This is a genomic window from Chryseobacterium sp. FR048 (genome assembly GCF_056844665.1).
Map to the genome: position 1 here is coordinate 115,343 of NZ_JBXDSE010000006.1, position 57,671 is coordinate 173,013.

52 protein-coding genes and 1 tRNA gene (1 of these 53 cut by a window edge) are annotated in these 57,671 nt (G+C 37.7%); 26 read left to right on the forward strand and 27 right to left on the reverse strand.

The window, feature by feature from the left end:
* Positions 1 to 28 precede the first annotated feature (28 nt).
* The 11 genes from AC106K_RS17200 to AC106K_RS17250 all read left to right on the forward strand — a co-directional run bounded on the left by AC106K_RS17200 (position 29) and on the right by AC106K_RS17250 (position 8,851).
* Positions 29 to 841 carry a hypothetical protein gene (locus tag AC106K_RS17200; protein ID WP_482446687.1) on the forward strand — a complete coding sequence of 271 codons (813 nt, stop codon included), beginning with the start codon at positions 29 to 31 and terminating at the stop codon, positions 839 to 841.
* Between the two features lie 141 nt (positions 842 to 982).
* Positions 983 to 2,386 carry an MFS transporter gene (locus AC106K_RS17205; RefSeq protein ID WP_482446688.1) on the forward strand — a complete coding sequence of 468 codons (1,404 nt, stop codon included), beginning with the start codon at positions 983 to 985 and terminating at the stop codon, positions 2,384 to 2,386.
* A gap of 360 nt (positions 2,387 to 2,746) precedes the next feature.
* Positions 2,747 to 3,622, forward strand: coding sequence for a pirin family protein (locus AC106K_RS17210; RefSeq protein ID WP_482446689.1), 876 nt, complete (start codon positions 2,747 to 2,749; stop codon positions 3,620 to 3,622).
* A gap of 156 nt (positions 3,623 to 3,778) precedes the next feature.
* The gene (locus AC106K_RS17215) at positions 3,779 to 4,090 is read left to right on the forward strand and encodes a GNAT family N-acetyltransferase (protein WP_482446690.1); all 312 of its coding nucleotides are present in this window, start codon (positions 3,779 to 3,781) and stop codon (positions 4,088 to 4,090) included.
* 56 nt (positions 4,091 to 4,146) lie between these two features.
* Positions 4,147 to 5,046 carry a pirin family protein gene (locus AC106K_RS17220; RefSeq protein WP_482446691.1) on the forward strand — a complete coding sequence of 300 codons (900 nt, stop codon included), beginning with the start codon at positions 4,147 to 4,149 and terminating at the stop codon, positions 5,044 to 5,046.
* A gap of 25 nt (positions 5,047 to 5,071) precedes the next feature.
* Positions 5,072 to 5,611: an NADPH-dependent FMN reductase gene (locus AC106K_RS17225; RefSeq protein WP_482446692.1), complete on the forward strand. Its 540-nt coding sequence runs from the start codon at positions 5,072 to 5,074 to the stop codon at positions 5,609 to 5,611.
* Positions 5,604 to 6,182 (forward strand): TMEM175 family protein, encoded by a 579-nt coding sequence (locus AC106K_RS17230; RefSeq protein WP_482446693.1) that lies wholly within the window; start codon positions 5,604 to 5,606, stop codon positions 6,180 to 6,182. The genes AC106K_RS17225 and AC106K_RS17230 overlap by 8 nt, the downstream gene beginning before the upstream one ends.
* 1 nt (position 6,183) lies before the next feature.
* The gene (locus AC106K_RS17235; RefSeq protein WP_047098434.1) at positions 6,184 to 6,402 is read left to right on the forward strand and encodes a (4Fe-4S)-binding protein; all 219 of its coding nucleotides are present in this window, start codon (positions 6,184 to 6,186) and stop codon (positions 6,400 to 6,402) included.
* The gene (locus AC106K_RS17240) at positions 6,402 to 6,797 is read left to right on the forward strand and encodes an OsmC family protein (protein WP_185289280.1); all 396 of its coding nucleotides are present in this window, start codon (positions 6,402 to 6,404) and stop codon (positions 6,795 to 6,797) included. The genes AC106K_RS17235 and AC106K_RS17240 overlap by 1 nt, the downstream gene beginning before the upstream one ends.
* Before the next feature lies 1 nt (position 6,798).
* The gene (locus AC106K_RS17245) at positions 6,799 to 7,086 is read left to right on the forward strand and encodes a GNAT family N-acetyltransferase (protein ID WP_002984420.1); all 288 of its coding nucleotides are present in this window, start codon (positions 6,799 to 6,801) and stop codon (positions 7,084 to 7,086) included.
* Positions 7,087 to 7,291: 205 nt separating this feature from the next.
* A complete protein-coding gene (locus AC106K_RS17250; RefSeq protein ID WP_482446694.1) occupies positions 7,292 to 8,851 on the forward strand; it encodes a sodium:solute symporter in 1,560 nt (519 codons plus the stop codon).
* Between the two features lie 108 nt (positions 8,852 to 8,959).
* On the opposite strand, the gene AC106K_RS17255 is transcribed toward AC106K_RS17250, so the two are convergent.
* Positions 8,960 to 11,203, reverse strand: coding sequence for a reprolysin-like metallopeptidase (locus AC106K_RS17255; RefSeq protein ID WP_482446695.1), 2,244 nt, complete (start codon positions 11,201 to 11,203; stop codon positions 8,960 to 8,962).
* A 237-nt stretch (positions 11,204 to 11,440) separates the two neighbouring features.
* On the opposite strand from AC106K_RS17255, the gene AC106K_RS17260 reads away from it, so the two are divergent.
* The 3 genes from AC106K_RS17260 (at position 11,441) to AC106K_RS17270 (ending at position 13,912) form a co-directional block, all read left to right on the forward strand.
* Positions 11,441 to 11,962 (forward strand): hypothetical protein, encoded by a 522-nt coding sequence (locus AC106K_RS17260; protein WP_482446696.1) that lies wholly within the window; start codon positions 11,441 to 11,443, stop codon positions 11,960 to 11,962.
* Between the two features lie 107 nt (positions 11,963 to 12,069).
* Positions 12,070 to 12,924, forward strand: coding sequence for a transketolase (locus tag AC106K_RS17265; protein WP_482446974.1), 855 nt, complete (start codon positions 12,070 to 12,072; stop codon positions 12,922 to 12,924).
* A gap of 40 nt (positions 12,925 to 12,964) precedes the next feature.
* Entirely contained in the window at positions 12,965 to 13,912 is a 948-nt protein-coding gene (locus AC106K_RS17270; RefSeq protein ID WP_047098429.1) for a transketolase family protein, read from the forward strand.
* Positions 13,913 to 14,125: 213 nt separating this feature from the next.
* Here AC106K_RS17270 and AC106K_RS17275 read toward each other — a convergent pair whose 3' ends face one another.
* The 10 genes from AC106K_RS17275 to AC106K_RS17320 all read right to left on the reverse strand — a co-directional run bounded on the left by AC106K_RS17275 (position 14,126) and on the right by AC106K_RS17320 (position 18,937).
* Positions 14,126 to 14,644, reverse strand: coding sequence for a hypothetical protein (locus AC106K_RS17275; RefSeq protein ID WP_482446697.1), 519 nt, complete (start codon positions 14,642 to 14,644; stop codon positions 14,126 to 14,128).
* Positions 14,622 to 15,101 carry a hypothetical protein gene (locus tag AC106K_RS17280; protein ID WP_482446698.1) on the reverse strand — a complete coding sequence of 160 codons (480 nt, stop codon included), beginning with the start codon at positions 15,099 to 15,101 and terminating at the stop codon, positions 14,622 to 14,624. The genes AC106K_RS17275 and AC106K_RS17280 overlap by 23 nt, the downstream gene beginning before the upstream one ends.
* A 64-nt stretch (positions 15,102 to 15,165) precedes the next feature.
* Positions 15,166 to 15,699: a hypothetical protein gene (locus AC106K_RS17285; protein WP_482446699.1), complete on the reverse strand. Its 534-nt coding sequence runs from the start codon at positions 15,697 to 15,699 to the stop codon at positions 15,166 to 15,168.
* Positions 15,700 to 15,725: 26 nt separating this feature from the next.
* Positions 15,726 to 16,262 carry a DMP19 family protein gene (locus AC106K_RS17290; RefSeq protein ID WP_482446700.1) on the reverse strand — a complete coding sequence of 179 codons (537 nt, stop codon included), beginning with the start codon at positions 16,260 to 16,262 and terminating at the stop codon, positions 15,726 to 15,728.
* A 40-nt stretch (positions 16,263 to 16,302) separates the two neighbouring features.
* On the reverse strand, positions 16,303 to 16,833 hold the full coding sequence (locus AC106K_RS17295; protein ID WP_482446701.1) for a DUF4303 domain-containing protein: 531 nt from the start codon (positions 16,831 to 16,833) through the stop codon (positions 16,303 to 16,305).
* Between the two features lie 121 nt (positions 16,834 to 16,954).
* Positions 16,955 to 17,131: a hypothetical protein gene (locus tag AC106K_RS17300; protein ID WP_482446702.1), complete on the reverse strand. Its 177-nt coding sequence runs from the start codon at positions 17,129 to 17,131 to the stop codon at positions 16,955 to 16,957.
* Positions 17,132 to 17,161: 30 nt separating this feature from the next.
* The gene (locus AC106K_RS17305; protein WP_482446703.1) at positions 17,162 to 18,112 is read right to left on the reverse strand and encodes a YiiG family protein; all 951 of its coding nucleotides are present in this window, start codon (positions 18,110 to 18,112) and stop codon (positions 17,162 to 17,164) included.
* A gap of 9 nt (positions 18,113 to 18,121) precedes the next feature.
* Complete coding sequence (locus tag AC106K_RS17310; protein WP_482446704.1) at positions 18,122 to 18,595, reverse strand: hypothetical protein; 474 nt, start codon at positions 18,593 to 18,595, stop codon at positions 18,122 to 18,124.
* Entirely contained in the window at positions 18,582 to 18,635 is a 54-nt protein-coding gene (locus tag AC106K_RS17315) for a hypothetical protein (RefSeq protein ID WP_482446976.1), read from the reverse strand. The genes AC106K_RS17310 and AC106K_RS17315 overlap by 14 nt, the downstream gene beginning before the upstream one ends.
* Entirely contained in the window at positions 18,617 to 18,937 is a 321-nt protein-coding gene (locus AC106K_RS17320; protein ID WP_482446705.1) for a magnetosome magnetite crystal formation protein family, read from the reverse strand. The genes AC106K_RS17315 and AC106K_RS17320 overlap by 19 nt, the downstream gene beginning before the upstream one ends.
* Positions 18,938 to 19,177: 240 nt before the next feature.
* Between AC106K_RS17320 and AC106K_RS17325 the strand changes: the two genes are divergently transcribed.
* The gene (locus tag AC106K_RS17325; protein ID WP_482446706.1) at positions 19,178 to 21,028 is read left to right on the forward strand and encodes a helix-turn-helix transcriptional regulator; all 1,851 of its coding nucleotides are present in this window, start codon (positions 19,178 to 19,180) and stop codon (positions 21,026 to 21,028) included.
* A 93-nt stretch (positions 21,029 to 21,121) separates the two neighbouring features.
* On the opposite strand, the gene AC106K_RS17330 is transcribed toward AC106K_RS17325, so the two are convergent.
* The 3 genes from AC106K_RS17330 to AC106K_RS17340 all read right to left on the reverse strand — a co-directional run bounded on the left by AC106K_RS17330 (position 21,122) and on the right by AC106K_RS17340 (position 26,982).
* On the reverse strand, positions 21,122 to 21,499 hold the full coding sequence (locus AC106K_RS17330) for a hypothetical protein (protein WP_047098420.1): 378 nt from the start codon (positions 21,497 to 21,499) through the stop codon (positions 21,122 to 21,124).
* A gap of 69 nt (positions 21,500 to 21,568) precedes the next feature.
* Positions 21,569 to 22,039, reverse strand: coding sequence for an Lrp/AsnC family transcriptional regulator (locus AC106K_RS17335; RefSeq protein WP_034696982.1), 471 nt, complete (start codon positions 22,037 to 22,039; stop codon positions 21,569 to 21,571).
* A 134-nt stretch (positions 22,040 to 22,173) separates the two neighbouring features.
* Positions 22,174 to 26,982: a translocation/assembly module TamB domain-containing protein gene (locus tag AC106K_RS17340; protein ID WP_482446707.1), complete on the reverse strand. Its 4,809-nt coding sequence runs from the start codon at positions 26,980 to 26,982 to the stop codon at positions 22,174 to 22,176.
* Positions 26,983 to 26,986: 4 nt separating this feature from the next.
* On the opposite strand from AC106K_RS17340, the gene tsaD reads away from it, so the two are divergent.
* The 3 genes from tsaD (at position 26,987) to AC106K_RS17355 (ending at position 29,315) form a co-directional block, all read left to right on the forward strand.
* Positions 26,987 to 28,003: a tRNA (adenosine(37)-N6)-threonylcarbamoyltransferase complex transferase subunit TsaD gene (gene tsaD, locus AC106K_RS17345; RefSeq protein WP_482446708.1), complete on the forward strand. Its 1,017-nt coding sequence runs from the start codon at positions 26,987 to 26,989 to the stop codon at positions 28,001 to 28,003.
* 192 nt (positions 28,004 to 28,195) lie between these two features.
* A complete protein-coding gene (locus tag AC106K_RS17350; protein WP_482446709.1) occupies positions 28,196 to 28,564 on the forward strand; it encodes a four helix bundle protein in 369 nt (122 codons plus the stop codon).
* A 55-nt stretch (positions 28,565 to 28,619) separates the two neighbouring features.
* Complete coding sequence (locus AC106K_RS17355) at positions 28,620 to 29,315, forward strand: RsmE family RNA methyltransferase (RefSeq protein ID WP_482446710.1); 696 nt, start codon at positions 28,620 to 28,622, stop codon at positions 29,313 to 29,315.
* Between the two features lie 57 nt (positions 29,316 to 29,372).
* Here the strand turns inward: AC106K_RS17355 and AC106K_RS17360 are convergent, their stop codons facing one another.
* On the reverse strand, positions 29,373 to 30,053 hold the full coding sequence (locus AC106K_RS17360; protein ID WP_482446711.1) for a TrmH family RNA methyltransferase: 681 nt from the start codon (positions 30,051 to 30,053) through the stop codon (positions 29,373 to 29,375).
* A gap of 162 nt (positions 30,054 to 30,215) precedes the next feature.
* Here AC106K_RS17360 and AC106K_RS17365 point away from each other — a divergent pair, with 162 nt between their 5' ends.
* Positions 30,216 to 31,232: an asparaginase gene (locus AC106K_RS17365; RefSeq protein ID WP_482446712.1), complete on the forward strand. Its 1,017-nt coding sequence runs from the start codon at positions 30,216 to 30,218 to the stop codon at positions 31,230 to 31,232.
* Between the two features lie 54 nt (positions 31,233 to 31,286).
* Positions 31,287 to 31,373: transfer RNA gene (locus AC106K_RS17370), tRNA-Ser, on the forward strand.
* A 590-nt stretch (positions 31,374 to 31,963) separates the two neighbouring features.
* Here the strand turns inward: AC106K_RS17370 and AC106K_RS17375 are convergent.
* A complete protein-coding gene (locus tag AC106K_RS17375) occupies positions 31,964 to 32,185 on the reverse strand; it encodes a hypothetical protein (protein WP_482446713.1) in 222 nt (73 codons plus the stop codon).
* Between the two features lie 220 nt (positions 32,186 to 32,405).
* Here AC106K_RS17375 and AC106K_RS17380 point away from each other — a divergent pair, with 220 nt between their 5' ends.
* Positions 32,406 to 32,816, forward strand: coding sequence for a hypothetical protein (locus AC106K_RS17380; RefSeq protein ID WP_482446714.1), 411 nt, complete (start codon positions 32,406 to 32,408; stop codon positions 32,814 to 32,816).
* A 138-nt stretch (positions 32,817 to 32,954) separates the two neighbouring features.
* Complete coding sequence (locus AC106K_RS17385) at positions 32,955 to 33,689, forward strand: hypothetical protein (protein ID WP_482446715.1); 735 nt, start codon at positions 32,955 to 32,957, stop codon at positions 33,687 to 33,689.
* A 70-nt stretch (positions 33,690 to 33,759) separates the two neighbouring features.
* On the opposite strand, the gene AC106K_RS17390 is transcribed toward AC106K_RS17385, so the two are convergent.
* Complete coding sequence (locus tag AC106K_RS17390) at positions 33,760 to 36,231, reverse strand: TonB-dependent receptor domain-containing protein (protein ID WP_482446716.1); 2,472 nt, start codon at positions 36,229 to 36,231, stop codon at positions 33,760 to 33,762.
* Positions 36,232 to 36,551: 320 nt separating this feature from the next.
* Between AC106K_RS17390 and AC106K_RS17395 the strand changes: the two genes are divergently transcribed.
* From AC106K_RS17395 to AC106K_RS17405, 3 genes are all read left to right on the forward strand, one after another.
* Positions 36,552 to 37,094, forward strand: a complete 543-nt coding sequence (locus AC106K_RS17395; RefSeq protein ID WP_482446717.1) for a magnetosome magnetite crystal formation protein family — start codon at positions 36,552 to 36,554, stop codon at positions 37,092 to 37,094.
* Positions 37,095 to 37,178: 84 nt separating this feature from the next.
* Positions 37,179 to 38,093 carry a hypothetical protein gene (locus AC106K_RS17400; protein WP_482446718.1) on the forward strand — a complete coding sequence of 305 codons (915 nt, stop codon included), beginning with the start codon at positions 37,179 to 37,181 and terminating at the stop codon, positions 38,091 to 38,093.
* Between the two features lie 243 nt (positions 38,094 to 38,336).
* On the forward strand, positions 38,337 to 39,167 hold the full coding sequence (locus AC106K_RS17405; protein WP_482446719.1) for a hypothetical protein: 831 nt from the start codon (positions 38,337 to 38,339) through the stop codon (positions 39,165 to 39,167).
* A 178-nt stretch (positions 39,168 to 39,345) separates the two neighbouring features.
* Here the strand turns inward: AC106K_RS17405 and AC106K_RS17410 are convergent, their stop codons facing one another.
* From AC106K_RS17410 to map, 4 genes are all read right to left on the reverse strand, one after another.
* Entirely contained in the window at positions 39,346 to 40,041 is a 696-nt protein-coding gene (locus AC106K_RS17410) for a hypothetical protein (protein ID WP_482446720.1), read from the reverse strand.
* A gap of 330 nt (positions 40,042 to 40,371) precedes the next feature.
* Positions 40,372 to 41,904, reverse strand: a complete 1,533-nt coding sequence (locus tag AC106K_RS17415) for a M20/M25/M40 family metallo-hydrolase (protein ID WP_482446721.1) — start codon at positions 41,902 to 41,904, stop codon at positions 40,372 to 40,374.
* Positions 41,905 to 42,004: 100 nt separating this feature from the next.
* Positions 42,005 to 42,577, reverse strand: a complete 573-nt coding sequence (locus AC106K_RS17420) for a hypothetical protein (protein ID WP_482446722.1) — start codon at positions 42,575 to 42,577, stop codon at positions 42,005 to 42,007.
* A 113-nt stretch (positions 42,578 to 42,690) separates the two neighbouring features.
* Complete coding sequence (map, locus tag AC106K_RS17425) at positions 42,691 to 43,455, reverse strand: type I methionyl aminopeptidase (protein WP_482446723.1); 765 nt, start codon at positions 43,453 to 43,455, stop codon at positions 42,691 to 42,693.
* A 566-nt stretch (positions 43,456 to 44,021) separates the two neighbouring features.
* Here map and AC106K_RS17430 point away from each other — a divergent pair.
* On the forward strand, positions 44,022 to 44,432 hold the full coding sequence (locus AC106K_RS17430) for a helix-turn-helix domain-containing protein (protein WP_482446724.1): 411 nt from the start codon (positions 44,022 to 44,024) through the stop codon (positions 44,430 to 44,432).
* Between the two features lie 356 nt (positions 44,433 to 44,788).
* Here the strand turns inward: AC106K_RS17430 and AC106K_RS17435 are convergent, their stop codons facing one another.
* The 6 genes from AC106K_RS17435 to AC106K_RS17460 all read right to left on the reverse strand — a co-directional run.
* On the reverse strand, positions 44,789 to 45,181 hold the full coding sequence (locus tag AC106K_RS17435) for a hypothetical protein (RefSeq protein ID WP_482446725.1): 393 nt from the start codon (positions 45,179 to 45,181) through the stop codon (positions 44,789 to 44,791).
* The gene (locus tag AC106K_RS17440; RefSeq protein ID WP_482446726.1) at positions 45,178 to 48,837 is read right to left on the reverse strand and encodes a DUF6443 domain-containing protein; all 3,660 of its coding nucleotides are present in this window, start codon (positions 48,835 to 48,837) and stop codon (positions 45,178 to 45,180) included. Before AC106K_RS17440 ends, AC106K_RS17435 begins: the two co-directional genes overlap by 4 nt.
* 70 nt (positions 48,838 to 48,907) lie before the next feature.
* Positions 48,908 to 51,652: a hypothetical protein gene (locus AC106K_RS17445; protein ID WP_482446727.1), complete on the reverse strand. Its 2,745-nt coding sequence runs from the start codon at positions 51,650 to 51,652 to the stop codon at positions 48,908 to 48,910.
* A gap of 10 nt (positions 51,653 to 51,662) precedes the next feature.
* Positions 51,663 to 53,288: a T9SS type A sorting domain-containing protein gene (locus AC106K_RS17450; protein ID WP_482446728.1), complete on the reverse strand. Its 1,626-nt coding sequence runs from the start codon at positions 53,286 to 53,288 to the stop codon at positions 51,663 to 51,665.
* A 484-nt stretch (positions 53,289 to 53,772) separates the two neighbouring features.
* Complete coding sequence (locus AC106K_RS17455; protein ID WP_082126099.1) at positions 53,773 to 55,221, reverse strand: efflux transporter outer membrane subunit; 1,449 nt, start codon at positions 55,219 to 55,221, stop codon at positions 53,773 to 53,775.
* Positions 55,202 to 57,671, reverse strand: the 3' portion of a protein-coding gene (locus tag AC106K_RS17460) for an efflux RND transporter permease subunit (RefSeq protein ID WP_482446729.1). The gene runs 722 nt beyond the window's last position; 2,470 of the gene's 3,192 nt are visible here — the last part of the coding sequence; its start codon lies beyond the right edge, outside the window; the stop codon is at positions 55,202 to 55,204. Before AC106K_RS17460 ends, AC106K_RS17455 begins: the two co-directional genes overlap by 20 nt.

Below are 57,671 nucleotides of genomic sequence, written 5' to 3' on the forward strand. Positions count from 1 at the left end.
GGAAAACGAAAATATCAATTATAAAAAAATGAGAAGAAACCTTACTGTTTTGTTTGCCCTATTATTCATCAGTTTTGCTTTTGGACAAGGAAAATATGGCAAATATCTGAATTCAAAAAAGCTTGCTTTGGCTTATAAGAGTGTGAAAGATGCAGATAAAGATGACTATTATCAACAATACTACTGGCTTGTAAAGGCAGAGCAACTGAAAACGTATCCTCACCTTAAAGACATTAAACCTATAGTATTATATGAGTTTGTAAAATATGTAAACCCTCAGAACCCAACAAAAAAGCTTGATGCCAGAGGTAAGGAACTGAGAGCAACAGCAGAATTATCTCTAAACCAGTATTTTAAAAATAAAAATTTCGAAAACAATTCTGTTCTGATGTATAACCTGGAAACGTATGTAGATCCTTCCAAAGGACAATATTATACAAAGGTAGATCCTGAAAAGATCAAAGAGTTGGTACCGAAAGAACTTTTTGCCTTCAACTCTTTCAACAGAAATATGGGTGAAGAGAAGACGTATTACCTTTGGATTGATAAGAAAAAAGATGATCTGAACATTGTAGATATTATCCCGAGTGAGAAAGATGACAAAGATTTCTACGTTAGACTGAAGCAATATCTTCCAAGCTATAAGTTCTCCAAATATGTTCCTTCGGTAAAAAAAGGAAACAAGTCTGACAAAACCGATATAGAATATTACTACATCATGCCGTTTGAGCAGAATACAGATAATATTGAATACAAAACCAAGGATTTCAAAAAATTCACTTTGAGCCAGTACAGAAAAGCCGGCGACGAATGGAAAGGAGTAGAGAAACCTAGAAAATAAATCAAAAAGTCCTGTGAAAATTCACAGGACTTTTTTAATTTTATATGGATTTCATGATCTAAAGATCAAACCGCTTAAAGCAAGCACTTTCTTCAAAATAAAAATAAGCCTAGAAATTCCGAATATTCCAGCCTATAAAAAATGACAGAAACAAGCCCTCAACAGACGTCCATCAAGAAAATTCTCCCTTTGATCCTGGCCACTGCTATTTTTATGCAGATGCTGGATTCTACTATTCTGAATACTTCTTTACCTTCCATTGCCAAAGACCTTCACGAGTCTCCGCTGAATATGCAGAATGCAATTATCAGCTATGTTCTTACCCTTGCGGTCTTCATGCCTGCCAGCGGATTTCTGGCCGATCGGTTCGGAACGAAAAAAGTATTTATTTTCTCATTGGTACTATTCAGTTTGGGATCGTTATTTTGTTCCCTGTCTCAGAATCTTACCCACCTTGTTATTTCAAGGGTCGTTCAGGGAGTCGGTGGAAGTCTGATGACTCCTGTCGGAAAGCTTGCTCTGATCAAAACTTTTGATAAAAGCGAATTACTCAAAGCGATGAACTTTGCTATTATCCCCGCACTTATCGGACCTGTACTCGGTCCGTTGGTGGGAGGTTATATGGTAGACTACCTTTCATGGCACTGGATCTTTCTGATCAATATCCCGATCGGCCTTCTGGGAATTGTTTTAGGATTAAAATATATGCCCAATTATAAATCAGATGATGTAGATTTTGATTTAAAAGGGTTTTTAATCTTTGCCGCCGCTTCCCTCCTACTTTCCATTTCATTGGAACTTTTCGGAGATATGCAGAATATCACTCCCGTCCTGCTGGTATTCATCCTGGGCTTTCTTTTTCTCTATTACTATTATAAGCACGCCAAACGAGGCGGAAATCCTATTTTCCCATTAAACCTTTTTCAGGTAAGAACATTCCGGGTAGGGATTGTAGGAAATCTGGCCACAAGGTTAGGAATCAGCTCTGTTCCGTTGCTTCTTCCCCTGATGATTCAGATCGCTTATAAACAATCTGCGGTTACTTCAGGATGGATCATTGCACCCATGGCTCTTACCGCCATCTTTGGTAAATCTTCCGTGATCAAGATTCTGGATAAATACGGCTATCGCCAGACTTTAATGGTCAACACATTTATCATCGGAACGCTGATCTGTCTGCTTGCTATTCCCGATATTCATACTTCTTTATACTGGTTCGTCCCCATTATTGCTGTATTAGGATTCTTCAACTCCATTCAGTTTACTTCCATGAATACTATTTCAATTGCTGATCTCCGGAATTTCCAGACCAGCAGCGGAAACTCTCTCATATCCGTCAACCAGCAGCTTGCCATCGGCTTTGGAATTGCTTTCGGGCTGATCGTTTTAAAATTGTTTGAAAATACGGATCTTATCAAGGGAGAAATTCACAATGCATTCCGATACACATTCCTTACCGTAGGAATACTGACCATTTTATCAGGTTTAGTATTCAGAAGACTTCATATTTCGGATGGGAAAAATATGAAATCGAAGGAGGAGTGATTTTTTTGGGGGGAATTGTTTGAAGGCAAAAAAGTAAAAAAGCGAAAGGGCAAAAGGGTGAAAGGGTGAAAGAAAGCTGGGAAGGCGAAGGAAGCGAAGAAAGTAAAGGAGGCGGAAAATCATACCTATTAAAAGGAAGAAAGGCGAATGTGTTTATTCATCTTTCAAGTCTTACTCATTATCCTTTTTGCCAAAAATAATTACGCTATAGATTCTCCTTTTTTGCCGTTCTACCTTTTTACGGTCTTGCTTTTTTGCCCTTTTACGATTTTACCCTTTCAGCGCCCCTACGAACTTATCACAGATCAATGCACTTGGTATATAAGTATGGTATTTTTGTTTACATAAATCAACAATATTATGGCAACTAAACAAATAGAAATCGTAGTCTCTCCAAGACCTGCACATTTTGTGGGTGATGGTTTTAGGGTTCATAATTTTATTCCAGGCGTACATGGATTAGACATGAAAAGAATGGACCCGTTCATTATGCTTGATTACAATTCAAAATTTCACTTCAACGGTTCAGACAGACCAAGAGGCGTAGGAGTTCATCCGCACAGAGGTTTTGAAACGGTGACAATAGCCTATAATGGCAAAGTAGAACATCATGACAGTGCAGGCGGAGGCGGCGTCATCGGAGAAGGTGACGTACAATGGATGACTGCTGCAAAAGGCGTTCTCCACAAAGAGTATCATGAAACGGAATGGGCTAAAGAAGGAGGAATCTTTCAGATGGTTCAGCTTTGGGTAAACCTTCCGGCAAAAGATAAAATGAGCAGCCCGAAATACCAGGCTATAGAAAATACCAGCATGGTAAAAGTTGACCTGGGAGAAAATGGTCTGGTGGAAGTAATTGCCGGAGAATATAACGGACATAAAGGTCCTGCCTCCACTTTTACACCAGTTCATATGATGAATGCAAAACTTAAAGCAGGTGGAAAAGCGATGTTTGATTTTCCTGCTCATTTCAATACAGCCGCTTTAGTGATTGAAGGAAGCATCATTATCAACGGAGAAGAAAAAGTAAAAGCGGATCATTTTGTTCTGTTCAGAAATGAAGGCGAAACATTCAGTATTGAAGCCAGCGAAGATGCAGTGGTTTTGATCATCAGCGGAGAACCCATCAATGAACCGATCTATCCTCACGGGCCTTTTGTAATGAACTCCAGAGAGGAAATTATGCAGGCTTTTGAAGATTTCAACACCGGAAAATTTGGTTATCTGGAAGATTAAACGAATAGATTTAAGCTTTCCTTAACTTTAAATTGTTCCTTTTTTACTAACTTTATATAATACATAAAGAATGATGGACCAAACCTAACGGGTTTCAGAAACCTGTTAGGTTTAGTCTTCAATACACTCTATAACCCCCATTAATTACAAAAAATTATGAAACCAGAATTCGAAAATATACCTCTCGTAAAAACTGACAAAAGATTTGAAATAGAACTAAACGGCCATTATGCATTCATTGATTACCGTGAAACGACTCATCAGATCGCTCTCATCCATACTGAGGCAGAACCGGAGCTAGCAGGTACAGGTGCGGCAGCTGCAGTCGTGGAAAAAACCCTGAACTATATTGAAGAAAGCGATAAAAAACTTCTTCCTTACTGTCCTTATGTTTTTGCTTTCATCAAAAAGCATCCGGAATGGAAACGTATTGTGGATGAAAGGTTTGAGGGGTACGACAAGCTTTAAATCCCAACTCCTTTCAGTTTAGTTTAATTATAAATTTAAAAAAGTATTACATCATCATGTCAAATATTGGACTTATCATTGAAGAAAAAGCGGCAGATATAGGGAACTTTCTGGTAGGAAGACTTCTTCCTTTCCGTGAGAAAAGAGCGGTTGGACCTTTTGTTTTTATTGATCACATGGGACCTTCTGAGCTAAAGGATTATCAGAATCTTGATGTTCCTCCACATCCGCATATCGGATTGTCTACCCTCACCTATCTGCTTGAAGGATCTATTTTCCACAGAGACAGCATCGGAAGTGCTATTGAAATAAAGCCAGGTGCCGTCAACTGGATGACTGCCGGAAAAGGGGTTGTACATTCGGAAAGAACTCCTGAGTATTTAAGACACAGCGATAAAAGACTTCATGGATTCCAGATCTGGGTGGGACTTCCAAAGCACCTTGAGCAGGCAGAACCTACTTTTCATCACATCGAAGAAAATGATATTCCTGTGTGGGAGGAAGATGGCATTCAATATAAACTGATTGCCGGTGAAGCATTTGGAAGAACGTCTCCTGTGCCTGTACACAGCAAATTATTTTTTATAGAGATCAAAACCAAAGAAGCCAAAAAAATAAGCATTGGAAAAGATCTTTACGGAGAAGCAGCGATGTATGTACTGGATGGGACGGTCACTACGGAAGGAAATTCTTACGGCTCCAAACAGCTGATGATCGCTAAGGACACCAAACTTTGTGAATTTGATATGAGTGAAAACGGAACGGTTTATCTTTTTGGCGGAGAGCCTTTTGATGAAGAGCGTTTTATATTCTGGAATTTTGTGAACTCTGACAAAGAAATGATTGATCAGGCTAAGGTAAACTGGAATGATCAGAATCACGACGCCTTTCCTTTGGTTCCCGGTGACGAAAATGAATACGTACCATTGCCAAAAGCAATTTTAAACAGAAAATAAGATCCGGTCAGGATCATCAAAAGCCATGAAAATATTAGCATTTGCAGGAAGTACTTCTTCCACTTCTATCAACAGAGAACTGGTAAAGTTTGTTCTGAAAGATTTTCAGAATGAAGACATCAATCTCATCGACCTCAACGATTTTACGATGCCTGTTTTTTCAGTAGATCTTGAAAAAAAGGGATTTCCTGATGAGGCACACCGATTTCTAAAGGAGATCGAAGCATGCGATGTTATTATCTGTTCTCTTGCAGAGCACAACCGGTCTTATAGCGCAGCCTTTAAGAATGTCTTCGACTGGGCTTCAAGGATCAATGTAAAGGTATTTCAGAATAAACCCATGCTTCTGATGAGCACTTCTCCGGGAGGCTATGGCGGAGGGAATGTGATGAATACGGCAAAAACATTTTTTCCTCAGTTTGCGGCTGATATAAAGGATACGTTTTCACTTCCGAAGTTCTATGAAAATTTTGATCTGGAAAGCGGCGTGATCAATCCTGATATGCTTGCCGATCTCAAAAACAGGATCGAGAACTTTAAGAATCAGATCAGAATCAATGACTAAAGGCAGATTAGAAGCTTTCAGCGATGGCGTACTGGCCATTATCATCACCATCATGGTGCTTGAACTGAAAGTACCTGAAGGAAGCAGCTGGGCTAGTCTTAAGCCTCTCCTTCCTAAGTTCCTGGCTTATATTTTCAGTTTTATCTATGTAGGAATCTACTGGAATAACCATCACCACCTGTTTCAGACGGTGAAGAAAGTAAACGGAAGTATTCTCTGGGCCAATCTGCATTTGCTGTTCTGGCTGTCGCTGATGCCTATTGCTACGGAATGGATCGGAACGACAGGCTTTGCGGAAAATCCGGTGGCTACCTATGGAATTGGTCTCATCATGAGTGCTGTGGCCTATACCATTTTAGAAAATGTAATCATCCGCTGTGAAGGAGAAAATTCTAAACTGAAGGAAGCAATTCATTCAAGATATAAAGAATATATATCGATTATATTTTATATACTGGGCATAGCAACTTCATTTTTTTATCCTTATATTGCCATAGGTTTTTATTACATCGTGGCTCTTATATGGCTGATTCCTGACAGAAGAATCGAAAAATCATTAAAAGAACATTAATATGGAAACACACGAATATCCCAACGGTGACATTACGGTCATCTGGCAGCCTCAGAAATGTATTCACTCGGCTGTATGTGTAAAAATGCTTCCCAAAGTCTATAACCCAAAAGACAGACCCTGGATAAAGGCAGAGAATGCCACCCCGGAAGAACTAAAAAAACAGATTGATCAATGCCCTTCCGGTGCATTAAGTTATAAATTCAACACAGAAAAATAATGGCGGTAACGGTAAAAGCGAGTTTAGGAAAAACAAAATATTATACAGAAGTAACGGCTGGCGAAAATCAGATCATTACTGATGAACCCATCGACAAAGGCGGGCAGAACAAAGGCTTCAATCCTATGGAAATTCTTGCTACATCTCTTGCCAGCTGTACGGCAGCGACTTTGAGAATGTATATTGAAAGAAAGGAATGGGATGTAGAAAACATCAATGTAGAAGTAGAACTCGAAAATTATCCATTGACCAAAAGAGCGGTTTTCAAAAGAGATATAAGCTTCGAGGGAGTTCTGGATGCTGAACAGCTGAAAAGACTTCACACGATTGCAGACGCATGCCCTGTTCACAAAATATTAACCAACGATATAGAAATATTAACTAAATTCTCATAATATGATCGAAGTAAAACAAAACAACGACGAAAAACACGGAAGTTTTGAAGCTTTCATAGATGGAAGACGCGCAGGAATGATGACCTATACCTGGGCAGGAGAAGAAAGATTTATTATAGACCACACCGAGGTGGAAGAAGCCTACAACGGAAAAGGTGTAGGTAAGGAAATGCTTCTGGCAGCTGTAGACTTCGCAAGGAAGAATGGAAAAAAAATTATTCCGCTCTGCCCGTTTGCGAAGGCCAGTTTCCAAAAGAGTGAGGAACTTCAGGATGTCCTGGTGAATTAGTCAGTGTTTTCCACCCCTTACAATACAAACCTTTCAGAGTATTTCTGAAAGGTTTTTGTTTTATTTTAAACTAGTTTCCATTCATTACCCAAAACCAGCTTTGAAACAAATTTCGTCTTTCACGATTCTCTTTCGGCTCCATCCTCTAAATTCACGATTCACGATCGATCTTTTTTATATATTTGCTGAAATTTAAAATATAAGCATGAATCCAGGAACTGTCCTTTTGCTATTTGTTTTTGTCTACTTTATAGGCCTTTTGGTGATCTCTTATTTCACCAGCCGGAATTCTGACAACCAGTCATTTTTTATCGGAAATAAAAAAAGTAAATGGTGGCTCGTTGCATTCGGGATGATCGGGACCAGCTTAAGCGGAGTTACTTTTATTTCTGTTCCGGGAACTGTAGGTAAAATGACCGGCTCCGAATATATCTACGGCGGTTTCGAATATTATATGATGGTTATCGGATTTTTCATCGGATATTTTATAGTGGCTGCCATATTACTGCCTTTATATTATAAGATGAACCTGACTTCTATTTATACTTATCTGGGAAAAAGATTCAATGTAGAGGCTCATAAGATCGGTTCTATATTTTTTATCATCTCCAGAGCAATTGGGGCTACGGCAAGACTATATCTGGTAGTGAATGTTTTACAGATATTCCTTCTTGAAGGGCTTGGAGTTCCGTTTTGGGTAACGTCCATGGTGCTTTTGCTGATGGTCCTTCTGTACACTTTTGAAGGTGGAGTAAAAACCATCGTCATCACGGATACTTTGCAGACTTCTTTTATGATCATCAGTTTGGTGGCCTGTATTGTTTATATTTTATCAAACCTGAATTTATCTTTTGGTGAAGCTTATACAATTCTTGGACAGAAAAATTATACGCATTTTATCAATTTTGACCCCAACTCAAAAACCTTTTTCCTTAAGACGATTCTGGGTGGTATTTTTATTACGATCGCCATGACAGGGCTGGATCAGGAAATGATGCAGAAAAACATTTCTGTGGACAATCTTAAAAATTCAAAGAAAAACATGTTGACCTTTGCGGGAACTCTTCTGCTGGTTAATCTTGCGTTCTTATTTCTGGGAGGATTACTTTACCTTTTTGCTTTACAGCATGGGGCAGAATACGGAACAACAGGTACAGATCCGGTGAGCAATATCTTCGGTTTCAAAGATGCTTCCGGAAACATCAAAAATATTATGGGAGATGATCTTTTCCCTGCGCTATCTCTTCAGGGCTATTTCCCGATGACGATTTCCATTATTTTCATTATCGGACTGATTTCTGCCTTATTCCCTTCTGCGGATGGTGCTCTGACGGCTGTTACCAGTTCTTACTGTGTAGATTTATTAAATCTTAATGAAGATAAAAGCAAAACGGAAAAGGAAAAGAAACGTCTGCGTATGAAAGTACACCTGACATTTACTGTGGTTTTCTTCATCCTGATTATGGTTTTCAAAGCTCTGAATGACAAATCCATCGTGTATCTGATCATGGAAGTTGCAGGGTACACCTATGGACCGCTTTTAGGACTTTTTGCATTCGGAATTTTCACCAAATTCAAGATTTCAAAAAAGTATTCAATTCTTATGGTGACCATTTTAGCTCCTGTTCTTACTTATTTAATCAATATGGCAGTGACCAATTATACGGATTACAGAATTGGTGTGGAGCTGATCGTGCTCAACGGATTGCTTACATTTATCGGTTTGTGGCTGGTAAAGGATAAGCAATATTTAAGAGTGGTTTAACTGATGATCTTTTAGGTTTTAACAAAGCCACAGGACACAAAATAAAAAAGGCTGTTTTCAATTCGTGAAAACAGCCTTTTTAATAAGATTAAGATCTTCAGATTTTATTTATTCCTTGATCCATTTCATCGTTTTATCAAAGCTCTTTGTTTTGATTCTGATGATATAGTCTCCTTTCACTAGTTGTTCAAGATTAAAGGTACCTACATTATCACGGCCTAATTTATTGTCTGTTTTATTAAACACTAATTTTCCGCTTACGTCGTATACTGTAATATCAAATGCCTCATTGGACTTGGTAAATTTAACGTTCAGTAAACCTTTGCTTGGATTAGGATACACGGCAAATACATCTTTATCTCCAGCCACTTCATTTACAGCCAGATTCTGATTGATGGTGAAGTTAACAGGGTTGATATTAAAGAATACATTTCCTTTTCCTGCCACCATAATTCTGGCCTGTGAAGTGTTCACATTAGGAAGGGTAATAGTTTCTGAACCATCATTAGGTGTAGAATCTAAAATAGTGATAGGATAAGTGAATCCGCCGTCTGTAGAAAGATAAATACTCACGTTGGCACAACTTACCGGGGCAGCAGTTGTATTGGCTACATCCCATGTGATGGTTTGGGTCGTGTTACCCATCCAGTTTACCGCTGTAGTAGGCGCTGTTACCTTAAACGGTCCGGAATTTCCATCAACAGTGATAGAAGCATCATCATTGGCTACTCCTGCACATCCTGAATTATTGTCTCTTACCGTCAATCTGAATTCCATAGTTCTTCCGTAAGATGGTAAAATTTCTCCTTTGGTTACCGTATTGTTGATAATATCCGTAATTTTTGGGAAGTATCTGTAAGAATCTACTACCGGCATAAATGATCTGAATAATGGAGCAGTCCCGACAGGAGCATTCCAGTCTCCTCCATATTGTGTTCCTCCCGAATCGTTTTGTTCCCAGCAATAAGTAAGCGGATCATTGTCAGCATCTGTTGCAGACCCTGTTAACTTAAATGGTGTACTCTTAGGAATGGTGTAATTACTTCCGGCGTTTACAACGGGAGAGATGTTGGCAACAGAATTGATCACCTGACATGATGTTGATTGAACTTTTGTTGTAATAGACTCGAAGGAACGGGTATGGAAAATAGGAATACTGTTATTTGCCAAGTTATTCACACTTCCACAAATTCCTGCGTAAGCCATAATGGTAATTCCACTTCCCGGCTCTACTGCATTGGCTGAACTTCGGTTACCTCCTCCACAGTTGGACGTTGTTGCGTTAAAGGTATGCGGACCACCGAACTGATGTCCCACTTCATGCGCAACATAATCGATATCATAAGGATCCCCTACCGGATTAGGTGAGCCTGTGATTCCTCTTGCTTTCTGAGAGTTGTTACAGATCACACCTAATCCTGCTAATCCACCACCACCTGTACTGAAGGTATGGCCTATATCAAAATTGGCCGTCCCTATCAGAGCGGTAATCTGAGTTTGGCTTTCAGTAATTAATGTACCTGCACTATCGTTTCCATTAAAAGGATCTGTATTAGGATTGGTGAAGATCACGCTGGTTTCATTGTCTACCAATACCAATCTTGAAGCAACTTCCTGCTCATATACCCCATTCACTCTATTGATAGAGGTTACAATAGCCGATAATGTCTGGGCCACAGTAGGTGAAGATGATCCGGTTGCTGCTATGGCATACTCCCCTGTACAGGCTACTGCCATACGGAAAATTCTAATTTGAGTTCCTACGCTTGGAGTAACGGTTTTTTGTACATTTTTTTTTTCTAACGCTGTTTCTTCTTCCTTTGTCTCACAGACTCTTGGATTCTTATTAATCAGATCACTTTTTTTATAAATGATATAATTTTCAATATCTTTTTTTGCATATGGATCAATATAAACATCACCTGTTACTACAGATTTTATCTGGGCATGAAATCCTAATTCTGTAAGATCAAGCTTGATGGTAGCATATCGGTCATCTACTCCCTGCCCTGTAAGGGTAACAATCTGAGGAAACTGCCCAGCCAGCTTCGGAGCCATTACAGAAGACTTCCATATTTTGAATTTTGCTTTTGTCCCGTCAGGCATAGGCAGGACAATAATAGGTGCATTGTCTTTACGCTCATGGTCTTTCAATTCCGGAACTGAATTGAAATAACTTCTCAACCCGGCTACATCCAATGTATAGGTTGCAAACTTTTCAGGTTCTACTGTTCTGTTTTTAGGATCTGCTTTTATGGACCTTTCGCTGGTCGCCGTAAAAAAGTCCTGTGCTTTCCCCAGGGAAATGGATAGTACAAATATCCCCAGATAAGACAATTGTTTAATTTTCATAGTTTATGGTGTTGTATTTTTATAAAATTAACCAAATTTATAACAATCAACAAAAAATATAATTATTATTTTATAAAAAAATCAAAAAAGGTAATTATAAAAGTGTCTCATATGAAACTCCGAACTCTATTTTTATTTTAGTCTGCTTAGCCTCGTTTCCCCATTAAAATCCTCTATTTTGACTATCTTTGAAGTCCATAATAACTTATCAAAATAAAGAACAGGAATTAAAAAATTATGAAAAAAATTATTTCACTATTCGTATTCGTACTGGCATTCGGTTTTATGCATGCGCAGGAAAACTTTGAAATATCCACTTTAAGAATCGGGCCGTACAAAATTTTCATGGATCAAAAAGAAGCTGAAAAAATAGCAGGAATGACACTGAAGATTACCGATGGAGAGAAAAAAAATAATGTAAAATACAATGGTGAGCTTATTGGCATACAGGTTTTCAGCGGCTATGGAGGAACAGCAAATCCAGATGGCATTACCATCACAGGGCTTACCACAACCAGCAAAAAATTTAAGACCAAAAGCGGTATGGGAGTTGGAAATACCAAAGACGAATTGATCAATACCTACAGAAATTACCCACACTTCAACGTCAATCCTGCCTACAATGAGCAAACCGGAAAACCTCTTAAAGAAGCAGGGTATTTCAGTCTGGAAGATGATGATGCCGGAACGCAATTAATTTTTAAATTAACTAATAATATTGTTACGGAAATCACTGTTTACATCAACGAAGGCTGTTAAAAGCAGAAAAATATATCAATACATAAAAATCCGGGTTTTCACATCCGGATTTTTGCATTTCCGTAAGCCATTAAAAAAGTGTAAATTTGCGTGCAAATAAATCAGATATAATGAGTAAAAGTATTGAAGAGTTAAAATCTCTTACTACGCAGATCAGAAGAGACATTTTAAGAATGGTTCACGCTGTAAATTCAGGACACCCGGGCGGAAGTTTAGGTTGTACAGAGTTCTTCACAGCGCTTTATGGTAAAGTAATGAACTATAAACTTCCTTTCACAATGGAAGGCAAAAATGAAGATCATTTTTATCTATCAAACGGGCATATTTCTCCGGTGTACTACTCTACTCTGGCAAGATTCGACTTCTTCCCGGTACACGAGCTAAGCACTTTCAGAAAGCTTGATTCAAGATTACAGGGTCACCCAACCACTCATGAAGGTCTTCCGGGAATCAGAATTGCTTCAGGTTCTTTAGGGCAAGGTCTTTCTGTAGCGTTAGGAGCTGCTTTAGGTAAAAAAATGGACGGAGATCAATCTCTTGTTTACTCTCTTCACGGAGATGGTGAACTTCAGGAAGGTCAGATCTGGGAAGCACTGATGTTTGCTGCGGCTAAAAAAGTAGATAACATCATTTCTACTATTGACTATAACGGACGTCAGATTGACGGTGATACAGATGATGTACTAAGTCTTGGAAATCTTCATGCTAAACTTGAAGCATTCGGATGGATTGTTTTAGAAGAAAAGAACGGTAACGATCTTGAAGCAGTGATTGCTATTCTAGAAAAAGCAAAAACAGAAACAGGAAAAGGAAAACCTATAGCCATTATCCTACACACAGAAATGGGTGCTGGAGTAGATTTCATGATGGGATCTCACGCTTGGCATGGTAAAGCTCCTAATGATGAGCAATTGGAAACAGCATTCAAACAATTGTATTTAGAAGCTCCTGCTGACTACTAATCTCTAACTATCATTAAAATCTCGATTAATAAAAATAAAAATGAAATATACATATACAGAAAAAAAGGACACGCGTTCAGGATTCGGAGCCGGATTAGCTGAGCTTGCTGACAAAAATCCTAATGTGGTAGCACTTTGTGCAGACCTTATCGGATCTTTGAAAATGGAGAAATTCATTGAAAAAGCTCCTGAAAGATTCATCCAGGTAGGTATTGCAGAAGCCAACATGATGGGACTTGCTGCAGGTCTTAGCATCACCGGAAAAATTCCTTTCACCGGAACTTTCGCTAACTTCTCTACTTCAAGAGTATATGACCAGATCCGTCAATCTATTGCTTACTCTGGTAAAAATGTAAAAATCTGTGCATCTCACGCAGGTCTTACTTTAGGAGAAGATGGAGCTACTCACCAGGTATTGGAAGATATAGGAATGATGAAAATGCTTCCTGGAATGACGGTGATCAACCCTTGTGACTACAACCAGACAAAAGCGGCTACTCTTGCAATTGCTGATTTTGAAGGTCCTGTATATTTAAGATTCGGTAGACCTACTGTTCCTGTATTTATCCCTGAAGATATGCCTTTCGAAATCGGAAAAGGAATCATGCTTCAGGAAGGTACTGATGTAACAATCGTTGCAACAGGACACCTTGTATGGGAATCTCTTGTAGCGGCTGATGAGCTTGAAAAAGAAGGTATTTCTTGTGAGGTGATCAACATCCACACCATCAAGCCTCTTGATGAAGAGATCATCTTAAAATCTGTTGAAAAAACAGGTAAGATTGTAACGGCTGAAGAGCACAACTACCTAGGTGGTTTAGGAGAATCTGTTGCGGGAATGCTTGCAAGAAAAAGACCTACAAGACAGGAGTTTGTTGCGGTAAACGATACTTTCGGAGAGTCTGCAACCCCTGCTGAATTGATGAAGAAGTATAAAATTGATGCTGCTGCAGTGAAAGAAGCTGTAAAGAGAATTTTAGCTAACTAATTATTAGCTTTATCATAATAACTCCGGGCTGTTTCTTCGAAACAGCCCGGAGTCTTTTATTGAATGATTGATTCAATGTTGGAGTTTTGTACAATTTCTTAACCACCCCGTCAAAAATTCTTTGAATTTTTGCCACCCCCTCCGGAAGAGGGGAATGGTTATACATATATTGGTCATGGTTGTAGTTTCTACCCTACTTATCGTTATTTGTTTTTACTGTTCAGCCTGATTCAGGGGAATTCCAACAGCAGTCAGAACGGGACATAGTATTTCTTTGATGTATTCGTCTTCTCTTCTATGGGAAGCTTTTGAGCCTGAAAAATAATTACTGATTCTGTAGCTTTTTACAAATTGATTCCGCTTTTTGCCGATCAGATAGCAGTATCCTCCGTTTTCATTCTTAATAAAATAGGTCATTTCATCAAAGTTCATGATCTTTTTGGAGAGCATCCATTTTTTATAAATACATTTTTCTGATTTATCAAAAATATATTTTACAGGAGCCCGGAAGATGATCTCAAACAGGAGATAGGCCACATAAATGCCCCAAATGATCAGCGCAGTTCTGAATTGATCCCCAGACATTTTATCCATGAAATAATAGACAATAACTACAAGAGCAATCACTCCTAGTCCCAGCCACCAAACTAAAGTACGCAGGAAATGATAATCAGGCATAAAGCTTATTTCACTTCCGCTCCCTTCAAATTTATAGCGGTCTATTGCGTTCATTACCCGGAGCATTGATGTTCATAATATCCTCAGTCTCATTCGCCATTTTCTGGATGATACCGTGGTTCAGACCTTGTCCTATCGTCAAATGTTTTTCTTCACCATCCACTTCAAAATAAATGGCAAGCATTACATTCGTGGTAATTAAGCCCATGTACTTTGTAGCCAGCACATGAAAATGAGTAAAATCCTGGATAGGATACGTTTTGGCCGGAACAAAGATGGTATGTTTTCCGGTAATGGTTTTTCTATCCATATCAATAACAAACTTCTTCGTAAAGAAATTGACCACGATAAGCCCCACCAATGCAATGATAATATAGCTGAAGGTTCTGGCAGTATTAAAGATAAGAACAGCAACAGCAAGAAGTAAAACAGAGAGAATAGCAATTAATACGGGTTGATTTTTAAAAGTATATTGATTTCCTTCTCTTTTGTAAAATTGATATGAATTCATAATTGGGTGTTGATCTGTTTTTGATTTGGTATTTTTATGTTAATGGATAAAAAAAGTTTATTCTTTATTCGTAGCGTTGGGCAATTTCATCTTCATTGATGGTTTTAAGAGTATTCAGATCTGTTCTGAAATAGGTGTCGTGAATAGAAAAATAAGCATCTCTTTTTGTGTGGGTCTGCTCTGAGGCTTTTTTCCAGCAAACAAAAAACCATTGTTCAAACAGTCTGTATTTTTCATTGTCATATTCGTCAAGAATTTCGTCGAAATCCTCACCTTCATAATGATCCTGGAAGTCTGCAGCCGCGGTCCATATCGTTTCCGGGATCAGTGCATTCCATTTTTCATTTTCATTCGCTGTTTCCGGCAGCTTTACTATCTCTGTAGATATTTGGCCGGTTTTGTCTACTCCCCAGCAAATGATATTCAGGTATTCATATTCGTATTCAAAATAGAGCGCCTTAATATCAGATGAATCTTTAGCTCCCAGATACTGTATATTTTCTCCTTTAAGCAGATGAATAAGATCTTCTGTAAGTTTTCCGGAGATTCCTTCAAGATACTGTTTAAATTCAATATTGAGTTTTTTAAGATCTTCCATAATCAGAGTGTTTTAAAGGATTCATTTTACCTGTCAATTTTCCGCCCTACCAATTTTTCCAATTCTGAAAACATTTCCTCTACAGGCAATACTTTCAGATCCGGATGATCTTTCAGCCACTGGGAATGAAGGGCAATAAGATCTTCTTCAAGACTGTAAAACGAACTGTTTTTCAAGAGGTCTCTTGTAGGATTAGGTCCAAAATAGTCACGTTCCAGAAATTTCTGAAGTTCTCCATCAGCCAGCTGCTCTACCTTAGAACATTGTTCAAGAAACAATTCCAGATGTTTCTCTGCTTTCATCTTCATTAAACCTTCTTCAATGGTTTTATTCAAGTCTTCCGACCAGCCGGAATTCCAGACAAACTGGGAAAAATTGCCGTTTTTATATTGCCAGAAATAATAATCAACATAATAGCTGATTACTGAATCTTCATGGATGTTGTCTTCCTCTATCCCTTCTTCACCCAATAGATTTACTACTGAAATATTGGAACGGATAAGATCATAAGGATCGTTGCTTCCGTGAGATGTGTCTGAGACAATTATTTTATCTAGCTTCATAGTAATATAGTTAAAATGTGTTTTTTAAATACTCATTCTTTTAATTGCCCCAGGTGTCCATCCACTCCAGATATTCACGTTTATATTCATTATCATTAAGACTGATAATAATATTCTTCAGATCCTGCTTCTCAAATTCATAATCTGAAACCGTAAAAATCAGGAAAATATCCCGGCCTGTAATTTGTCTGAAAAAATTCTCATTTTTAAGTTTTTCCAATACTTCAATACAGGCAGTATATAATTTGGCCTGAAAATCTTCAAACCATTCATCGTTCTCACTATTCTGATCAAGCTCTGATCTAAGCCGAGTGCATATTTCATTAAAATCATCATTGGCGCCTTCCATTTCATAGGTCCATTCTGCGGGTTCATATTTATAATACAGCAGATCTTCATCGTCTTCATCAAGCATTTGCAGGGTATTGGTAGCAGGACATATCGTCATTGCCCCTTCATCACTATATAATGCAAAACTGTAGATCTGTTCAGCCCCATGTTTTTCATACATTTCTAAAAAAGCTTTTTTGGCAGCAGCTTCTATTTGCTGTTTCAAAATTTCAAAATCCATACTTCTTTTCTTTTTTAAAATGGGCGGTAAAATTACCTTTATCCTGTCAAATCAGCTTATTATATTCTCTAGAAGTCCAGCCAGTTTCATGATTATAGCTAGTCTATTTCAGAATTTCTGATCATTTATTTTTGTTATAAATAATCATACCCGGAATCGTCATCGCCGCAGCAATGAGCAATGGCGGCAGTTCTCCATATCTGAACAGCCAGGAAGTTTCTTTGGAAGGGCCTATTTTGATAACCACAGCCAGGCAGAAACCTATAATGATCAGGATGATCCCTAATGTCTTTTTCATACGTTCAATTTTTAATAATCATTCAATATTTTAATCTACAAAATTGTTATAACGGTCAAGAACAAATCCGGCTTCTCTTTCCAGATCATCAAGATCGCTGTTGAGCCCTTCGCTTTTTTCGTTCAGACTGCGCTGTACAATTCTCATTTTACCCAGAAAATCATTTATTGAATTATTAAATGCCAGATAACTGCTTTCTTTCTGTTTTTCTGATGACGGAATTTTCTCTTCAATATTCCTTGCATATAGCTTTTCCATCTGCTGGTATTGTTGGGCAAATTTGGTCTTATAAGCATTCAGGTCTTTCACCTCATAAGAATCATCAATAATCTTCTGGGTCAGTTCCATTGCTTCTCTGGACTGAATAATCTGTTTTTTAAGCGGATGATCTTTAAGGGTTTCCATTTCTGCTTTATCAGCTCTTGAAGAGAGTTTCGTGAAGAGTTCACTGCTGGCAGAACGGTTTTCTTTAATCAATTTTTCTGCTTTTTCACTGATTTCTATGATCTTCTTTCCTTTATCATCTTTCCAGTCTTCAGCGTCTTTATAAACCTCAAGCTCTTTCTTTAAAGCTTTTAACTGAATCGCCGTATCTTTCATTTTGTCCACCAGTACCTGATATTCTTTTCCAAGTACATCGGGAGCTTTAATCTCCTGTTCTACCCACATCGTGACTGGTGTAAATAAAGGGGAAATACCTACATACTGTGGATTTGCCGATGCATTCTTCACATAAGTATCCATCTGTACCAATGAGTTCCGAAGGTCTTTAATAAAGTCAGACTGAGCATCGTCCATTTTTACAACCTTGTTATTGAAAGCGATAATATCCCTGTTTTCATCTCCCGAATTGACACTGAAGGGATTGACCTGTTTAGTATCATTCTGTGAAAGTTTTTCTTTAATCTTGTCCAGTTTATCACAGGAGCTAACGGTAAAGCTGAAAATAAGCATTCCTGTGACAATCAATGATCTTTTCATAGTATAATATTAATGGTTGGGTGTTTCATTAAATAATTTAAGGTCTTCCAGTTCATTCACAACTTCCTGCATGGTTTTCTTACTGAAAGACTGCGACACTACCGGGCGTTTCAGCTGGGATACATTCTTAAAATTAGCATACAAAAAGCATCCTAAAGGAATAAAACCCATCCTGATCGTCTGCAGCTCAAAACCTTCAAAATCATCAAAATGATAGGTGAATGTTGTACGCTTCAATCCACTATTCGTCACCGTGAGTGATTTTGATAGCGGATCAAAACAAACTCTGGGTGGAATAAAGGAAATGATGGTAAGCAGCAACGAAAAGATCAGCAATATGATTCCTGTCTTCAGATAGCTGGTATAAAAGATCAGTACGATAGAAATCAATACCCATGCTATTACAATCACATGTTGTAATGACTTATACTGGTTTACCAGATAGCTGTTCCCTTCTCTTTTTATATGTTTAAAATCTGCCATATTGATAAAACCCACTGGATATTAACCGATGAATGAGAATTTGTCTTCAAACATTTTTCCGATCAGCGGCAGAGGCTTTTCAACTTCGTTGGCTGCATTGATGATTCCTATAATCATCAATATCAAAGGAATAAAACCGAATACTCTTAGAATACCAATTTTCGTCACTGAAAGTAAAATTTCAAGGATAATAGAAAGGATAATAGTAAATATAACCAGTCCCAAAGATTGTTTAAGATGATATTTTAAAAGACTATTGGGCTTATCTTTTCCCATTATGAAAGAAATCAACCATCCGAAAACAGTGATATAAGATACGATAGATAATGTCTTGTTGTCCATAGTTGTAAAATTTTAAAGGTTCGTGTTTTTGATTTTTGGTTGAGCCAAAATTGCAACAGAAAAATCTAATCACCTTTTTTCCCATTACTACAAAACAACCTCAACCCAAAACAAAAATGACTACAAAACGTCTACAAATAAAATTAAATATTTAAAAACCAAACACTTAAATACAATCACCAGTTTTATTTTTTTAGATAAGAACTGTACAAATGTTTACAATTTTTGTACTTTCACCCTATGAAACTGAAAGACTCATTTTTATACTTTTTATTTTTCTTCTGTTCACTTTATCCTGCACAGGATACCTTCACTGATGATCTTAAAAATCAATTGGCCAAAGATCATATTTCCATTTCCGAAAAATTTAAAATCTATAATGAGCTTACGGAATATTACAGGGTAAGTGATCAATACCCGGCCGCTGAGAAATATACTCAGCAGCAACTGGAGCTTGCCAAAAAAGAACACAACGATGCAGAACAGGTAAAAGCTCTCGCTCAAAGCGGTATTATCAAAATCAACCAGTCTCAGTATGATAAAGTTCCTCCTATCATTGATGCTGCCGATGCCATTGCAAAAAAAGCCAATGATAAAACGGCAACGTTATATGCCAACTATCTGAATATCTATTATAATAATACCCTGGGGGAATCAGAGCGTACCATTAAACTTATTCAGAAAACACTTCCAGAGATTGAAAAGATGCCTTCAGAAACTCTGCTGAATGCAAAGCTTAATTATCTCCTCTATGGCATCTACACAGAATGGAATGATGCTGAAAATGCAACCCGATACGCTAAAAAGGCTATAGAACTGGCTGAGAAAACAGACAATAAGAATATGCTTAGCTCTGCCTATTCTGCCCTGGCTGTGTCCTATTCTTTTCGATATGAAAAAACAGGAGACTTAAAAGACCTTAAACCGGTCATAGAGATGTGTAAAAAAGCGGTTGCTTTATACCACCAGTTTCCAGGGCGTGTTTCGGCATACGTTCATTCTATGGCCTTGCTGAATCTTATCAATTATTATCTAAGCTATCCCAGCATTACTCCGGAAATCAGGCAGGAGATCCAGACCAATGCCAACGAAATCCTGAATCTTTCTCAGCATACAACCTTCAATCAGAGTATTCAGGCAGGTGCTCTCGGGATTTTGAGCACGATGGCCTCAAGGGATCAAAATGATGCTTTATCAGAGCAATATCTTCTGAAAGCAGAACAACTTCTGCTGACTCAAAAGCCGATATACTATCATGTCATGATCAACATCGTCAAAGATCTTGCCCAGCTGTATGCAAAACAAAAAGATTATCAGAAAGCATTTGAATATCAGTCGAAAGTAACGGAATACAGCAATAAGCTGTTTGATGAAGGACAGGCAGAAACAGCCAAAAGACTGGAAGCCCAGTTTCAGTCGCAGCGAAAAGAATCTGAACTCAAATCTCTCACAGAAAAAACTGCAAGTCTGAAGAAGGAGAAACTGCTTTATATCGGTTTGGGAATTATTGGGTTAATCGGGGCTTTCTTTATGTTCCGTTCTTATCATTTTAAATTGCGATACTCTATAGAACGGGAAAAAAAGCTCGATACGGAAAAGCATGATGCAGAGATTCAGATTAAACTGCAACAAGAGGAACAGGCAAGGTTAAAAGCCGAACAGGAACTGCTTACACTACAACAGCAAAAGCTTCAGAGTGAAGTTTTGGCCAGCCAGCTGCATATCCAGCATAAAAATGAAGTACTTCAGCAACTTCAGACTCAGCTGTCTGATACGGATATTAATATTCAGAACGTTGTAAAAGATGAAAGCCGGGTTGATAATGATTTTGAAAAAATCAGGTTTACCATCCAGGAGCTGCATCCTGATTTCTTTAAAAACATCAACGAAAGGGCCAGACAGAAACTGACTCCTTTAGACCTGAAATACTGTGCTTACATCTATCTCGGGATGGATACCAAACAGATCGCCAATCTTCTGAGCGTAGAACCGAAAAGTGTAAGAATGACGAAATACCGCCTGAAGAAAAAATTCGGGCTGGATGAAAATACAGCATTGGATACTTTTTTTCAGGGGGTATTTTCTGAATAAGAACTCTGGAAGACCTTAGTTCAAAAGCTCTTTAAAACAAAAGGCTATTCAAGAGTACTATTCCCAGGAACTTTACAGCTCCGGATGATTATTTTATCTGAAGAATTTCCACTTCGGAATAATGGCCAACATCCCAAATCCTGTAAAAAGGAAAAGATTGGTAACGTCAGTATATAAAAATGTTGACAGGTAATAGTTATGCATAAAGAAATGCAGTACCAGTAAAGCCGGGAACATAAAGATCCCCACCTTTTTGTAGAAGAACATCAGAATAAGCCCCAGCATCATCAATACATCGATTGAGAAGATAATATAAAAATACCATCTCGGAATATCAAGATATTCATGCTGCAGATACTCGTCCAGATCAATTCCCAGCCCCATTATGGTAAATAACATCAAGGCTGCAAATGCCAATACAAATCCCCATCCTTTCTTCGGATCCTCGTCAAAATAACTGTATTCTTCCATACCTACAAAAATAAAGAACTTATGAGAGATTTCATAAGTTCTTTTATAATTATTCGTTTAAAATTTGACTTACACAGAAATAGCGTTGATCAGTCTGTTTTTGTCACTTAAGAATTCCTCCATAGAAATCATACTTTCAGTTCTCATTACATCCTGAATGTCATCTATCTGATAAATAATTCTTTTAGCATCATCTGTATTCTTAGCTCTTACTTTACAGAAAATATTATATTTCCCGGAAATAACGCTAGCTTCGATTACGTTAGGAAGGGTTGACAATTCTTTCAATACTTCCTGAGTACGGTTTGATTTTGTCAAAAGGATACCTATGAAAGCTGTAAAATGATAGTCCAGCTTACCATAATCGATGTTAAGAGATGATCCCAAAATAATACCTGCATCTTCCATCTTTTTCACTCTTACGTGAATTGTTCCAGCAGAAACATCCATCTGCTTTGCAATCTCTGTAAAAGGCATTCTTGTGTTTTCTACTAAGAAATCAAGAATCTTCTTGTCTATTTCGTCCAGTTGATAGTTCATATTAGTTAAATTACAATTTCTTTAAAAAATCTATGTATTTTTTGCAAATTTACGAAAAATAATTTAACTAAAAAATATATATCAAATATTAACAATAATTAACACAGATGATAAAAATCATTAAAATATTCTAATTATTTACCTATCGATTTTATAGAATCTGTTTTTATTTCTCCTTTTGCATCAGGAGTTTTTTTGTCTTTTTTCTTCTTTTTGAATAAAGAATTGAAGCTTTTACTCCACACAACCCCCACTCCATAGGCCTGATTAGCAGAGCCGTTTGTACTTGCCAGCCCACCCATACCGATATTGGAAGGTTTGGAATATCCTCTGATGACTAAAGTACCGTCATTCTTTTTGGAAAGATCATATTCAATAGAACCTTCACCGGAAAGATAATTGTTTTGAGCTCCGGCACCTGCATCACTCTTCGACAATGGAATTCCAAGGCCTGTTTTCACATTTACTCTAGGAGAAAGAGCCACACTTACTCCGGCATTCGCTCTGTCTCCAACGTTTGAATTCTGGTCACCTTTTACGTAATTAAGGTCAATCTGGAATTCGTTACTCATGGTATTAAGTACTGAACCCAATTGTTTCAGAAGCATGTTGTATCCGGAAGATTCCGCAACATTCCCTACGTTTACATCCACTCCTCCCGTGTTCGATACGTTGAAGGTACTCAACAGCAAAATAGAACCAAACTGAAGCACCTTCTCCCCTTCCTGGCTCATTTTCGCGGCAAGTGTTTCCCTCACCTGACTGGAAACATCCAACGCCGTCACATTAAGGTCAATTTTAGGATCTACCAGCGACTGGGTAATATGAGCCTGCAGCAGAACACTGATAGGCTGCAGTTTCCCCATGCTGAGATATTCTCCCACATTGGAAACCATCCTTACATAGTTTGCTGTAATGTCCAGACTTGGTTTCATAGCGTCACCATCCCATCGGATGCTGCTGTTTTTCTCAATCTGGAAGGTTTTATTAAGAATCGCTTTAGACACAAATGTTCCGTTATCCACTTTATAAGTACCGCTCATAGCGATATTTCCCTGTCTGCTCATCTGGAACTTCAGTGGGTTAGCTACCCCTTTTACGGTAATATTTCCTACATCGTCTCCTACAAGTACGTTGACCGTAGTTCCTTTATCAACCGCCAGATTGAAATCTATATTCATATTGGCTCCTGTCTTCTTCTTTTCCTCCAGTGTTACCAATCCGTCTTTTCCTTCTTTCAGGAACCTCAGCATTTTGAATTCCTCCACGTTTGAGGTAGAACTCGAATTGAAAGTAAAGGTACTTCCGTTAAGCGCTTTCATATTCGGTGTCGTTATGCTGAGTCCGGAAACAGGCCCGTCCACATAAAGGTCTCCCTGTCCGTATACTCTTCCCCAGAACAAATCAAAATCTTTCTGAGTGGTATTCAGCATCAACAGGTTGTCTGCTCTCATTACCAGAGATACCCCCATGGATGAAAGGGTCTCGAACTGGATCGCTCCGGAAATATTCCCTTTTGAATTGCTTCTGCCATCATGCACCTCAATATTGTTGAGGATCGCAAGCCCCTTTGTAAGCTGAATGACATTATCATCAAATGAATAATCGACTCCTGTAAAAAGAAGTTTTAATCCAAAATTCTTCAACGCTATATCACCGTTATAATCCAGGTTATTAAGTTTTCCGTTGATCTTAAGGTCTCCGGTTGCTTTTCCTCTAATGTTTCCAAAAACCGACTGTACAAACTGCTGGGTAAATGCAAGATCAAAATCACGCATTTCAGCCGTCAGATCAATATCCGGAGAAGCAGTATTGTTATTTACCGTTCCTGTCAGATTAAGAGTGTTATTTCCAAGTGCTCCGGCAGAGTGAACTTTTACATCAATATCATACACATTCAAAGAGAATCCGTTGGTCGCAGAAATGGAAATATCTCCCATATCATTGCCGTTCATCTTAATGTCATCTACCGTAAGATCTACCAATGGCTGTAAAGTACTCTTATCCATTTTGATCTTTACAGTTCCGTTAGCCAATCCCTTTATATCCATGCCATTCCCTCCGGACTGCATTTCCAGAAGTTTTTCTATAGCAAAATCATTGATGTCTGCATCTACATAAAAATCTTTGGCTGATTTGAATTGTGCTTCTTTAATAAACAGGGCACTTTTATCAGAATATACTCTCAGGTTTCTGATGTCAAAATCTCCTGTTTTCTTTCTATAGGTAATAGAGTGATTCAACTCCGGGCTGGTGTCTATTGCCCAGGTCACTTCATTGAATTTCACTTCAGTAGGCTCAAATCGGAATACATAGTCGCCCGCAGCATCGGTAGACTGATCTACATTAATGGCATACTCCTTAAGCTTTTCATTGATTTCATCATCAGGGCTTCCATGTTTAAACACCGTAGCCAGATGAAGCGTATTTCCGTTTTCATTGTTTCCTTTAAGCTCGAAATCTTTGATAATATTCTTATTGTATTCCAGTCTGTTGATTCTGGCATACAGCTGCTGGCTGAGATTCGCAGTATTGATTCTGACCTTCACACTGTCTACCATTGCACTGTCTCTGCTCAGGTTTTTCCTGTTGTTGATTTTATAATCAGGATTGGAAGCTGCTAATGCTTTATCGGCATCTGTAATTTCTTCCTCTTTTGTCATAAGATACTTCAGTGAAGCAGCATCCAGATTCAGAATCAGATTATTGGAATCTCCGTTGTATTCTCCTTCTACAATAGCTCCATTCGGCAGTCTCAATTCCGGCAGGAAATAATTCACAAGTCCCTGCTGAACATTAAAGTTAAGAGCGAAACTCTGCCCACGGTACAGCTTTCTTGGAGGAGGACCTACCAATATTTTACCTACTCCGTTTTCTACCATTCCTGCAAGATCTGCAAGGCTGTATCTTCCGGAGATTTTTCCTGTAGCAGCACCAGGTGCGTCTACATCAATAATACGCCCACCTGCATCAACAAATGTTTTCAGTTTTGCATTCGGGATATTGTATTTTTGGGTGGCAGTAGCAAAAGAAAGATTATTGGCATCAACATCCAGTGTAAGATCATTGATGGAAGACATGGACATTTTTCCTTCTACCTGACCGCTTACAATCTGATTTCCCGGTTTATTGGTGAAATAATTCATATTCAGATAGGTGACATCTGCATTCACGTCCATCGCTATTCTAGGAGTACTGAAATCGATCAGCCCTTTGATGGTAGCTTTAGCCTGTTCATCATTCACGGTGATGAGTCCGTTATATTTTTTATGATCCAACAGCCCGTCCAGATACAGGTTATTGATCACTTTATCCATAATTTCAATGCTGGCAATCTGAGATTTTGTCGTCAGACGCATAGTGTTGACATCAAAGCTTTGTCCGTTAAGGTCAAACTTACCGGAGATCAAACCTACCGCTTTATTTTTCGTAATTACAGAGGTATTAAGGTCTTTCACATCAAGATAGCCGGAGTATTTCGGCATCGCTGTACTATATCCGGTCAACGTAAGTTTGGAAATTTTAGCCTGCCCTATTCCTGTCATCAGATTTCCGTTTTCCACATAGATCTGATCCGGATTTACTTTTGCCGTTCCGTTGTATTTCAGTTTCCCAAAATCATCTGCAAAGTTCTTCATCTTGGTGGAAATGAAAGAAGGCATCATTGCTTTTAGGTCCTTATAGGTAAAATCTGTGGAAAGGTCTTTCGTTTCAATAGAAAAGTGCCCTTTCAACAGGTTATCAACTTTCATTGTTTTGGTCGCAATATTCACATCAGGATTTCTGATCAGGAAATTTTCCAGATGAAATTTATTTAAAGGACCCGTCATTTTTCCTGAAAGATTGAACGGTTTGATATTATCCCAGTTCGTCGCAAAATAGCTAATATCATACCCACTTACCTGGCTTCCCTGATTAATATCCATATCCCAACGAACTCTGTCTGCAAAATCAGCCCAGGAACCGTCATGGAGATTGAATTTAATATTTCCCTGAAGTAAAGTATGATCTGTATTCAGGGTAAGGTCTTTTAAAGATAAGAACTGCTTCGTAAGGGATAATTCTGTTGAAAAAGTATCTACAATATGAGATTTCCCCCATCTTGAAGTCACAAACGACATATTATTGATCAGCGCCGAAACATTCGGGCCATTGACTTTTACGTTGGGAGCTTTAAGATTAAATTTAGTTGCCGTAAGCCATTTCCCGTGATCTCCCGGTGAATTTTCATTCACGATAGACACCTTAGAATCGATGATCTGCACTCTGGAATTCAGCTGAAAAGGAGGCTTCTTCGGGTCTCTTTTTTTTCCGTTATCAAAGAGTTCTGTAAATCTTACAAAGTTGGCAATACTGTCTCCTTTATAGGTGATAACCTTTACATCGGCATTTACAAGGGTAAGAGAATTGAAACTTAGAGAATTACTGTTTCCGGAAATAGCATTCACCGCAAGAGAGATCCAGTCGGAATCCGCACGGAATTCACGGGCTGTAATAAAATCGAGACCTTTATAATCTTTTACTTTTAAACCTTTTATGGTAACGTCTCCAAAATAATTGACATCTACACTTTCTGTGGAAAATCCTGCTTTAAAATCCTGGTTGACAATTTTAAGCGCCTGGTCAGCTGCCCATTGTTTGGTTACCGGAAGATTAATAATTACCAAAACACTTCCTACAAGAAAAATCCCGAGCCAGAAAAGAATCAGAAGAAGCTTTGCCCACCAGCTATAACTGGTCACATCCTTCACCGCCTGTTTTCCGAATTCTCCAGCCGTTTCTATAGGATGATTGATCGCATCTGAAGCCAGTTCAGACGCCTCTTTCACTGTTTCCCGAACCTTGCCCTCTACATTTTCAACAGTTTTCTGTACCTGATCCCCTAGGTTTTCAGCTACTGATTTTTTATTCTCATTCTCGTTATTATTCTCTAACTTTGCCATTATTATGAGCGACTCTATAATTTTAGGTATTGAATCGTCCTGCGACGACACCTCAGCAGCTATCATCAAGGGAAATTCTATTCTTTCGAACATTGCCGCAAACCAGGCCATCCACAAAGAATACGGTGGTGTGGTTCCTGAACTGGCTTCACGGGCCCATCAACAAAATATCATCCCTGTTGTTGAAAAATCTTTTTCTAAAGCAAATATACAACAAAATGCAATCTCAGCTATAGGATTTACACGCGGACCCGGACTTTTAGGTTCACTCCTCGTAGGTACATCATTTGCTAAATCTCTGGCTATGAGTCTTAATGTCCCTTTGATTGAAGTAAATCACCTTCAAGCCCACATTCTGGCCCATTTCATCGAAGATGCAAATCCTGTGCCGCCTACCTTTCCTTTTCTATGTCTCACCGTAAGTGGCGGGCACACTATGATTGTCCTGGTAAAAGACTATTTTGATATGGATATTATCGGGAAAACCATTGATGATGCCGCAGGAGAAGCTTTTGATAAAATAGGAAAAATCTTTGACCTTGACTACCCTGCCGGACCTATCATCGACAGATTGGCCAAAGAAGGAAATCCTGATGCTTTTAAATTCAACAAGCCAAAACTGGAGAATTACGATTACTCTTTCAGTGGTATTAAAACTTCGGTCCTGTATTTCATCCAGAAAGAAGTCAGAAAAAACCCTGACTTCATCAAGGAAAACCTCAACGATCTTTGTGCTTCTGTACAGAAAACCATCATTGAAATCCTGATGAATAAGCTTGAAAAAGCAGCAAAAGATCTCAATGTAAACCAAGTGGCTATTGCAGGAGGTGTATCTGCCAATTCTGCCCTTAGAAAAGCTATGGAAGACAACAGAGAAAGACTGGGCTGGGCTATTTACATTCCGAAATTCGAGTATACAACAGATAATGCAGCCATGATTGCAATGGTAGCGAAATTGAAGTTTGAGCGAGGAGAATTTACGGATCTGAGGACGACGGCGACGGCGAAATATGATTTGTAAGGAGGGGAAGGGGCAAATATGGCTAAGAAAGGCTAATGAAGCAGATATGACTGGTAAGACTAATGAAGTGGGTAATGCTGATGAGACTGATAAGGTTGATGAGGCGAAGATAGTTTTTGACGGGAGATTTATTTATTTGTTGACTAATTAATGCTTTTTATTAATTTGCGTTATAAAAACAAATGATAAAAAATGTACAAATACTATTTTGAAAAATTAGATGTCTGGAATAATGCCAGAGTTTTTGTAAAAGACATTTACGCTATCACCTCTGTATTTCCTGAAAATGAAAAATTTGGAATTACCAATCAAATCAGGAGAGCAACGACCAGCATTACAGCTAATATAGCAGAAGGAATGTCTAGAAATACGGAAAAAGAAAAATCCAGATTTATAAATATATCATTCAGCAGTTGTATCGAAGTAATCAACTTTTTAATCATTTCAAATGACCTCGGATTCCTGGACCATGAAAATTATGTACAATTAAGAACTAAAGCTGAAAACATCACCTATCAGCTCAATTCACTAAATAAATCGTTAAATAAAAGCCAAGAATAAGCTCTATATAAAATTAACCATCTCAGCCTTCTTTGCTTTCTTAGCCAATACTACTATGAAATTATTTTACGGAGAAATAGCAGATCAGAAAGTCACTATCAACGATGAAGAACAGCAGCACATTGTAAAAGTTCTTCGTATGAAAGATGGAGAGGATATTCATGTGACGGATGGAAAAGGAAAACTTGCTTCCGGAAAGCTTGTTATAGAAGGCAAGAAAGCAGGTATTGAAGTGTCTGAGATCAAAGAAAATCTACCGGAATTCAGCCCGAAGCTTCACATTGCCATTGCTCCCACCAAGAATATTGACAGGATTGAATTCTTTGTGGAAAAAGCCGTGGAAATGGGTATTTCTGAGATCAGTATTATTGTGACGGAAAAAACAGAACGTAAAAATATTAATATCGATAAGATCAGAAAACAGGCTGTTGCAGCTTCAAAGCAAAGTCTAAGGTTTCATTTTCCCGCCATCAACGATGCTGTAAAACTGGCTGATTTTCTAAAAAGCATTGATCCAGCACATACTTTCGTTGCCCATTGTAATGAAAACCTTGAAAGAATCGACCTTAAGAATATTCCTCAGCAGGATCAGCTTACGTTTTTAATTGGCCCTGAAGGAGATTTTTCTGATAAGGAAATTGCATTTTTAGCTGAAAATAAAGTGAAAGCGGTTTCTCTTGGTAACCAAAGATTAAGAACTGAAACGGCTGGAGTATTTGTAGCTGCCTGGAACTATTACAATATGATATAAAAAAACAAAAAGAGAAGACCTGTGAGCCTTCTCTTTTTTTATTGCTGAATTCATCGGTTATTTCCAATCAATATTATTTTCTCTCAGATATTTGTCAAAGATCTGCTGTCCGCTTCTTATTGAATTCACGGTCCAAAGGATTTTCATTCTCAACAGCTTTTCTTCATTTAATTTGTAATCAATATCAGATTTGATCAGCTTTTGTTTCAGTTCGTACATACAAATGGAGGCTGCTACAGAAACATTAAAGCTTCTTGTAAAACCGTACATCGGGATAGCCAGCGTTTCATCCGCAAAATCTAAAATTTCCTGTGATACCCCTTCCATCTCTGTTCCGAAAACCAAGGCAATAGGTTCTGTAATTTCATATTCAGGTAACATTTTAGCATTATTTTCCAGCGAAACTACTACAATTTTATACCCTCGGTCTTTAATTTCCTGAAAAGACGCTTTATTTCTGGGAAGTTTTTCAACCTCTACCCAGGTATCTGCCCCTTTTGTAACCCGGAGATTAGGCTCAAAGCTATATTCTTCCTGCAAAGCCACAACTTTATGAAACCCGCAGGCTTCTACAGAACGAACGATAGCGGCTGCGTTTCTAAACTGATAAATATCTTCTACTACCGGAAGCACAAAATCTGAACTTTCCTGAGAAAAATGTTCAATTTTTGCCAGTCTTTCTTCTGTTAAAAACTGTTTTAAATACTCAAAAGTTTGTGCTAAATCTTTCATCTGCATTACGTTATTTTTTTCAAATGCAATGAGATAACGCCTACCATGATCAGTTTATTTTTATAAAATTGTATCATAAGCGGTTATTCATTTTCAAATCTTTGCAAATTAACGTAATTTTGGGCTATGAACCCTAATCGGGCTCCAATTCTTAATTAAAAATAGTACATGAAGCGAAAAGTCCTGCTCATCTATACCGGTGGAACCATCGGAATGGAAAAAGATTATGAAACCGGAAGTCTCCGTGCCTTTGATTTTGGTAATATCTTCGAAAAGATGCCTGAAATGAAACTGATGGAATGTGAAGTTTTCGTTCATCCTTTTGCAAAACCGCTGGACTCTTCGGATATGGGACCGGAGGAATGGAGAATCATTGCCAATTATATCTACAAAAATTATAATGACTATGATGGCTTTCTGATCCTTCACGGAACGGACACGATGTCTTATACGGCCTCTGCGTTAAGCTTTATGCTGAAAGGATTGAGAAAACCGGTGATCATGACAGGGTCTCAACTTCCGATCGGAGATCTCAGAACGGATGCGAAGGAAAATCTCCTGACCAGTCTTTATTATGCCAGCCTTTATGAAAATGACGAAGCAGTCATTCAGGAGGTGGCCATCTATTTTGAATATAAATTATTGAGAGGAAACAGAACGCTGAAATATTCGGCAGAATATTTTGATGCCTATTCAAGTCCGAATTATCCGATACTGGGGCAATCAGGGGTTCATCTGAATATTCTTAAAGACAATCTATTTCGTTGTGATCCGGACGTAGAGTTTCATGTGGACGAACATATTTCTGAAGATATTTTATTCTGGAGAATTTTCCCGGGAATGCATCTGAGCCATTTCAAAGAAATCCCTAAAATGAAGGTTCTTATTCTTCAGGTTTTCGGTTCCGGAACGATTTTCAGCAGTGAAAAAACCCAGGAAACCCTTCAGGAAATCAGAAACAATGGAACAGAGATCGTTGTGGTAAGCCAGTGTATATCAGGTGGTATTTCGTTCGGAAAGTATGAGAACAGTAATATTTTCTCAAGAATCGGAGCAATCAGCGGAAGAGATATGACGGCGGAAACTGCTATTACTAAAGCAATGCACCTGATAGATAACCCGAGTTACTCCGGAAGCTTTGCAGATAACTTCACGAGAAGTCTTTGCGGAGAAATTACTGATTAATTTCAATATTTATTTGGATATTCGGGAAAATACACTATTTTTGCAATCTCAAAAAGAAAGGTGTCCGAGTGGTTGAAGGAGCTACCCTGGAAAGGTAGTATACGGGTAACTGTATCGAGGGTTCGAATCCCTTCCTTTCTGCATAAAAAAGCGTTGTAATTACAACGCTTTTTTTATTTCTTTTAAGCTAGAAACTATTTGCCTGCTTAGAAAGTGTAAGTACAATTAATCACCTTCTGCTTTCTCTTACAATTTTCATTAAAAGAGTATCATAATTTCTTAAAAAAATATTTATGATATTTCATCACATATACGAATATGCATATATTTGTAAAAAACTAAACAACCTAACCAACAATTAATCACAAATAACCTGATTAATTGTTATAAACTCTAAACTATGTTTCTATTAGTATCATCTACTCATCTTATTATTGCAGCAATCCTATTATCTTTACTTGTTTTTGGTGGCATTTATTTGCTTTACAGACTCATAAAATACACGATTAAAAGTGCGATCAAAGAATCTAAAGAAAGGTTGTTGTAGAGGATAAGTCTTCAAAACAAAATTTACACTAGAATAACAGCAATTTAAATCTATACAATACAGAACAACTAATCTGTATATTCAGTTGCGTTTTTCCTATTTTTGATATTATTGCTAAGAAAACTAAAGCCTGTACTGAATGAGCACAGGCTTATTTTTTTGATTAAAATCTAAGTACTACATTTTATTTGCTTCCTTTTGGAGGCTTAACATCTCCCGGAGGAACGATCTTATTGTTCAGTTTCCCATCTGTTTCTTTTTCAGGATCGGTTTTTCTTAAGTAGACATTTTCTTTCTGACTGTTTTTAACTTTTTCAATAGCTGCCTTTCTAGCTTCATTGTCCCTGTCATTAGAACATGAGCAAAGTGATACCGCTACTACACCTACTATAATTATTAATTTCATCTTCATTGAATTTTCATTTTTATATGTTATCGCAAAATTAATCATTAAATCAGCCATTCACTTATCATTACAGTAAAAAACCGACTGTAGGGTTTTTATTTTCACTCTTCATTTCTATACGTATTTCTACCTGAACTGATAATCAGATGTTTCTACTATAAAAAACGTCCTCTGCTCTTCGTTACTTTGAAGTATAAAATAACCACAAAAACATTTTAATATGACTTCAACAAGCGTAAACGTAAATTCATCCGGCCAGGTAAGACTTGGAAACGGTGCTCAGTTCTGGGTGTATCTTTCTCCTCAAAACGATACTTCAAAAATGATTTCTACATGGCGTGTAACTTTCTCACAAGGAAACTGGAGTGACACCATATCCAGTGAGGATCCTACTAAACAAATCCAGACTCCTAATCTTTCAGGAATCTTTGACATCAAAGTGGAACTGCTAAGCGGATCTACCGGTACATGGTGCCAGATCCCACCTAAACAGGGAAGTAATAACGAAATAGGCTGTAACTCCAACTGTGCTTCTATGGTAGGAATTGTTGCAGACAGTATTAATCCACCCATTGGAGCGATCAATGCTCATTTCTGGACCACATGGGACGCTATGTGCAGCGCAGGGTAAACGAAAATATCAGAAACAGTCCATATCCCAGATTGTCGCAGTAGTTTATATTGCGGCAATTTCTTTTTAGTGATTAAGACCATTTTTCAACCTCTTCTTTTTCGTTAAATTTGTATTTCAAAAATACGATTCATCAACATGCATAAACTGCGAACCATTCTGCCATTATTCCTACTTCTAGGTCTGCTTCTATTTCCAGAATTCACAAAAGCCAGTGCTTACTGGATGGAAATTCATGGATCAGGCAAGCTAAAAGATCCTGTTAAAGTTCAGGTCTGCTACGGCTTTATTGATGATCTGAGTGAACGCCACCGTACTACCGGAGCTGAGTTTCAGGAGATCAGAAATTTTCAGTTCTTTATTCTTAATGCTAAAGGAGAAAAATCAAAACTGGAGTTAAAAAAGAAAGAAGATCATTGGGAAGGTACTTTCACCCCTGATCAAGAAGGCACTTACCGGATTTTAGGCATGAATGATCAGCAACCCGTTCTTCTCCGTTCCAAAAACCCACAGGAAAATGTACGTCCCATTGATTTTATGTGTGGAGCTTACTCTGTTGGAAGCAGTCTGGATCTACAGACTTCTGCTCAGTTTATGGACATTCTTCTTAAGGAAAAGAATGGTGTATATACCGTTTCTCCGTATCGGAACATGAAACCGGTCGATAAAGGAAAGATGATCAGAATTTTTAATCCTGAAAACTGGGAAAAGAATATTCCTGCCGATGAAAATCATCAGATTATTTTCAAACCTACTCTCCCAGGACTTTATGTCATCAGACAGGACTGGAACGACAATACTCCGGGAACTTTTCAGGGAAATGCCTATGGAAAAATACGTTACCGAAATAATTACTGCCTCTGGATCAGATAATTCTTTTAATATTTATACAGCAAAAAGCCCGGATCTTCGATCCGGGGTTTTTGCTATCATCAATTCTTATTTAAAATTTCAGAGAAACACTTCCTAGGAAACGGGAAGGTGCCTGTGGTGTAAGACGTACAGACCACGCTTTTTCATTGGTAATATTATCAAACTTCAGTCCTACTCTATATTTCGGCTGATCGTAGAAAATACCCAGATCAAACATTTTATAAGAAGGAATAATCACTTTGGCAGTCTGGGTATTGGTCTGATAGGAAGAAGATCCCATATTTCCACCACCGCCTATCCCAAGGCCTTTCAATTTTCCTTCCGGAATTCTGTAGCTGATCCAGAAGTTGAACATATTGGCAGGGCCTGACAGGGCAGGTCTTAAACCATTCACTGAAGGATTCGCATTGGTAAACTTACTGTCATTGTATGCATATCCTGCTACAATATTCAATCCGTCAAAAGGATTAGCTGTTACCTCTGCTTCAAATCCTTTACTCAGCTGTGTTCCATCCTGTATAGAATAGTTAATATCATCCGGATTGGTTCTCAGAATATTGTCAACACGGATGTTGTAGTAGCTCAGTGTTCCTACAAGTCTGTGATTGAAAATATCTGCTTTTACTCCGAATTCCAATTGATTTGCATATTCCGGTCTGAATGAATTTCCGTTGATGTCTACTCCGCTCACATTATTAAATCCATTCATATAATTTCCAAAAAGGGAAACTTTATTTTTCAGAATTTCATAAACAAGACCTAACTTAGGAGAAAGTGCCGTCTGGCTGTAAGGTCCAGCCTGCGTTCCACTATTGCTTAAACCTCCTTTTATTTCACCTGTGGTAATATCATAGACCCCTTTAAACTGAAACCGATCTACTCTTAAACTGGTCATTACCATCAACTGATCGGTAACATTGAATACGTTTGAGATATAGGCAGCATACGTATTATCACTGTTATTCTCTTTTCTCATCACTGAAGTTGCTGTAAGCGCATCAATGATGGCAGGATTTACTCTGAAATCGGCAGAAGGATGAACGAAATTAAATACTTTGGTATTGGTATGATAGCGGTCGAAATGGTTGGAATTATTATAGTAATCCAAACCTACTACCATTCTGTTTCTGAAACGTCCGATATGGAAGTCACCGATGAAATTCTGTTGGATATTAGTGGCAATAAATGAAGTAGTTCCCACCATCACCTGAGCACTTGCCGTAGAATCTGTTTTCCCATTAATTGCTGAAATATAACCATTGATCGTAGATCTTGCACGGGATATGATCGTCTGGGAAGTCCAGTTTTCTGAAACTTTGTAGTTCAGTTGAGCGAAAATATTCATCATCTGGGTTTTATAGGCGAGATCATCACTTAAGAAGTTTTTGTAATAAGGAAACTTCATATCCGCAATCGACTGAATTTTGTTGCTTCCTGTATAAGGATTAAAACGCACTACAGAAGTTCCCTTTGCCTGGTTGAATTCCACATCCAAAAGAAGCGACATACGGTCGTTGATCTGGTAAGAAAAACTTGGGGCAATCGCTAAGGAATTGGTAAACCCAAGATCCTGGAAGCTCTTTTCAAAAGTACCTGCGGCATTCAGACGGAAAAGCGCTGTCCTGTCTTTGTTGATGGGAGTATTAACATCTACTGTCAAGCGGTTATAATCCCAGCTTCCGCCTACATATCCTACTTCACCACCAAAGCTGTTGTAAGGTTTTTTCGTCACACGGTTATATACACCTCCATAACTGCTGGCCACACTTTTCCCAAATAAGGTAGCTGAAGGGCCCTTGATAGCTTCTATACGTTCAAGATTGACCGGATCGATCACGGAAAATGCAGCACCTGCCACTCCATTTCGGGCATTGGGTTCTGTTTCGAATCCACGTGAACGGAAAGTCACTCTTCCCTGGTTGGCAATCATCGGAACACCGGCACCCGGGACATTTTTAGAAATACTTCCTAAATCTACGGCAATCTGCTCCTGAAAAAGCTCTTTGGTCACGGTATTGTATACCTGAGGATTTTCCAAATTTTTCAGAGGCAGTCTTGCTACAAATCCACTTTCTTTTTTGGAAAACCTGTTGGTATTTTTCATGATGACCACTTCCTGGATCGCCTGGATGTTTTCTTTGGTCAGCTGGTAATCCAATGTACTGGTCTCCCCTGTTTTGACCTCAACAGGAAGCCTTACTTCCTTGGTTCCTAATATCTGTAGTTTTATGGTATAATTTCCTGCGTTCAGGTCTTCAAAATGGTAATTTCCTTCATCGTCCGTCAGGGTCTGTCGGTTTGTTTCCAGCAATGAAACGGAGATAGCCCTCAAAGGCTGCCCGTCTACCATATTTACTTTACCTGTGATTCCGCCCTGTACATTCTGGGCCAATAGAGATGTTAAACTCAGCAATGAGAAGCAAAAAACAAGAAATGGTTGGTACCATGGGATCATTTTGGAGACCGCCGTCTTATTCTGAACGGTTCTTTTAGAATGAGTCATATGCCCTCTCAGAGACACATTTTCATTAGATTGTATCATTTTTTCAGCCTTATTTAAAATAATTATAAATAAAAATGCAAAATAAAGGAATCGAAAATTCACTCACAATATTAATTTAAACTATTCTAAATAAACGTTAAAAATCATCTGTTTTTACCCCCGAAATTGTTCTCCATCTATGAGAATAAGCTGTAACCCTGCAATGAAAATGAAAGGATTTGAGTTTTCCACAAATTACTAATATTTTATCCACAATTGATCTGTTCAGAAATACAGATTTTCTACTAGGATAGTATTTGCGTATCGTTTTTTGGTAAATTAGCATCTCAATACTCTTTGTAAAATCATAACTTCTGATCATGGGGAATCAGGTAAAAGCTCTGAGAGAAAAGAAAAATATGACTCAAAACGAGCTTGCTGAAAAGGCAAAAATTTCTTTACGAACCGTTCAGAGAATCGAGGCTGGAAATGCATTGAAAGGCTTTACTCTGAATTCTCTTGCTCTGGCGTTGGAAAGCCTACCGGAAGAACTGCTAACTACTACCGAAAGCCGTACTGATATTTCAAGGGCTAAAATGATTAATCTTTCAGCATTATGCGGGCTTATTTTTCCATTTGGCGGAGTCATTGTACCTGCGATGTTGACTTATAAGACAAAAGATCCTTTGAATAGAGAGTTGGGAAAAGGCATCCTTTGTATTCAGATCATTCTATCTGTTGTTCTTTCGGTAATAATGATAGCCAGTCCGTTCATTCAAAAGTTATTCATGCTTCAGTTTCCTCTTTTTATCATCCCTTTAATTCTCTTTCTAAGCCTGAAACTCTATATCATCATTAAAAACGGGATCAGTATGAATCAAAAACAAGAACTACACATTAAACTGAAAACCAACTTTTTATAAAACAAGTCATAGAACTGTCGTAAAACTGTCACCCTGTTTTCAGGTAAAAAAAGACCCAAATTTCCGAATCTTGCACAAAAAAACATGAAAGCAGGAAAGAGGATTTTATTATGTGTTTTAGAACTTCTTGTGATTGGAGTTATAGGCAGCTATTTCTATTTTGATTATAAATTTACTCCGGAGAAAAATTACCTGACCGTAGAGCATGAAAGCGGAAATATTCCGATTAAATGGCCGGATGCTAATAGAAGTGCTCTTCTTCTACCCGTTCATTTCTTAAAAGATTCAACCACATATTATCTTCAGTTTGATACAGGTGCTGTTTATACTGAATTTTACAGTCCGGCTGTAGACCATTTAAAAGGAGTTTCAATCCGAAACGGATGTGCCGTATCTTCTTTTTATATTGGAAAAACAAAGATCTCTTCTGATAAGATCAAGGTTACCAATACCGGGAAGGGTTTCAGTCCCAATGATTCGGTTAAAATTATCGGAACACTGGGCGCTGACATCCTTGAAGGCAGAAAAACACTTCTCAATTTTAAAAATAATTTTATTGTTCTCAATCTATCCCGAAAACCTGAAGAATTCAGAAATCCTCTGATGGACTTCACTTTTAAAAAGAGGAAGATTGTCATTAATGGATATTTAATAGGTAAAAGAGAGCAATTTCTTTATGATTCAGGGACGAGTGCTTATGAATTACTGACCAATAAAGAAAACTGGGAAGAATTGAAACAGCCCCATTCAAAGATTGTTGTGGAAAAAGCTCAGTCGAGACCTAATATTTTAACGTCTTATACAGCCACCACTAATAAGTCCATTCAATTCAGCAATAAAAAAGTCCAATTGACAGAAGTCACTTATGTGGAAGGATTTTCACAGACTCAATATATGCTCATGAAATTTTCAGGGATGACGGGAATGCTTGGGAATAAAGTATTTCTGAACAACATCATCTATATTGATTGTCCGGAAGAAAAAATCGGAATCGAATAAACTTATCTGTATATCTATCAATACCTCTCATCAACGGCTGGTATTTTTTATTCCTAAATCTATCCCAAATCAGGTATTTATTTTGTCGTGTTTTTAAACAGTATTAAAAGATTTTGAATAAACAGGCTCATGCGTAAAGTTTCTAAATTTGTTACGACAAAGTATTCTCTCTGTGTACCAATGGCATGCCTACCCATAGTATGGTTTCGCAGGCATTTTAAATTAATCATAAAGCAGTTATCCATGATGTTGAGCATAAAGAAAATTTTTATCGGAATATTTTTACTGGCTGGTTTGGGAACAGCTGTAAAAGCCCAGATCAGTCCACCCGGATTAGGAGATGCCAAAACAGCTTTCTGGTCAGCTTTTGGAGTAAAACGTCAACTGGATTCTCTGGATAAGAAACAGTCACTGAGCTATATTGCCATAGGGCGTAAAAGCAGCCCGGATAATGATAATCTGTTTGCAAAGCAGGCCATTTTTGTCCTGAACCATGAGGTTTACCATTCTTTTGCGCCTCACCAGCAATACAGCTATGCGATCAGCTACCGCCGACAGCCTCAATATGAAAGTGAAGCTCCTTATGATAAAGAAAATACGGAGCAGGAATTCAGATTATACGGAAGATATGCCTATACTTTTAATCTTGGGAGTCAGTTTAAGCTGAAAAATACAGTCCGACAGGAATTCAGAAAGTTTTTTGACGCAGATTTTCATAAAGTGGAAGAAGATTTCCAATTGCGGACCCGTATCAAAAGCCAGCTGACCTATAATTTATCTCCTAAAAACAATCAGAAACTGGCAATAAGTGCTGAAGCCCTGTTTTCCATCAGCCACCTTAATGAGCCCACCTCTGAATGGAATTCTTTCGGGTACCGGGAAATGCGTATTGCTGCTTATTATATGTTTAATATTCCTCACTCCCCTTTTACTGTAGATATAGGGTATATGGATGACCTGATCAGAGGCAGCCGAAGCATTCATCATGGCGGAGTACATTACCTTGCTGCTGATTTGATCTGGAATATTCCTTATAAAAAGAAAGTGACAGCTAATCAGGACTACCTTGACTAGAATAGAGCTGGAAGATGGAAGCCAGAGGTTGGAAGTTATGATAGACATTCATATTGATCATAGTCGTAGAATTTGATCAAACAGCATAAAAAAATCCCGGTCAGAACGATCGGGATTTTATTTGGAAAATGTAAAATCTTCCGACAATATAATTAGTATGAATGTATGGTGTAAAATTTTAATTGCACAAAGTCAGAAACTGGCGGCTCATTTGTACTTTGAATTGAGCATCTGCCCTTGAGTGTCTGTAAATAGAATGTTCAAAGGCTTTCATTGTTTTCAGTTTCTGATCAATATATTCCGCAATATCCACAACGGAAAAAATAAAATCCCTGTACAGCATCATATTTACGACCTGACCGTAATAAGGCAGATAAGCTTTCAAAAAAGGAAGTACTTTCTGATGACGGTTGTAGCTGATACAATAGCCCACTCCCTCTACTGAAGTGACAATATCATAATCATTGACATAATCCTGGATATTTTTACTTCCGTCTAAAGCATTTTTGTTTTTTGAGCAATATTTATTGATTTTATCCAGAATATGCTGGGCATACTCCATCATTGAAATGTTTTTAAATTCAAATACCTGGTTGAGGCCTTTTTGGGATGCAGATTCTTTGTTATAATGATTACAGAAAGAGATTCCGATTCTTTCATGATAAGGAAAAAAGCAGTCTTTCACTTCAATAAAGGCATCTGCCTGCAGCTTATCTTCTGCAAAATTGTAGTATAGATAAGGGCTGTACAAAGCGACAAGCGCTTTCAGATAATCTATTTCGCTTGTATTATGATATTCTTCAAACCATTTCTCAAGGTTGTCGTAATAATGGCTTTCAAAGTCTTTAAAGTTTAAGTAAAGTGGCAATTCCATAGCTCTGTAATTTTGATGAAACAAAGCTATTACCGTAATGCGACAAAACTTGACGTGTTATATTTTTTTCTCCTCAGCTATAATATATTGATGTAGAGATAAGATTGAAAGGTGGATTTTAAGAATGAAACGCAACGTTCACAAGGGTTATTTATTCGACCTGCTATGCTTTGTTCGCAAAGGCATTTCATTTAGCCAAGATATACTATTGAGAATGACCGAGTGAAATTTTAGAAAGCTTTAAATATTCCAAAAAAACTTTGTGGACCTGCATTATTTATCTGTGTTAAAAAAATTTACAAGTGAAGCGAATTGACAATTCACCATTTGCTATTTATCATAATTCTTCATTAGATACTCGAAGTAATGAATCATCTTAAGATAGTTTTCTATGCTGAGATATTCATTGGTACTGTGAATACTTTGCTGTTCTGCACTGTTGATTTTAATAGGCATAAAGCGGTATACATTTTTGCTGACAATTTCATATTTCCCAGCATCGGTTCCGGCCATCGTAAGATATGGGGTAACAATAGCTCCCGGATGGATTTCTTTGACCCCGGCTTCTATCAATTTAAATGCTTTTGTATTGGTAGGTGATATTGCAGAGGCTTCTCTTGTATTATCGATCTCTTCGACCTCTACATCAAAACCTTTGGTGGCTTCTGCAATGTGATCACGAACATCTTTTACTGAATTTCCGGGAAGCAGTCTGAAGTTGACCACAAATTCCACTTCGGGAGAAAGTACGTTTGTACCATCGCTTCCTTTCATCATAGTTAAAGCTGTAGTAGTTCTTACCAGCGCATTGGTTGTATTGTTTTTGGTAAGTTTTGATATAAGGACCGGTTTTAAAAGCCACTGATTCGCCAGAGCAAGTCTTGTTGTAAATGGCATTTCACCACCGATATTATTAAAAAATTCCTTGATCAGCGGAGTGATGACAGGTTTCATCTGATGATCTTCTAACCGCTGCATGATAACGGCTGCTTTTCCGATAGCGCTTTCCATAGGAGGCATAGAGGAATGCCCGCCAAGTCCTTTTACTTTTATTTTTGCGGAGAGAAAGCCTTTTTCAGCACATCCTACTACGGCTACATCGGTATCTATTCCTGCCACATTTCCTTTTCTCATGATCAGTCCGCCTTCATCATATACTGCATCAAATTTTAATCCTTTTTTCTTAAAGTAATCTGCAATCTGGATGGCTCCTTTCTGACCACCCACTTCTTCATCAAACCCAAAGGCAAGATAAATATCCCGTTGAGGCGTAAGTTTATTTTTGATCAGACTGTTCATTGATTCCAGTAGTGAAAAAAGCATTCCCTTCATATCGATTGCTCCTCTTCCGTAAATTCTTCCATTAGCTACAGCTCCTGAAAAAGGAGCAAAATCCCAATCTTCGGCAACTTTTGAAACGGGATCTAGCGGCTTATCATCCGGACGGAAAATATTGCCTGTATTATTCTTAATATCTGCATCTCCGGGAGGCACTACATCCATATGGGAAAGAAACAAAATAGGTTCAAGTGCAGGATTGCTTCCTTTAAGTCTGAACACCAATCCGTACTGATTTACCTCAACATTTTCCGTATGTTGAAATACCAGGGGATAAGAAGTCTTTAAATAGGTTTTAAACTGATCAAACGGGGCATAATCGAATGTTCCCAGACTGCCTGTAGAAACGGTAGGAATTTTGATTCCTCCTGACAAACGCATTACAGCTGAGTCATTTTTTACAGGTTTCCATCCTTCTCCTGATCCAAGGGTATTTTTCTTGAAAGGATATCTATAGGTTTTGATCAGCACTATGGCAGCGATAATAATCAGAACACCTAAAACAGCTAAGAGTACTTTTTTCATATCGATAAATTTGTAGCGGTTGGCGTTTCACAAATATAGAAAACAAATAGTCTATAACCGAATTAAAGATCAGCTATTTCCTCTGTTTCTTGATAAAATGCTATAAGCCGTTCCACAAACCGGCATTAAGCTCGAAAAACAGTTTATCGTTTTCAAGCTTGAATTTATCTGCAGTCTGCTTTTTCGGATTATTCAGAGCCATCAGTCTCACGACTCCTTTTTCTTCCTGTTTATACACCTCAATAATGTCATGCCCGTTGTGCTGATAGTGGTAAAGCAATCCACCCGGCATTTCTTTTTCAGGATTTTTGGAAGGAAAACCTTTTTTGATGTCTTCCAGTGTTTTTCCTGCGTAATAAAATCCAAGAATATTGTTGTAAATGCTTGTAGGGGTATAGGTAAATAAAATTTGTGAAGACGGTTTGTCTTTGAGATTCTTAAGCATATCTCCAATTTCTTTGTTGGTGAAAAAAATAAATCTTTTATCCGTCTTATCAAACACATAATCTCCATAGAAACTGAAATTCAGGTTGCCATCCTGAAAAGACAGTTTTTTTGTATTATTTTCTGAATCGGGCAATGAATCTGTATGAATCGTCTTAATATAGCTTGTACATGAAAAAGCACAAAATATAAGGCTAGCCATACAGAATTTGAATATTTTTCTTTTCATAGGGTATCGGATATAAAACAAATATATATTTTTTACTTTTCACCACCTATATCATACATAAAAAGCCTTCCTACATTGAGAAAGGCTTTGTATTTATAAGCATTAAAAACAAATCAGTTCAGAATTTCATTCATTCTGGTCAGGATAATAGGCTTTCCGTCTGTCACGACAATAGTATGCTCGTGCTGCGCCATGTATCCGCCTTTGTTTCCAACCATCGTCCAGCCATCTTCAAGTTCTACTGCAAGGCTTGAATCTGTAGAAATAAAGGTTTCAATCGCCACTACAGAATTTTTCTTGAAACGTCTGGTATCAAAGCGGTTTCTATAATTGAGCAATTCATCGGGTTCTTCATGCAGGCTCCTTCCTACTCCATGTCCACAAAGGTTTTTGATGACTTTCAATCCTCTTTTCCTGGCTTCAGTTTCCATCAGGAATCCTATATCTGCAATCTTTACGCCTCCTTTTATATGATCGATCGCTTTCTGTAAAATATCTTTAGAAGCATCCACCAGCTTCTGATGTCCGTGAATGTCTTTTCCAATAATGAAAGAACCTCCGTTATCAGCCCAATATCCGTCAAGTTCTGCAGAAACATCAATATTGATCAGGTCTCCTTCTTTCAACACTCGCTGATCAGTCGGAATTCCGTGACAGAATTCTTTATCCACGCTGATACACGTCCAGCCTGGAAATCCGTACGTCAGATAAGGTGCGGATTTTGCGCCAAAGTCTGAAAGAATCTTTGCTCCGTATTCATCAAGATCTTTTGTTGTCATGCCCGGTTTCGCATACTCAGTCATTGCCTTCAAAGTATAGGCAACAGCTTCGCTTATTTTCTGCATTCCGGTCATCTGCTCTTCGGTAGTTATTGACATCTGTTTTTTATTATTGATTACTACAAAGTTAGGGAATTAAAATATTCTGATACGATTTGTTTTAATTATTAAAATTCATATACCAAAAAACGAGATTATCAGGTTCTTTATATCATTCTCCCCCCTTCACCAACCCCCTCTACCCCCTTGGGTAAGGGGGTATACCCGGTTATATGACGGGCTAGAGGATATTCATTAACGGTCTCCAGCCACTTTGATAAGTGGGTACAGGAACTTATAGAAGGGTCTGGAGACCGTTAATGAAGTAGTTGCAGGCTGTTCTAAAGGGGCTCCAGCCACTTTATCAAGTGGCTGGAGAGACTTACAATAGTGTTTGAAGCCGTATTCTAAGTAGCTAGAGACAATTTATGAAATGGTCATAGCTACTTAATGACCGGCTGAGGAGACTTGCTGAAGTGGCAGTAAGCACCTCCGAAGCTGTTGAAGACCGTTTATAAAACAGTTCCCGACCCTTTAATAAATAGGGCAGGATATTTTACCGGATATTTTTTAACCTTTACTTTACAGAATGTATTATCTTTGAATCTTCACAAATTGATTAAAGAATGGACTACAAAATACATCAGGGAAGAAATGTAAAACGTTTCAGAGAAATGCTGGGAATAAAGCAGGAAGCATTAGCGCTTGATCTTGGCGACGACTGGAACCAAAAGAAAGTCTCTTTACTTGAACAGAAAGAAACCATTGAAAACCAGCTACTGGAAAAAATATCCGAAGTATTGAAAATTCCTGTAGAAGCTTTTCAAAATTTTGATGAAGAACAGGCTATAAATATTATTTCGAATACATTTAATATTGATAAAGATGCTTACATAGGAAACTCCCAACCTACTTTCAACATCAATCCTATTGAAGAAATTAAAAAACTTCACGAAGAAAAAATCGCTTTATATGAACGTATGCTGAAGGAAAAGGATGAAATGATGAGCAGACTGGAAAAACTGCTTGATAAGTAAGAACTTCTGAGTTATAAACTTCCAATAAAATAAATAAGAAGCCGCCTCACAACTGAGACGGCTTTTTTTATTTGTGGACACGAGCGAGACGTTTGTGCCAGCCGAGGGGAAGAATACTGCTTAATCAGTTATTCATTTTATATTTTTCAAAACTATTTATTGAAAATATATTGTTAATACAAAACCCCTGCATTTTGCAAGGGTTTTTATGTTATTCACCACACGATACAATCGTGCGGGAGCGGAGAGAAATATCTCAATTTTTTTAAATTTAACAAGCCCTTACAAAAAAGTAAGAACTTGTTGTTTATTATGGTACGAGCAAGATGCTCACACCAGCAGGAAAGAAGGAATAATTATTTATGTACTGTTAGCCCAATATAAAAACCTACAGCTACAAATAAAGGAAGAGAAATAATAATATAGATGATCAATAAAATATCTGAAATTATTCTTTTACTCTTACTAAAATCCTGTATTCGTTCTTTAATATTTTCATAAGAAGTATATTTCCAATATCTCAAGCCAATTAATATAATGATTGGTAAACAATATAATACTAAAAAATATTTGTTTGAAGGTCCCAGATTCATATTAAAAAAATGCTTCAATATAATAATTAAGAATACTAAATTCCAACAGGGCAAGCCACAAGTCATTATAACTCCATAGCCTTTTTCTGCTCCATCCTTATTAAAATATCGATACAAATTTGTAAGTTGATAATATAAATAATCTATTAAAATCATTTTTTGAAACTGTTTAAATATTCTCCTAAGTTATAGCCTTGATCATCCAAATGTTGTCCAAGATCTTGTCCTGTAGTTACTATAGATATAGTATTTAAAATAAAATATCCTCCTGCTATTCCTTGTGTAATCCCTGTTGGTGTTGCAGCTAATATAGACATCGTTGTATCTAAAGTATTAGATGTTGTAATACCATTTTGAGCCATATCATACACCCCTGCCGCAACACCAACAGCTCCCATAGCAGTACTAAAATATTTTGCCCCATTAGCAAATTTCAATGCTTTACCTACATTTATTTCTTTAAATGGTAATCTTTTTGATAGCAGTGTTTTTCCAAGTATCTTTTTTTCAAAGTATAATGCAGTAGTTGAATATGCTGGAGCTTTCCCATATAAAGATGAAGCATTATCAGCTCCAGCTTGAAATAGTTTCGCTATTGTAAAACCATATCCAGCATACTTATTCATATTCCTTGCAAGCCCATGAGCATCTGTTTCATCATCATAATAATTATTATAATTCTTTTTAAATGTCAAAACATGTGCTATCATCTCCTGCGCAGTATTAGCATTCCCCAGTTTCCCCCCTGTCCAATAGGTTATACTAAGACCTGAAAGAGATCCTCCATTTTTAAAATAATTGAACAAAGTAACAGCGTCATTATCTTTAAAAACAGGGCCTCCGCCACCACCTTCGCCAGGGTTTCGTCCTAAAAATTCATTCATAAGCATTCGAGAACGTCCCATATCTCTAAAAGGATTAGAATATCCTGAAGTATCAATATGTCCGTTTTCATCCATCCATCTTCCATCAGGATCTCTCATCGAAACAGGGTTATTAGCTACATATGCAAACGGACTGGTAGAAACATATGATTCTGACAATTGATCCATCCCATTCCATCTTCCTAAATCTGGTAAATATTGTCGCCACCCATAATCAAACATTCCTGTTTCCTGAAGCTCCTTAGTATTGTATTTATAGCTATAATAACTTCCGAAGTTAGCCGTACTAAATTGTCCTGAGATATGGTTTAGACCAAAAGGATAATAGTTGTTTGTATCAGTAATTTCAGGGGCACCTGCTCCGTTTTTAGTAAAACTTACCCTGATATTCCCAAGGTGGTCTTTATATTGGTAAATATAACGATTTTCTGCAAAACTATACACTCCCTCAGCAGTAGCCACAAAATCTAATTTCCATTCTGGAGTAGATGGTAATCCAGGGCCTATGATGCCTTTATAAGCTTGTTGTTCATATGCATTTTCGGTTCTGCATTCCAGGCAAATTCCACCACCTTCAAAATAACTATATTGAAAACCATCTAGGTAATCTGTCATACTGGTACTTACTGAACCTCTTGGCGGTGCACTTGAATAAGATTTACGAAGCTTTGTTCCATCTGCACGGTAAAGATAACTTATATAACTATTTGAAAACTGTCCAAACGGACCTTTTTGCTGAATACCCACCTGGTTCGTCAGATTCAGATAATTATAATTCATAGACTGAATACCTTTATCCAGCATATCTTTCATATTTCCGTTCAAGTCATAAGAAATAGTATTGTTTCCTCCTTCATATCCGGTGTCATTCAGTGCATTTTCAGTGACTTTCGTTAAACGGTTTCCAGTATATTCATATACCAGATCATCCACTTGAGTTGCTGTTGTACCTGTTACCAGAAACGCATTCCTTTTTAAGGTTTTAATGTTTCCATTCGGGTCGTAGGTCAGATACTCATTATAATTGTTGTTGAATGGCGTAGTTGCATTCGGTTCAGAATATATAGCATCTTTTAATCTGTTCAACCTGTCATACGTATAGTTATAGCGCTTTAACACATCTTCTGAAGCATTCTTCCAGTCCATTTCGGCAATGATCCCGGTATATCTTCCTGGTGCTATACTGGCATTAACAGGATTACTATATTTCAATTCATATCCAAACAATTTTCCGTTAAGATTGGAAGGATCATTAATCTTCGTTAGCCAGCCTCTGATATTATAATTGTAATCTATACTTTGTAGCGGCTGGGCAATATTTGTTCCACCCAGCTTTTTATTTTTTAACTGAGAAAGTTCATTATATTGGTTTTGCACCAAAATTTCTTCAGGATTGGTATCGATCTGGTGTTTATGAACCAATAACCTGTTTTGCCCATCATAGGTAAATGTTTGAGTGATTACTTTTTCAGAATCTGTTGCCAGCCTTTTGTGATAGGCCTTAGTTTGTTTGGCTGCTCCTGCAAAATCAAGAGCAGACTCAGTCTTAGTATAGCCGCCCAAATGATTGATCGTGTAAGTCCCTATAGATCTTCCTTTAAGATCATAGTACATATAATTTTTTGTCCAGTTATCATCCTCTATGTTCTTTACAAAGCTCATCACAGGAAGCCCTTTGGTACTTTTGGCTCCTGATGGAGCTTCTTTTAATACAGATTCTCCTTGTATGGCAGTGGGAAAAGATGGATTAAAAGAATAAACCGGATAAGTATCGTAATAGTTTAATGATAATAAGGTTATCCATTTCGTTGAATTAGGATATGTAGCATCCTGATTTCCATAATAAACCTCCATACCCTGCCTTTCAAACAAAGCGGTAGATAGCCTGTTAACATTATTGGAGCCATAGCTATTCGCTATTTCCTGTTCCTGTAATCTTCCAGCCCCTGTAGAAATTCCGGTAATTGCCACTCTTCCAAACTGGTCATATTTTGTATATCCCCATTGCCCTTTCTCTCTTAGGTTAGCATCCTGGGTAGCTACAATTCTGTCCTGTTTATCATAAACAAAATATTCCCAACCTTTACCAGGAAGCTTTTTTTCAACCTGACGTCCCCAGGTATCATACCGATATTGGTAACAAAGATCATTCAGAAGATCATCTGTAATAGATTTATGAAGGGTATTAGGAGGAAGTATAAATGCCAATTGTCCATACTCGTTATAAACATAGTAAGTATCTACCTGCTCAGAAGCGCTTAGCATTTTCCTGATCAATACAACTTGTCCTTTTCCATTTTTAAATTCTACAGTTCGAATCCCATCTTCATCTGTTATAGCATTTTTAAATAATTGATTAGGAAGATAAGCTTGGTCAGAAGATGGTAAACTCAATGTATTTTTTGTAACCCCATTTTCCCAAACAGTAGTCACAATGTATTTATAAACTTCGTTGTTTCCATTAGTGTCATACTCAAATACTACAGGTTTGGTATTCCAATCATTTCCAATCTGCTTTTGTTCTAAAACCCGCTGTAATGGAGAGTTTTCCAGAATTGTTTCAGTATAGGTTTTTTCTCCGGAATAGATATTGGTTACATCAGCAACAGGATAAGGAGCCATACCCTGAGTTTGGGAATAAATCGCTCCATTAGATGTAGAATTCTGAGGAACGGGAAGATAATTTCTGGTCTGTCTTCCCTGATCATCATATACAATAGGAGTTACGATATCTTTTCCCAAAGGAGTTGCTTTGACATTCACAACCTGTTTGGCTCTTCCCAAAAGATCAAAGTATTGTACCGTTTCTATTTTTTTGGTACAGTCTTCATTCAGACAGTTTGTCGTAGATATATAATTTTCAGTTGTCGTTGTCTGGGCATTTGAAAGACCTGCAGACAATAAACCGATTAGTATTAGTTTTTTCATCTTATTAAGATATTAGAAATTAGAAATTAGAGTGATAAGTTCTTATATTAAAAATTCTCATCCTCTATAATCAATGTCCTGTATTATACTGGTATTTCTTAAGCAGCTTTCCGTTTTCATCTTCTATTTTTTCCAATCGTCCTGCAGTATCATATTGATAAATGGCACGGATTCCCGTAGGAGGAGTCGTCATTTTCATCTTTGCTAAAGAATCATACACATAGGTTGTGATCTGATAATCTTTCAAATTGGTATTATTTCTAAAAGTATCAAGAGCCATCTGAAGATCTTGTTCCGAAATAACTGTTGCATTGGATTTTGATATAATATCGGCTAAATAGGGAGCAATCTGATCGTAAGTTGCACCTTCTACTTTAGCTATAAGCTGCGTTTGATTATATCCCCAAACCATTGAAACAGGGGTACCGCTTTTAGTGGTGTATTGTTCTAAATTTCCTTTAGTATCATATCGGTTGAAAGTCAATTCAGAAGTCGCCATATTTTGAAGATCATAAGATATAACAGAAGACGGATATTTATTTCCCGGATTCTCATATTTAGTTTCTGTTCTTGCCATTATTTTTCCAGGATCAGAGCTATCTTTCTTTATTACAGAAGTTGTTTCTAAAGGTTGTCCAACCATATTGGAACTTAGCAATTTCTGATTATTTTTCTCTAATGCATACTGATATTTTGTTTCCTGAACACTGCCATCAAAAGAAGTTGCCCGCTCCAGATTAGGTTTATTGTTGTGCGTGTTTCTGAAGACTTCATTCTTTGTCTCTATTACTCCTGAATTGAGGTAACTTTTGGAGGTTACTTTATCGTTCTTTATCCATGATGTTTTTACCTTTAGTGAAGATAAAGTATAAATAGGACCATCAAATTCTTCTATGGTATAATCAAATAAATCCTCAGATATTTTTTGATTCGACGCATTATAAACTTCTTTTTTATCAAGAAGTCCTTCGCGTGTAAGGTTATAATTTGGCCAGAATTCTCCTTGTTGAGGATAAGCATCCGGTGCTTTAAAATAATATTTAGTATATCCTGTATTGTTTCCATTGGAAACCTTTACATTTTTGTAAATTCTTGTATCTTGCACTGAAAAATCGCTGGAAACTCCGGGATCATCAAACTTATCATATTCATATTCTTCTATTTTTGCCGGTGTAGGAGGATTAATAGGGTCTATAGCAGAAGCATTATAATATTTAATATTTTTAATCCTTGGCGGACCTGTTATATTACGCTCTTTAACTGTTATCTGAGTAGCAGGTCCATCCCCTTCACGCCATATCTGAACCACAGCAGGCTCACTTAATGTAGAAGTAGGACATGATATATCATTACAATATAAATCAAGATAATATTCTCCAGGCTCAAATGCTCTGCTTTGTACATATTCAAAACCAGGAACCGGTTCTACAGGCTCACCTAAACTATGTGAAATTACAAATGAATTCCCTTGTTTTTTCCAGAATTGAATCGCCCAGGAAAAAGCGGATACTTGTCCAATTCCTGAAGCATCTATATCTAAAGTTTTAGCATCTGTTAAGGTAAAAGCATATCTTCTTTGCCCATTCGCTTTTGTGAATGAAATATCAGTAAGAAGTACTTTAGGAATAGGAAGCGTTTCTATTCTTTCAGTATCCACCGTCGGAAAACCAAAATTATATTCAATAATACCACGTGTTGGCAATTGAATCTTTTTCAACTCCGAAATATGACTATCTATTAATTCGTTATTTCGACCGAGATAAGATATATTTTCATAAGTAAATGCATATTTTTCAATAGTCGCTCCATTCTTATCTATTTGACTGAAAGAATTTAAATACCGTAAAAGCCCCTGAGAGTTACTTGCTATTTTATAAGAATAATCAAAAGTATATTTTTTAACAAAAACATTATTCGCAGTCTTTAATATAATATTGTTAATTGCAAATATGTCATTGTACTGAGCATACACTTCATTTTTATCGTAATTAATTTCAATAATACCGCGTCCTTTTACCTCTATGCGGGTTAATTTGTTGGATTCTGCATCAATAATCTGATTTCCTGAACCAGGAGCATATTTTAAATCCCGTAAATAAGTATACTTTACCAGTTCCTGATCATTTTCATCAAGAATCGAGGAAAGATAAAAGGCACTTCTATATTTCTGATCAGCAAACTGCGGCCCGAAAGGACGATCAGCTTTCCACACAGTCATCTGGTTAATATCATAATCTCTGAAAACATATTTAGTTCCTGTTTCACTTATTACAGTGAAGGAATCTAAAATAAGAGTTGCCTGGTTAGCAGATCGCTGATATTCTACTTTAGAAGTATATGGTGTAAGTTTCACAATACTAAATGTATTATTTACAACATCTCTGATAATCTTAAATTTCCCTGACTCTTCAGGAGTATTGAAGTTATAGATATCATTAAATTCATTTTTAATATAAAAATTATAACTACTATCATCAAATGATTCATCAAAGTCTCCCACGACCTCTCTGGAGACAATCCCTCCTCCTAAAAATGACCATCCTCTTCCTACTTCACTCACCCATTCATCATCAGAGGTATTACCGGCATGATAACTAATTCCCAAATTAATACTTACAGGCTTATTTCCCGTTCCAAGATTAATTAAAGGATAAGAAATATCCGGTATCCCAGTTTGTATCGAAACAGGCATTGTACTATAAGTAGATAAACCTGCTGCCGAAGGAGTGGACCGTGTAATTTCAATATTTGCGCTTTGCCCGGTATATAAAGTATAATATAAAATACATACCAGTAATAGCAATGTTTTTTTCATGGTTCTTAATTTATTTTTTAATCAGCTTTGCATTCGCTGTTTTATTATTATCCGTTTTGATCGTCACCAGATAAGCCCCCTGCACCAAAGCCTGAGTATTAATCTTCGTAACATTGTTCTTTGTTTTCAAACTCTGAAGTTGTCTTCCACTCATATCATACAATAGAATATCCGCCTCCTTAAAATCAAAACCGATTTCTACATAAGCATAATCAGATACAGGGTTCGGATAAATCTTGATGTCTTGTTTTTCGATCAACTGATTAACTTGCTTGTCTCCTAGCTTTACAATCTTCCAGTTTTCCTTTCCAAGTTCTGTTGCACTCGTTCCGGCTAAAATGATAGAGCCATCTCTGTTCAACTTCAAATCTGAAAGCCTTTCTTCTCTCTGTCTTGATTCTCCTGTTACATGTTTTCTCCACTGCTCATTGCCGTTCTGATCCAGATACAGCATCCAGAACGTTTCATCATCTTTCTCTATTCTTCCTTCCGCCTGGGTATAACCACCTAAAAGAATTCCTTTGGAAGATTTGTCATCAGAAGAATGGATTACACTCATTCCCATCAAAACATCACGGTTTTTGAAGTTGTAGGATTTCTGCCACTGTTCTTCTCCTCTTTCATTCAGAGAAATCAGCCAGAGATCTGTTCCTTCTTCAATGCCTACAGTTTTATTTCCTGATCTTTCTGATCTGGACTCTCCACCAATAATATATCCGGTTGAAGTCAGGGCTAAAGTTCTGATATGATCATCTCCTTTTCCGCCATAGTTCTTCTCCCATTCTACTTTTCCATTTTTGTCAAGTTTGACGATCCAGTAGTCGCCTTCACCGAAGTTGCTGCTTTGTTTGGAGGTGGCAGATGTTAGGTTGCGGGTAGTAGTACTTTCGGTTGAGGATTTACTTTCAGGGTTTCTTACTCCTGAACCTGTATCACGAACCTCGGAACTTCGGGAATAAATTCCCAGTAATGCCCCACCGTCTTTCGTTGGAATCATTTTTTCAACTTCATCGAGACCTTTTCCACCTAAAATAAGCTGTGAAAGTTCTTTTCCATCTTTATCAAGTCTTGTAATCCAGACATCTTTAGAGCCATAACCTTTAGATGAATTCTGTACATTTCCGGCCACAAAAAATCCTAAATCGATCGTTTGAATCACTGATCTTGCCTCTTCATCAGAAGAAGTACCCAAGGTTTTCTGCCATAATTCATCGCCAAATTCATTGATTCTGATCAGCCAGATGTCCGATCCACCTTTAGAATCCTCTTTTTTATCCAGACCTTTTCCGGAATAAGAAGTTCCGGCAAGAAGGAATCCGCCATCCTGAGTGGTAACTGTTGCTGATAAATAATCATGATTTTGCCCTGAGAAATACTTTTCCCAGACTTCATCTCCTTGTTGATTAAGTTTTACCAAATGGAAATCGTAGCCGTTGTTTTGCTTACTGCCTGAAGCCTGTTGCTTATCGCTTTGAATAGAGCTTCCTGTGATCAGATATTGTTGATCGATTGTGGTGGTAACCTGGCTTAGAAAATTCTGAGTGGAGGATTTGATGTCTTTCTGCCATACCACTTCCTGGGCAGACAAGCCCAAGACCGTGCATAAAGTGAATGCACCCATGTAGAGTTTTTTCATTAATTATGTTTTTAAATATTGGAATTTAATACTTTAAGAAATTATCAGTCAATATTTCAGCTCTGATTATTGAATGCTGATAATAACATCATTGATTTTATAGAATAATTTGAACAGTCAATTTTATTCTGATGATTTTAATTCAAAAAAATCTCCGGTATTTTGTATTAAATAGGTAAAATAGATCTGAACTGATCTACCAAAGTTTTCCATTCTCATGATTGCTTATGATTGAGTAGTTAGTTTAATAGTTTTTTGCAAATTTAATCTTTTTTAATGCTAACAAATCACATTAATGCGATTTAATATAAAAAATCATTACTTTTCAGTATTCCTTATTATTCATATCATAGTTTATATATGTTTCTTATGCAAAGCTAACACTGCACTGCGACAAAACTTGACGTATTAAAAACAAAAAGGGCCAGCCCCGAAGAGCCAACCCTCAAAAACATTAACTGTTTACTGATTGAATTATGATGTTTTATTTCCAGCCGCCACCTAAACTTTTATAGATGTCGACTACTGTGCTCAGCTGTTTTTGTTTTGCTTCTATAAGCTCCAATTTAGCATCCAGTGCATCTCTTTGGTTCAAAAGCACTTCGAGATAATCTGCTCTTGAGTTACGGAACAATTGGTTTGCAATATCAATAGATTGGTCCAGGGCTTTGGTTTCCTGAGACTTTAACTGATAATACTGATCAATATTTTTAACTTTTGACATCAGATTGGCTACATCCAGATAAGCATGTAGAATGGTCTTGTCATATTCATACAACGCCTGGATCTGTTTAGCATCTGCAGTCTGAAAATTAGCCTTAATTGCACTTTTATTAATCAGTGGTCCTGCCAGTTCTCCTGCCAGATTATAAGCGATAGATTCAGGCATTTTTACCAGATATGACGGTTTGAACGCTTCCAATCCTAATGTTGCCGATATTTCCAAAGAGGGATAAAATTCTTTTCTGGCAGCTTCCACGTCAAGTTTTGATGCTTTTAATTCTAGTTCAGCCTGCTTAATATCAGGACGATTAGCCAGCAATTGTGATGGAATTCCCGTATACACCGTTTGAGGAATCGTTGACATAAAGTTTTCCTTTGCTCTGACAATAGGCTGTGGATACCTTCCCAGTAAAGCATTAATCTCATTCTCCTTTTCAGTAATCTGCTGACGGATGGTATATTCTGAAGCCTTGGATTTTGCCAGTTCTGCTTCAAATTTCTTCACCGCCAATTCGGTTGCAGCAGCAGCTTCCTTCTGAATTTTGGAAATTTCCAGTGCTTTCTGCTGAAGCTTAATATACTGCTGTATAATATCCAACTGATTGTCAAGAGCCAATAACTCATAATAGTCATCCGCAACTTCTTCAATCAGATTAGAAAGGACAAAGTTTTTGCCTTCCACAGTAGAAAGATAGTGGGCTACAGCAGATTCTTTCTCATTTCGGAGTTTTTTCCAAATATCAATTTCCCAGCTTGCATTTAAACCTGCTTCAAAATTCCCCAACGGATCTGGTATTGGCTTACCGGGTTCCATTTCCGTAGAAGCATCCCCTGCTCCTTCACTCGTGTAACGGCCTGCTTTTTTCAGTCCTGCTCCTATTCCGGCAGAAACCGTTGGGCTCAATCTTCCTTTTTTAGCTAAAACGCCACTTTTGGCAATTTCAATCTCCTGAAGAGTGATCAATAATTCCTGATTGTTTTTCAAAGCTATTTCAATCAGGCTTACCAGATTCGGATCGGTAAAAAACTGTCTCCAGGGAGTTGTTCCACTATTGTTGTTAGCGTCCTGTTGTTCCTCCTGATTAAAGTTTTGAGGTATATTTTCTTTTACCTCGTCTTTTATGACTGTCGCCATGGGAGCTTTACAGCTTGCAAGAACAAGAGATAAAGCAATGGCTGTGATTATATTTTTAGTCTTCAAATTTCCCATCATGTTCGTAAGGTTCAGTTTGTTCTGTTAAAGGATTCTCTTCCTCATATCTCGCCAGTCTGGATTTTTCAGCAATGGTTCCAAAAATGTAATACAACCCTGGAATGATCATCAGTCCGAAAATAGTTCCTATCAGCATTCCTCCTGCTGCCGCTGTTCCAATTGTTCTGTTTCCTACAGCTCCCGGCCCTGTTGCAATTACCAAAGGAATTAACCCGGCAATGAATGCAAATGAGGTCATCAGGATCGGACGGAAACGGATAGCCGCTCCTTCAATCGCAGCCTGTACCACAGGAATTCCTTCTTCTGCCTTCTTCTGTACTGCAAATTCTACGATCAATACGGCATTTTTACCCAAAAGTCCGATAAGCATAACCATTGCCACCTGTGCATAGATGTTATTTTCCAATCCCAGAAGTTTCAAACATAAAAATGCTCCGAAAATCCCTACAGGAAGTGATAAAATTACCGGAAGCGGAAGAATGAAACTTTCATACTGTGCGGAAAGAATAAGATAAACAAACCCTAAACACACCAGGAAGATAAATACTGCTTCATTTCCACGGCTAACTTCATCTTTGGAAATCCCCGCCCAATCGATACCAAAACCTCTCGGAAGGGTTTTATCTGCTACTTCCTGAATTGCCTTAATCGCCTGTCCACTACTGTATCCCGGAGCAGGAGTTCCACTCACCTGTGCAGAGTTGTACATATTATGTCTGGTCATTTCAGACAATCCATATACTTTTTCAAGCTTCATGAAGTCGGAATACGGAACCATCTGGTCTTTATCATTCTTAACGTATAACTTCAACAGGTCAGTTGGTAACGCACGATATTGTGGACCTGCCTGAACAATAACCTTATAGGGTCTGTCAAAGCGGATGAAACTCGTCTCGTAGTTAGACCCGATCAGTGTAGATAAGTTGTCCATTGCTTTTTCAATGGTTACTCCTTTTTGTTCTGCCAGATCATTGTCTATTCTCAACATATATTGTGGGAAACTCGCAGAATAGAAGGTAAATGCTGATCCAAGTTCCGGACGTTTTTTCAGTTCCTTCACAAAATCATTACTCACCTGTTCCATTTTGTGATAATCTCCACTACCGGCTTTATCCAGTAAACGGAGTTCGAAACCTCCTGCGGCTCCATATCCGGGAACGGAAGGCGGCTGGAAGAACTCGATATTGGCCCCTGGAATATTTTTGGCTTTTTCTTCCAGTTTCTCAATGATTTCCGCAGCAGATTCTTTACGTTCGTCCCAGCTTTTAAGGTTAATAAGACAGGTTCCTGAGTTGGATCCTGTACCTTCTGTAAGGATTTCATATCCTGCCAGTGATGACACCGACTGTACTCCATCAATATCTTCAGATTCTCTTAACAGTTCTCTTGCAATCTGATTGGTTCTTTCCAGTGTAGATCCCGGAGGGGTCTGGATAATCGCGTAGATCATTCCCTGATCTTCTGACGGAATAAATCCTGACGGAAGAGAGTTACTCAGGAAATAGGTACACGCGCAGAATGCTAATAACAACGGTAATGTAATAGTTTTTTTCGTCACCGTTTTATTCAGCATCTTCTCATATTTCCCTGCTCCTTTAGTAAATATATTATTAAACTTATCAAGGAAAACGGTAACCGGAGTTTTCTTTCTGGCTTTCCCATGATTATTTTTAAGAATCAAAGCACACAGTGCCGGCGTCAGCGTAAGTGCCACAACCCCTGACAGAATAATGGATGATGCCATTGTAATAGAGAACTGACGGTAGAATACTCCTACCGGTCCGGACATGAATGCAATCGGGATAAATACGGATGCCATTACCAGTGTAATAGCGATAATTGCCCCACTGATCTCGTGCATTGCTTCTTCTGTTGCTTTAAGAGGGGAAAGATGCTTCTCTTCCATCTTAGCGTGAACCGCTTCAATCACAACAATCGCGTCATCTACTACAACCCCGATCGCCATTACCAATGCAAAAAGCGAAATCATATTCAGGGTAATTCCAAATGCGGACATTACTGCAAAAGTTCCTACCAATGAAACCGGAACCGCCAATGCCGGGATTAATGTTGAACGCCAGTCTCCAAGGAACAGAAATACCACAATAGCCACCAATACGAATGCTTCAAACAAGGTATGGATAACTTTCTCCATAGAAGCATCCAGGAATCTGGAAACGTCATAGCTGATCTCATAATGCATTCCTTTAGGGAAATTATTTTTTTCAAGATCAGACATTAAAGCTTTTACGTTTTTAATAACGTCACTTGCATTAGATCCATATGACTGCTTTACGGTAATTGCGGCAGAAGGTTTACCATTCAATGTAGAGTAAATATCATACATGGAACTTCCGAATTCTATGTCTGCCACATCTTTTAACCTTACGGATTCGCCATTCGGTTTAGCTTTTAGAATAATGTTTCCATAATCTTTTTCATTATTA

What these genes read in the sequence shown, in the direction of transcription:
- AC106K_RS17200 (WP_482446687.1), top strand. Translation starts at nt 29, where the DNA reads ATGAGAAGAAACCTTACTGTTTTGTTTGCCCTATTATTCATCAGTTTT.
- AC106K_RS17205 (WP_482446688.1), top strand. Translation starts at nt 983, where the DNA reads ATGACAGAAACAAGCCCTCAACAGACGTCCATCAAGAAAATTCTCCCT.
- AC106K_RS17210 (WP_482446689.1), top strand. Translation starts at nt 2,747, where the DNA reads ATGGCAACTAAACAAATAGAAATCGTAGTCTCTCCAAGACCTGCACAT.
- AC106K_RS17215 (WP_482446690.1), top strand. Translation starts at nt 3,779, where the DNA reads ATGAAACCAGAATTCGAAAATATACCTCTCGTAAAAACTGACAAAAGA.
- AC106K_RS17220 (WP_482446691.1), top strand. Translation starts at nt 4,147, where the DNA reads ATGTCAAATATTGGACTTATCATTGAAGAAAAAGCGGCAGATATAGGG.
- AC106K_RS17225 (WP_482446692.1), top strand. Translation starts at nt 5,072, where the DNA reads ATGAAAATATTAGCATTTGCAGGAAGTACTTCTTCCACTTCTATCAAC.
- AC106K_RS17230 (WP_482446693.1), top strand. Translation starts at nt 5,604, where the DNA reads ATGACTAAAGGCAGATTAGAAGCTTTCAGCGATGGCGTACTGGCCATT.
- AC106K_RS17235 (WP_047098434.1), top strand. Translation starts at nt 6,184, where the DNA reads ATGGAAACACACGAATATCCCAACGGTGACATTACGGTCATCTGGCAG.
- AC106K_RS17240 (WP_185289280.1), top strand. Translation starts at nt 6,402, where the DNA reads ATGGCGGTAACGGTAAAAGCGAGTTTAGGAAAAACAAAATATTATACA.
- AC106K_RS17245 (WP_002984420.1), top strand. Translation starts at nt 6,799, where the DNA reads ATGATCGAAGTAAAACAAAACAACGACGAAAAACACGGAAGTTTTGAA.
- AC106K_RS17250 (WP_482446694.1), top strand. Translation starts at nt 7,292, where the DNA reads ATGAATCCAGGAACTGTCCTTTTGCTATTTGTTTTTGTCTACTTTATA.
- AC106K_RS17255 (WP_482446695.1), bottom strand. Translation starts at nt 11,203, where the DNA reads ATGAAAATTAAACAATTGTCTTATCTGGGGATATTTGTACTATCCATT.
- AC106K_RS17260 (WP_482446696.1), top strand. Translation starts at nt 11,441, where the DNA reads ATGAAAAAAATTATTTCACTATTCGTATTCGTACTGGCATTCGGTTTT.
- AC106K_RS17270 (WP_047098429.1), top strand. Translation starts at nt 12,965, where the DNA reads ATGAAATATACATATACAGAAAAAAAGGACACGCGTTCAGGATTCGGA.
- AC106K_RS17275 (WP_482446697.1), bottom strand. Translation starts at nt 14,644, where the DNA reads ATGAACGCAATAGACCGCTATAAATTTGAAGGGAGCGGAAGTGAAATA.
- AC106K_RS17280 (WP_482446698.1), bottom strand. Translation starts at nt 15,101, where the DNA reads ATGAATTCATATCAATTTTACAAAAGAGAAGGAAATCAATATACTTTT.
- AC106K_RS17285 (WP_482446699.1), bottom strand. Translation starts at nt 15,699, where the DNA reads ATGGAAGATCTTAAAAAACTCAATATTGAATTTAAACAGTATCTTGAA.
- AC106K_RS17290 (WP_482446700.1), bottom strand. Translation starts at nt 16,262, where the DNA reads ATGAAGCTAGATAAAATAATTGTCTCAGACACATCTCACGGAAGCAAC.
- AC106K_RS17295 (WP_482446701.1), bottom strand. Translation starts at nt 16,833, where the DNA reads ATGGATTTTGAAATTTTGAAACAGCAAATAGAAGCTGCTGCCAAAAAA.
- AC106K_RS17300 (WP_482446702.1), bottom strand. Translation starts at nt 17,131, where the DNA reads ATGAAAAAGACATTAGGGATCATCCTGATCATTATAGGTTTCTGCCTG.
- AC106K_RS17305 (WP_482446703.1), bottom strand. Translation starts at nt 18,112, where the DNA reads ATGAAAAGATCATTGATTGTCACAGGAATGCTTATTTTCAGCTTTACC.
- AC106K_RS17310 (WP_482446704.1), bottom strand. Translation starts at nt 18,595, where the DNA reads ATGGCAGATTTTAAACATATAAAAAGAGAAGGGAACAGCTATCTGGTA.
- AC106K_RS17320 (WP_482446705.1), bottom strand. Translation starts at nt 18,937, where the DNA reads ATGGACAACAAGACATTATCTATCGTATCTTATATCACTGTTTTCGGA.
- AC106K_RS17325 (WP_482446706.1), top strand. Translation starts at nt 19,178, where the DNA reads ATGAAACTGAAAGACTCATTTTTATACTTTTTATTTTTCTTCTGTTCA.
- AC106K_RS17330 (WP_047098420.1), bottom strand. Translation starts at nt 21,499, where the DNA reads ATGGAAGAATACAGTTATTTTGACGAGGATCCGAAGAAAGGATGGGGA.
- AC106K_RS17335 (WP_034696982.1), bottom strand. Translation starts at nt 22,039, where the DNA reads ATGAACTATCAACTGGACGAAATAGACAAGAAGATTCTTGATTTCTTA.
- AC106K_RS17340 (WP_482446707.1), bottom strand. Translation starts at nt 26,982, where the DNA reads ATGGCAAAGTTAGAGAATAATAACGAGAATGAGAATAAAAAATCAGTA.
- tsaD (WP_482446708.1), top strand. Translation starts at nt 26,987, where the DNA reads ATGAGCGACTCTATAATTTTAGGTATTGAATCGTCCTGCGACGACACC.
- AC106K_RS17350 (WP_482446709.1), top strand. Translation starts at nt 28,196, where the DNA reads ATGTACAAATACTATTTTGAAAAATTAGATGTCTGGAATAATGCCAGA.
- AC106K_RS17355 (WP_482446710.1), top strand. Translation starts at nt 28,620, where the DNA reads ATGAAATTATTTTACGGAGAAATAGCAGATCAGAAAGTCACTATCAAC.
- AC106K_RS17360 (WP_482446711.1), bottom strand. Translation starts at nt 30,053, where the DNA reads ATGCAGATGAAAGATTTAGCACAAACTTTTGAGTATTTAAAACAGTTT.
- AC106K_RS17365 (WP_482446712.1), top strand. Translation starts at nt 30,216, where the DNA reads ATGAAGCGAAAAGTCCTGCTCATCTATACCGGTGGAACCATCGGAATG.
- AC106K_RS17375 (WP_482446713.1), bottom strand. Translation starts at nt 32,185, where the DNA reads ATGAAATTAATAATTATAGTAGGTGTAGTAGCGGTATCACTTTGCTCA.
- AC106K_RS17380 (WP_482446714.1), top strand. Translation starts at nt 32,406, where the DNA reads ATGACTTCAACAAGCGTAAACGTAAATTCATCCGGCCAGGTAAGACTT.
- AC106K_RS17385 (WP_482446715.1), top strand. Translation starts at nt 32,955, where the DNA reads ATGCATAAACTGCGAACCATTCTGCCATTATTCCTACTTCTAGGTCTG.
- AC106K_RS17390 (WP_482446716.1), bottom strand. Translation starts at nt 36,231, where the DNA reads ATGATACAATCTAATGAAAATGTGTCTCTGAGAGGGCATATGACTCAT.
- AC106K_RS17395 (WP_482446717.1), top strand. Translation starts at nt 36,552, where the DNA reads ATGGGGAATCAGGTAAAAGCTCTGAGAGAAAAGAAAAATATGACTCAA.
- AC106K_RS17400 (WP_482446718.1), top strand. Translation starts at nt 37,179, where the DNA reads ATGAAAGCAGGAAAGAGGATTTTATTATGTGTTTTAGAACTTCTTGTG.
- AC106K_RS17405 (WP_482446719.1), top strand. Translation starts at nt 38,337, where the DNA reads ATGATGTTGAGCATAAAGAAAATTTTTATCGGAATATTTTTACTGGCT.
- AC106K_RS17410 (WP_482446720.1), bottom strand. Translation starts at nt 40,041, where the DNA reads ATGGAATTGCCACTTTACTTAAACTTTAAAGACTTTGAAAGCCATTAT.
- AC106K_RS17415 (WP_482446721.1), bottom strand. Translation starts at nt 41,904, where the DNA reads ATGAAAAAAGTACTCTTAGCTGTTTTAGGTGTTCTGATTATTATCGCT.
- AC106K_RS17420 (WP_482446722.1), bottom strand. Translation starts at nt 42,577, where the DNA reads ATGAAAAGAAAAATATTCAAATTCTGTATGGCTAGCCTTATATTTTGT.
- map (WP_482446723.1), bottom strand. Translation starts at nt 43,455, where the DNA reads ATGTCAATAACTACCGAAGAGCAGATGACCGGAATGCAGAAAATAAGC.
- AC106K_RS17430 (WP_482446724.1), top strand. Translation starts at nt 44,022, where the DNA reads ATGGACTACAAAATACATCAGGGAAGAAATGTAAAACGTTTCAGAGAA.
- AC106K_RS17435 (WP_482446725.1), bottom strand. Translation starts at nt 45,181, where the DNA reads ATGATTTTAATAGATTATTTATATTATCAACTTACAAATTTGTATCGA.
- AC106K_RS17440 (WP_482446726.1), bottom strand. Translation starts at nt 48,837, where the DNA reads ATGAAAAAACTAATACTAATCGGTTTATTGTCTGCAGGTCTTTCAAAT.
- AC106K_RS17445 (WP_482446727.1), bottom strand. Translation starts at nt 51,652, where the DNA reads ATGAAAAAAACATTGCTATTACTGGTATGTATTTTATATTATACTTTA.
- AC106K_RS17450 (WP_482446728.1), bottom strand. Translation starts at nt 53,288, where the DNA reads ATGAAAAAACTCTACATGGGTGCATTCACTTTATGCACGGTCTTGGGC.
- AC106K_RS17455 (WP_082126099.1), bottom strand. Translation starts at nt 55,221, where the DNA reads ATGGGAAATTTGAAGACTAAAAATATAATCACAGCCATTGCTTTATCT.